This window comes from Pantoea sp. S62 (genome assembly GCF_016658625.1).
In the GTDB taxonomy this organism is placed as follows: domain Bacteria; phylum Pseudomonadota; class Gammaproteobacteria; order Enterobacterales; family Enterobacteriaceae; genus Pantoea; species Pantoea vagans.
Genome location: NZ_JACVVI010000002.1, coordinates 342,512 through 400,182 on the forward strand (window position 1 = coordinate 342,512; position 57,671 = coordinate 400,182).

Here is a 57,671-nt window from a genome sequence, read left to right on the forward strand (position 1 = left end):
TTCATGCCGGCATACCATAATCCGGCATAGGATAGCGACGCCAGGCCAAACAGGATGGCCACCAGACGGTAGGCAGGTGCAGGCCCCATGCGGATACAGAGCGGGATCATCGCCATCACAGCAATAAACTGCAGCACTGCCATGGTGCCCATCAGGCTGGAGGCAACCTGAGCACTCTGCATCAGCACAAACACCACATACCAGGTAAAGACGGCATTAAACACATCCTGGGCGATATAGCCGCCGAGATACATGCCAAGGTGCTGGCGGAAGATGCGAATACGTAAAGTTGAGGCCAGCTCGACATAGAGCCGTTTAAGGTTCTGCATCAGCGTCAGCTGCTGTTTTTCCTGCTCAGCACGCCGCGACTCGGCAGAGAAATCATCCGGGTGACGTTCCCAGGTAAAGCACCACACCAGCGTCAGCACCAGTGCGCAGATTATCGAGAACACCAGGCTGGCGTAGAAAAAGGAGTCGGGATTATCTTTGCCCAGCATACCCAGTAAAATGCCGGGTAAAAATGCGGCCAGAATGGCTGAGAGCTGCGCCAGACCAATACGCGCGCCGGAGAACCGGGTTTTCTGTTTGAAATCGTCAGTCATTTCCGGGACCAGCGTTTCATAAGGTACCAGGATCATGGTGTAGACGATATCAAACAGCAGGTAAGTGCAGAGATACCACCAGAAGCTCATGTCGCTGACCCACATCAGGCTATAACTGAATACACAGGGTATGCCTGACAGGATAAAGAATTTGCGGCGGCCAAAGCGTTTGCCCAGCCAGGTTGAGCCAAAGTTGTCGGTAATAAAGCCCATGAGCGGGCTGACCACGGCATCCAGCACGCGAGCGGTAGCAAAGATTAAGGTGGCCTGAATCGGGGTTAATCCACAGAAGGTGGTATAAAAATAGAGCAACCAGGCGGCTGTGAGCGCCGTGGTGCCTGCTCCGAGAAAATCTCCGGAACCATAGGCCAGATAGTGGCCAAGACCAATTTTACGTGAGCGCATGGCTAATGCTCCTTGATGTTATATGGCGGTATATCCCTGGTGACGCCGGACTTCTCACCCGGACTGGTTAGCAAAGTAGAGCTGACCGGGCGGCTAAACCTTCGCAATTTGGCTAACGCCTGGGCTGAAGTGGCAGCCATATAAAGAAAAGGGTGGCGAAATTCTAATTTATAAAACAGCGTTTCATTTTAATGGTATGGCAGGCAGCTTGCGAGCATCTGGAATGCTGTTCAGGTGACAGAGGAGAGGAGCTGCTGCAAAGGCAGGCGAACAATGCAAGAAAAGTGGTACTGAGGTTGAAAGAAAACAAATTTCTCCCGCATACTGATTGATTACGACTCAGGCTCAAGGAATTGCACCATGGCTGAAGAAACCATTTTTAGTAAAATTATCCGCCGCGAAATCCCCGCTGATGTGGTTTATCAGGATGAACTGGTTACGGCTTTCCGCGACATTTCGCCTAAAGCACCGACCCATATTTTAATCGTGCCAAATGTGCTGATCCCAACGGTCAACGAGGCGGAAGCGGCCCATGAGCATGCGCTGGGACGTATGTTTACCACCGCAGCGAAAATCGCCCGTCAGGAAGGGATCGATCAGAATGGTTATCGGCTGATTGTGAATTGCAATCAACATGGTGGTCAGGAGGTCTATCACATCCATATGCATCTGCTGGGCGGCGAACCGCTGGGCCCGATGCTCTCAGACTGACCTGATAACGGAAAAAAGCTATGCGATCCTGGCTGACTGGCCTGCCGATCCTGCTCTGCCTGACGGCCTGCAGCAGTGAAAAACCGATGATCAATACCTCACAGTCGCTGGTGATGGAGTCTTCTGTGCTGTCAGCAGGGATCATTACCGATGAACCGACGCTGGATGAGAACGATGGACTGAAACGAGCCACCAGCGTGCTCTATAATCAGCGCGAAACACCGGTTGTTGTGCACTATCGTTATTACTGGTATGACGACAAAGGTCTGGAAATCACCCCGCAGGAACCGGCGCAGACCGTTACCGTTCCGGCGCAGGGCAGTATTGTCGCCACCTCGCAGCTGGGTAACCTGACTGCCAGCAAGGTTCGTCTTTATCTCTATCTTTAAGGATTTTCTACGTGATACGCAGTGTTAATCGTACCGGAGCGCTCCTGATGGCGCTCATTCTGACCGGCTGTGTAGTGAAACAGCAGCAGCCCGCCACGGTTGAACCGACCCAGCCAGCCGAGCCGGTGCAGCCTGTTCCGCAACCTGAGCCGGTGCCACAACCGCAGCCTCAGCCTGTGCCACAGCCACCGAAGCTGGTCACTATCAACTGGGATGCCAGCGTACAGCCGCTGGTGGCGCAGATGTTGCAGGCCGCCAGCGCCGAGCCGGGTAGCGTGTTGCTGGTCGACCGCATCAAAAACAGCACCAATGGCGCGCTGCAAAGCGAGAAAGCAACAGCGGCTATTCAGAATGCGCTGAACAACAATGGCAAATTCACGCTGGTTTCTGCCGATCAGCTGGCGCAGGCCAAGCAGACGCTGGGATTATCGCCGGAGGACAGCCTGAACTCGCGCAGCAAAGCGATTGGTCTGGCACGCAACGTTAATGCCCAGTATGTGCTCTACAGTAACGCACGCGGCGATGTTAAAGCGCCAGCTCTGCAGATGCAGCTGATGCTGGTTCAGACCGGCGAGATCATCTGGTCCGGCAACGGCATTGCACAGAATTAATCCCGTCTTTCAGCGGATAATTCAGCAGGCGACCGGCGAGCCAGGAAAGGTATCAACTATCCCGCTGGCCGGTCTGACCGGTCACAGTCAGAAGATTGTCAGCTCGCGCGGTACCTTCATCGCGCGGGCGGCGCCACAACCGGCAATTCCATTTGTGGATCGGCAGCGCGAATTCCGGCTGTTGAGAAAAATGCGAGCCAGCGGACTGGCACCGCAGCCCGTTGCTGGTCATCGTCAGGGCATTGTGCTGACCTGGTGCGCAGGCGACGCGCTGGATGAACAACGCTTCATCCAGCAGCGTCCGCAGATTGTGGCACTGCTGCGGCAGCTGCATCAGCAGCCGTTAACCGGCTATCGTCTGCAGTTGTTGCCGCTGTTATGGCGCTACTGGCAGCTCTCGCCACAGCGGCATCACCGCTGGCTGCGGGCGCTCAGACGTCTGACGCAGCAGGGCGAACCTCAGCCATTAAGGCTGGCACCGCTGCACATGGATCTGCATGCCGGAAATGTCATACAGAGCCCGGAGGGCCTGCGTCTGATCGACTGGGAATATGCCGCTGATGGCGATGTGGCGCTGGAGCTGGCGGCCGTCTGTGCCAGCGATCCGCCGCATCAGACCGACTGGCTGGCAGAGTACGCCGCAGCGATGCAGCTGCCGCTTCCGGTGCTGGTGCAGCAGGTCAGACGCTGGCAACCGTGGCTGCGTCTGCTGATGGCCAGCTGGTATCAGCTGCGTGCCGGTCAGGGTGACGACGACACATTACACCAGCTGGCCCGACAGAGCTGGGAACAGATTTAATCGCGTTATGCAGGTGCGTAACGCTACAGGATTCAGGTTATGAGATCACATTTACCCGGCCCGCTGATGCTCGACGTTGAGGGTTATGAACTGGATGGCGAAGAGCGCGAGATCCTTAAGCATCCACTGGTAGGCGGCTTAATTTTATTTGCCCGAAACTATCACGACCCGGCCCAGCTGGCAGAGCTGGTGCGGCAGATCCGCGCGGCCTCTCACGCCCGGCTGGTGATTGCGGTGGACCAGGAGGGCGGTCGCGTGCAGCGTTTCCGTGACGGCTTTACCCAACTGCCCGCCATGCAATCTTTTGCGGCGCTTCACGATGCAGAAACCGCCGGTGAAATGGCGCAGCAGGCGGGCTGGCAGATGGCAGCCGAGATGATTGCCATGGATATCGATATCAGCTTCGCGCCGGTGCTCGACATTGGTCATATCAGTGCTGCGATTGGCGATCGTTCTTTCCATGCCGATCCGTCCATCGCGCTTGCTGTTGCCCGCCGCTTTATTGCGGGGATGCATGAGGCAGGCATGAAAACGACAGGCAAACATTTTCCGGGACATGGCGCGGTCAGCGCTGATTCGCATAAAGAGACGCCACGCGATCCACGCGATGAAAAGACGCTGCGTGAGCACGACATGGCGATTTTCAGCAAGCTGATTACCGAGCAGGCACTGGATGCGATTATGCCTGCACATGTCATCTACACTGACGTTGATCCGCTGCCCGCCAGTGGTTCGCCCTACTGGCTCAAAACCGTGCTGCGTGAGCAACTGGGCTTCGACGGTGTGATTTTCTCCGACGATCTCTCAATGGAGGGCGCCGCCGTGATGGGCAGCTATCCTGAGCGGGCGCAGCAGTCTCTTTCTGCCGGTTGTGACATGATTCTGGTCTGCAATCAGCGTCAGGGTGCCATTAGCGTGCTGGATAACCTGATCCCGGTCGGGTCAGAGCGGGTTACGCAGCTGTATCATCAGGGCAGGTTCACCCGCGATGAGCTGCAGGCAACGCATCGCTGGAAAAACAATGCCCAGCAACTGAGTGCACTTCAGGAACGCTGGCTGGCTCACAAAGCGTCGTGGTAAGCAGTGACTGCCCGGCGCTATCACTAACCTGAGGATTATCATGATCATCTATCTGCACGGTTTTGATTCCAGTAGTCCGGGCAATCACGAAAAGGTGCTACAACTGCAATTTATCGATCCTGATGTCAGGTTGCTCAGTTACAGCACCCTCCATCCTAAACATGACATGCAGTTTCTGCTGAAAGAGACCGATAAAATGCTGACGCTCTCCGACGACGATCGTCCGCTGATTTGCGGCGTCGGGCTGGGCGGCTTCTGGTCAGAGCGCATCGGTTTTCTGTGTGGTATCCGGCAGGCAATCTTCAATCCCAACCTCTTTCCGCAGGAGAACATGGAAGGGAAGATTGACCGGCCAGAAGAGTATCAGGACATCGCCACCAAATGCGTCAGCGATTTTCGCGAACGCAATCGTGACCGCTGTCTGACCTTTCTCTCCCGTCAGGATGAGGCGCTGGACAGCCAGCGCACCGCCGGGCAGCTGCATCCCTTCTATGAAATTGTCTGGGACGAGAACGAGGGGCATAAATTCAAAAACATATCCCCACATCTTCAGCGGATAAAAGCTTTCAAAACATTAGGTTAAGCCAGACAGGCACCGAAAGGTGCCTGTTTTTATTACGTAATTATCTGAGTTTTATTTCCTCGCTTTGATGTATATCAATATTCTTATGTTCTCCTCTTCCCGCCATGCTATTCTGCGAGCAGATAGCGATTTTAACTTCGCCAACCCTATGTTTCTTAAGGTTTAATTTAACCTTTGGTTAACTTTTGGTTCACAATTTGAGGGGGTCTTTGTTGACTACGTCTGTTAAGAGAATTGTTATTGTCGGAGGGGGAGCGGGCGGCCTGGAAATGGCGACGCAGCTGGGCCATAAACTGGGTCGTAAAAAGAAGGCCGAGATTATCCTGGTGGATCGTAACCACAGCCATCTGTGGAAGCCGTTGCTGCACGAAGTTGCTACCGGTTCGATGGATGAAGGCATTGATGCGCTGAGCTATCTTGCCCATGCACGCAATCACGGTTTCGAGTTTCAGTTGGGTTCGCTTACCGACATCGATCGCAGCCGCAAAGTGATCCGTCTGGCCGAAGTGCTGAACGCACAGGGCGAAGTGCTGGTGCCACAGCGTGAAGTGGCCTATGACCAGCTGGTGATGGCACTGGGCAGCACCTCAAATGATTTCGGCACGCCGGGCGTCAAAGATCACTGCATCTTCCTGGACAATCCGCATCAGGCACGCCGTTTCCACAACGAAATGCTCAACCTGTTCCTGAAATTCTCTGCCAGCGAAGGCAAGGTCGAGAAAGTTAACATCGCCATCGTGGGCGGCGGCGCAACGGGCGTTGAGCTGTCAGCGGAGCTGCACAATGCGGTCAAACAGCTGCACAGTTACGGTTTCAAAGGACTGGGACGCGAAGCGCTGAACGTAACGCTGGTGGAAGCGGGTGAACGTATTCTGCCTGCACTGCCACCGCGCATCTCAGCTGCGGCGCATCAGGAGCTGACCAAACTGGGCGTGCGCGTTCTGACGCAGACCATGGTTACCAGCGCTAAGCAGAATGGCCTGAATACCAAAGGCGGTGAGTTTATTGAAGCCGATCTGATGGTCTGGGCGGCGGGCATCAAAGCGCCGGACTTCCTGAAAGAGATTGGCGGACTGGAAACCAACCGCATCAATCAGCTGGTGGTAAAAGAGACGCTGCAGACTACGCTGGATGATGACATCTACGCCATTGGCGACTGCGCCTCCTGCGCATTGCCGGGCGGCGGCTTTGTGCCGCCTCGTGCCCAGTCAGCGCACCAGATGGCCTCACGCGCAATGGACAACATCCTGGCGCAGCGCCACGGCAAACCGCTGAAGGCTTATGTCTACAAAGATCATGGTTCGCTGGTGTCGCTCTCCCGCTTCAGTACGGTCGGCAGCCTGATGGGCAACCTGATGCGCGGTTCAATGATGGTGGAAGGGCGCATTGCGCGCTTTGTCTACATCTCTCTTTATCGTATGCACCAGATTGCACTGCACGGCTATTTCAAAACCGGCCTGATGATGCTGGTCGGCAGCATCAACCGGGTTATCCGCCCGCGGCTTAAGCTGCACTAAGCAACTGCGCTTAATCTGGTAAAGGCTGAGCCTCCTCCATTCTGAGGGGGCTTTTTTATGCCCTGAAAAGTGGCTGAAACCGATTCCGGCAGCAGAAAAAGACCTTAATCTCGCCAGCATTAATACATTGATTAACACGGCTTAATGAATTGCCTGTAGCGATCGCCAGCTGACAGGGAAGGAGGACTGGAATTACGTGCCATCTTAAATAAGAGGTAAGTCCGGGTGGTCAGATTTAATCGTGAACCCTCTTTCCAGCGTGTCCGACATCCATTTAAGTCGGAACATCCGGGCTGCAGATTTTACCCAGCTTGCTGCGTCGACGATTCAACACGAGCTGATGCACGGCTGAACAGGCTTCTGTCCCTGCTATGAGCGGATTTCTGGTCAGGGATGGTACGTTTTTAAATGGGGCGCGCAGTTTGCTATTGTAAGTTTTATGTAAGTTTTTCTGCATTTTTTCTTGAGATTTGAGATTGCGGCGGCATAATGTGCGCAGAGTAAGCAGCCATATACATTTTGTAACATCTTAACCAAATGGACAGGTTATGCGGCCCGATAAAAATGGACTTCTCGCAGCGCTGGCACTTCTGCCCGGCGCGCTGCTGATCAACGCCCTGGCAGTGCACACGGTGCAGGCGGCACCCGGTGATGAGCAATTGCAGCATCAGCAGGCGCAACAGAAAGCGCGTCAGGAGCGGCTGATGCCGCAGGTGCCTGATGTGCGTCTCTCAGAAACGGTTCCGTCACCTTCCCGTCTTAAGTTTCCGCAGGAAACCCCCTGTTTTGTTATTCAGAAGGTCAGCCTGTCCGGGCAGGAAGCGCTGCCACACTGGGTGCCTCTGCAACGTCTCGCCAGTCAGGCGAATGGCCACTGTCTCGGCGTAAAAGGGATTAGCCAGTTAATGGGCACGCTGCAAAACCGGCTGATTAATCACGGCTGGGTGACAACGCGCGTACTGGCTCCGCAGCAGGATCTGCGTCAGGGCGTGCTGCAGCTGCTGATTGTGCCCGGCCGGATCCGCAATGTGGAACTGTCACCCGCCTCATCACGCTACGTCAGCCTGTGGCCGACATTACCCGCTCATGCCGGCAATCTGCTGGATTTGCGGGATATTGAACAGGGGCTGGAGAACCTGCAGCGTCTGCCGACGGTAGAGGCGCACATGGCGCTGCGCCCTGGCCTCAATCCGGGTGAAAGTGACATTGTGATTGAACGCACGCAGCATCGTTTCTGGCGACTCGGCGCATGGCTGGATGACTCGGGCACCGAAAGTACCGGGCGTTACCAGAGCGGGATCATGCTGGCGCTGGATAATCCCACCTCCCTCAGCGATCTCTTCTACCTGACCGCCAGCCGCGACCTGGGATTTGCGGGCAGAAAAAGCAGCAAAAGCCTGTCAGGACACTACTCGGTACCTCTGGGCTACTGGCTGTTTGGCGTTACCGCCAGCGACTACGATTATCATCAGACGGTTGCCGGTTACAGCCGCGATTTTCTCTACGCCGGTAAGAGCCGATCGCTGGATGTTCAGGCCAGTCGGGTGATCTACCGCAATGCGACCGCCAGAACCACCGTCAGCGCTGATGTGCTGGTCAAAGCGTCACGCAACTTCATCAACGACACCGAAATTACCAGCCAGCAGCGCCGTACCAGCGCATGGCGACTCGGCCTGTCGCACCGGCACTATATCGGCGCCGCCACGCTGGACGGCGGTGTCAGTTATCAGCGCGGCACGCGCTGGTTCGGTGCGCTGCCCGCCTGGGAGGAGTCCTATCAGGATTCCACCTATGCCACCGCGCTATCAAAAATTCTGACCTGGCAGGCGGGACTCACCACGCCGTTCACGCTGGGTAATCAGCATTTAAGTTACAACATCCAATACCGTCGCCAGATGAGCAACACCCCGCTGACAGCGCAGGATGAGTTTGCGATTGGCAACCGCTGGACCGTGCGCGGTTTTGATGGTGAACGCACCCTGAGTGCCAGCCGGGGCTGGACCGTTCAGAACACGCTGGCCTGGCAGACGCCGCTGCCTGCGCAGGAACTCTACCTGGGCGCCGACTATGGCGAGGTAGGGGGCAACAGTGCCTCACAGGGTGGGCCACTGGGACGTCATCTGGCGGGTGGCGTCATCGGGCTGCGCGGCGGCATCACGCCCGCCGGTGTCAGTTACGACTTGTTTGCCGGAATGCCTCTGTCGAAACCGGACGGCTTCAAAACCGATCCTGTAACGTTTAGTTTTAGCGTGAACTGGAATTACTAAATCCTTTATCAATATTGCTGACAATGGACTGTGCGCATTATGAATAAACTTTGCTATCGCCTTATCTTCAACCGGGTTCGCGGCATGTTAATGGTGGTGTCCGACATCACCCGCAGCGGTTATTCACGCGTTGCCCGATGCCGTCAGCGCACCTCACAGTCTGAAGCGCAGGTGCGGATTTCACCGCTCAGCTTTGCTCTCTGGCTGGCAGCGGGCGTGGTCAGCCTGCCGGTTCAGGCTAATATTGTGGCAGACAGCAGCGCGCCGGGCAGCCAGCAGCCTACGGTCATGGCCACTGCCAACGGTCTGCCGCAAATTAACATTCAGACGCCCAACAGTCAGGGCGTTTCCCGCAATCAGTACAGCCAGCTCGACGTCGATGCGCGTGGCGCAATACTGAACAACAGTCATCAGAACACCGCGACTCAACTGGGCGGTATGGTGGCGGCAAACCCCTGGCTCTCAAAGCAGGAAGCGACGGTCATCCTCAATGAGGTGAACAGCCGTAACCCGAGCCAGCTGAACGGCTTTATCGAAGTGGCGGGTAAACGGGCGGCGGTAGTGATTGCTAACCCTTCAGGCATCACCTGTAACGGCTGCGGATTTATCAATGCCAGCCGCAATACGCTCACCACCGGGCAGGCGCTGATCGAAAATGGTCAGCTTAAAGGCTTCGATGTGAATGGCGGCCGCATCAATATCGAAGGTAAAGGCCTGAATGACAGCGATGCGGACTACACCCAGATCATTGCGCAGTCGGTAGCGGTGAACGCCAGAGTGCATGCCCGTGAACTTAATGTGGTCACGGGCAGGAACCAGGTCGCGACTGAAAGTAACGTCACGACGGTTAAAGCGGATGATGGGGCGACACGGCCTGAGTTTGCGCTTGATGTGGCGGCAATTGGCGGCATGTATGCCAATAAAATTACCCTGACCGGGACTGAAAAGGGCGTTGGCGTGCGGAATGCCGGTGAACTGGGGGCCAGCGCCGGTGAGCTGCATCTGACGGTGGATGGCCGGCTGGAGAACAGCGGCACGCTGCAAAGTCAGGCCGCACTGCAGATAGCCAGCAATGGCGACCAGGATAACCGCGGGAATATCGTCTCACAGCAGGATGTTACGCTGACGTCCGGCGGTACGCTGCGCAACAGCGGTCTGGTGAGCGCGGGCAGAAACGCCACGCTCTCTGCCGGCACCCTGCAGAGTAGTGCTGAAAGCACGCTGGCGGCAGGCGTTGACGGCAACGGTACACTGAGTCAGCCCGGCAATCTGCTGCTGAACAGTCAGGGCGAGCTGAAAGCTCAGGGTAAAAATCTGGCGCATGACCAGATTCAGGCGCGGGGCAGCCGGGTCGATCTGGCCGGCAGTCAGACCTCAGCCGATGCGATTGCGCTGACCTCCACCCAGGCGGATATCAGTACCCAAGGTGCAACGGTAGCGGGCCGCACGCTCGGGATCCAGGCCGCAACAGCGCTTAACAATGATGATGGCAAACTGTCTGCTGGCAGCCTGGCCATCACAGCCCAAAACGTCAGTAACAATCGCGGTCTGCTGCGCCAGCAGAACCGTGAAGCGCTGACTCTCTCCACCGGTTCATTACTCAACAATCAGGGTACGCTGAGCAATGAAGGCGATACCCGGCTGCAGGCACAGCACATTGAAAATCGCGGTGGACTCATCGCAGGCAACGGTGATTCGCTGCAGCTTGATACGCCATGGCTGGATAATCAGGGCGGCACGGTGCAGCTGGCGGGCAACGGCGCGCTGACCCTTAATGCAACCCGGCTTGAAGGCAATAAGGGCAATCTGCTGTCAGCGGGTGCGTTAACGCTCAGCGGTGACAGGATCGATCTCTCAGAGGGACATACCCAGGCAGAGGCGCTGACGCTGACGGCGGGCACGCTGGATCACCATCAGGGTCTGCTGTCGCAGCGTGGCACAGGCGAGATGGCGATTGCGGTTTCAGGTGATGCAGACAACCGTGGTGGACGGATAGAGAGCGGCGGTAATCTGCGCGTCACATCAGCCAGCCTAGATAACAGTGGCGGGACGCTACTGGCGGCGGGCAGCGGCGATCTGCAACTGCAGGTTCAGGAAACCCTGACGAACGTACAGGGGGCGCTGCAGGCCAGCCACAATCTGCAACTTAATAGTGCTGGCCTGAGTAACCAGCAAGGTCGCATCACTGCCATCAGCGGCGATGCCACATTAACGACCAGTCAGGCTATCGATAATGAGCAGGGCCGCATCGAAGCGGGCCAGCAACTCACCCTGCGCAGCCAGGGAGTAGATAACCACAGCGGAACCGTGCTCGGTGAGGGGGTAACCCTCGATACCCAACAGGGCCAGATCGGTAACACCGGTGGAAATCTGGTGGCCCGGCGCGATTTGAAGATCTCCAGCGGTAAAACGGACAATAGCACCGGCCTGATACAGTCCGGCGGCGATCTGGCGATCAATACTCACGACCAGGCCCTGATCAATCGTGACAGCGGTAAAGCCGGAATAGTCAGCGGCGGCGCACTTGCCATCACCAGCGGCGACTTTGATAACCAGAACGGCGTAATAGCAGCGGCCTCGGCAGCGACGATCAGTAGTGCAGGTGTGACCAACGGTGACGGCACGCTGCTGTCGGATGGCGCACTCACGCTGAACAGTGGCGCGTTCGATAATCAGCGCGGCCTGATCCAGTCCGGTGCATCGCTGTCGCTGGACACCCACGGCGCGCAGCTGACCAACACGGCCAGTGGCGACCGCGGCGGCATTGTGGCGCGCGGTGATCTGCAACTTTTAACCGGAACGATTGCGGGCGACCACGGCGTCATTCAGGGACAAAACCTGTTCATTGATAGCCGGGGCCAGGCTGTCGATATTGAAGCGGGGCTGGTCAGTGCCAGAGGGGAAGTGCAGCTGAGTAGCGGTGCGCTGAATAATCGCGCCGGACGGCTCCAGTCTGGCGGTGATATGCAGCTGGATACGCAGGGAGAGTCGCTGAATAACGCGGCATCCGGCGTTATTGCAGCGGGCGGCAATCTGCATGTGAGTAGCGGTGATATCAACAACAGCGGCGGTTCACTGATCTCGGCGGGCAACGCCCGGCTCAACAGCGGTGCATTGAATAATGCAGATGGCACCCTCACTGCCGATCGTGCGCTGAAGCTGGAGAGCGGCAGCGTGGATAACCAGCATGGCCTGCTGCAGGCGGGTGAGACGCTGTCGCTGAACACCCATGGCGCGCAACTGACCAATACCGCCAGCGGTGAACAAGGGGGGATCGTTGCGGGTGGCGATTTGCTCCTCTCCACGGGCCAGATCGATGGACAGAACGGGGTGATGCTGGGCCAGAATGTCCGCATCGACACCCATCAGCAGACCTTCGATCATCAGCAGGGGCAACTGGGCGCTAAAGGTGCGCTGCAACTGGACAGCGGGCTGCTCAACAACCGTGCAGGCAGGATTGAGTCGGGTGGCGATCTCAATCTGGATACTCATGGCAACGACTTCATTAACCGTGACAGTGGAGCGGCAGGCGGCCTGTTCAGTGCGGGCATCCTGAAGCTCTATAGCGGCACGCTGGATAACCTGCGCGGCTTTATCACCGGCAGCAAAGGGGCACAGATTGCGGCAGGCGACATTCACAACCAGTCCGGCACGCTGACGGGCGGTAAAGGACGGCTTGATCTCACCAGTGGCGAGCTGCAGAACCAGGGCGGTCTGTTACAGGCCGGCAGCGACATGACGCTGGACACCCAGGGCCACGCCCTGATCAATCGCGACAGTGGCAGTCAGCGCGGCATCGTTGCCCTGAACAGTCTGGATTTGCGCAGCGGTGCGATTGATAACCAGACGGGCTTTATTGCCGCCGGAAACCAGGCCACGATCGGTGCCTCTGAGCTGAACAACAGTCAGGGACAAATCGCAGGTAATGGCGGGCTGTTGTTCAGCGGTCAGGCACTGAACAACAGTGACGGTAAACTGCAGTCGGCGGGGGATATCACCCTTAACACATCCGGCCAGACGCTGGCTAACCAGCGCGGACTGATTGCCAGTGGCGGTAACCTTCACATCGACAGTGGCGCGCTGGATAACCAGCAGGGGCAGATACAGGGCGGCACCGATTTGACGCTCAATGCGGGACAAAATGCACTGTTTAATCAGACAGGCAAACTCCTCTCGGCAGGCACGCTATCACTGACGGCAGGTCAGCTCACCAACAGTGACGGGCTGGTGCAAAGCGTCGGTGACGGCTTACTGTCGCTGAGCCAGCAGCTGGATAACCGCAGCGGGCTGATTCAGGGCGGCCAGCAGATGACGATTACCACGCCATCGCTGATCAACCGCGATACCCGACAGAGCGGCAAAGGGATCGAAGCGGGCAGCTTAACCCTCAAAGCCGTCACGCTGGACAACAGCCAGGGTGCGTTACGTGCAAATCAGCGGCTGGCATTAATCGTGCAGCAGGCGCTGGACAACGTCAGCGGGCTGATCTCATCCGCCGATACCCTGACCATCCAGCAGAGTGCGCCAGCCCGGTCTGCTGCCTCTAAAACCCAGCAGCGTCGGATGCTGGCCATCAATAATGCGCCGGGTCAGACGCTGACTATCAACAACCAGCAGGGCACCCTGATCGCCGATCACGACGCGCAGATCAACGCGGCTGCGCTGAGCGGCGACGGGCAGGTGTTATCGCAGGGCGATCTTGGCATCACCCTGGCGGGTGATTTCCATAATACCTCGGCGGTCAAAGCCAATGGCACACTGCGCCTGACGACAGGGGGTGACGTCATCAACGACGGCACCCTCGCGGCCCAGCAATCGCTGTACCTGACTGCACAGAACGTCAATAACCAGGCTGGTGGTGAGATCAGCGGCGGACAGACTGACATCACGGCAGCGCATACCCTGAATAATCGTGGTCTGATTGACGGTGGCCTGACGCATCTGGTGGCGGGCGTTCTGAATAACAGCGGCACCGGTCGCATCTTTGGTGATCATATTGCCATTGCGGCTTCGCTGCTCAATAACCTCAGCGAAGAGGGCAAAGCGGCGGTGATTGCTGCCCGACAGCGACTGGATATCGGGGCGGGCACCCTGAATAATCGTGACCATGCGCTGATTTACAGTGATGGCGATCTGCATATTGGCGGCCAGCTGGATGCGAATTATCAGGCCACCGGACAGGGGCAGCAGCTCAACAATGACGGGGCAACCATTGAGGCCGGGCAGGATGCCACGATCAGCATGGCGGAAATCAACAATACCAACCGTCATCTGACCACGCAGGTCGTTACGACTGAAGATAGCCAGCACCATGACGCGGTGCTCAAAGGCCATACTGACCGCTTCGACTGGGCCAAAGTGGACACCAGCAAAAAAAATAAATATGGCGTGCACACGGCAAAAATGCCGGACGGCACCAGCGGCAGCGAGTTTTATGAGTATGACTACCGAAGGGTAGTGAAAGAAACCCAGATCCAGGAGAGCGATCCGGGCAAAATTCTGTCGGGCGGAAATATGACCTTTAGCGCCGGCCGTCTCAATAATCAGGACAGTCAGATTGTCGCAGGAGCCGTACTGGGCGGTCAGATAGGTGAGCTGAATAATCAGGCGACGAAAGGAACGCGCGTCACCACGGACGACGGGAAATCGGTGCGCTGGTACGCGAAAAAGAAGAAAAAGAAATTTGGCGGGACCGAAACTTCGCAGGGCAAGGATCGGAAAACCTATCGCCCGGCCCCCGTAACGGAAACCATCGATCTGCAGACGCTGAGCTGGCAGGCGAATGCCGCGCCGCAGGGCAATGGCTACCAGACCGGCAACCGACAGCAGCAGGGTGTCACTGCACAGGCCGACAGTATTGGCTCGCCTTCTCTTCAGCAGGCGGTTACCGCCGTGGCGCTGAGTGCCACGGATAGCGGCAGTACCTTACTGCCCGCCGGATTGCGCTATGACAGCGCACTGACGCTGGACAAACTCGGCAGCCTCAAAGACCGGCCGCTGCTGTTACCTGCCGGGCAGCAGTTCTCGCTGACGCTGCCCGCGACGGTGGTCGATGGACAGACGATTACGCCGGTGATCCGCGCCGTCTCACCGGACATCCGTCTGCCGGATAACAGCCTCTACCAGTTGCAACCCGGCAGTGACAGCCACTACCTGGTTGAGACCGATCCGCGCTTTGTGAATCAGAAACAGTGGCTCAGCAGCGACTATATGCAGAATGCCCTGACCACCGACAGCAGCCTGATTCTGAAGCGGCTGGGTGATGGTTATTACGAGCAGCGGCTGGTGCGTGATCAGATTATTCAGCTGACCGGCAACCGCTATATCAGCGGATATGGCAGCGATGAAGATCAGTATCGCGGGCTGATGAATAATGGGGTAGCCTTTGGCAAAGCCTACAACCTGGAACTCGGCGTGGCGCTGACCCCGGCACAGATGGCACTGCTCACCAGCGACATCGTCTGGCTGGTGAACCAGACCGTAACGCTGCCGGATGGCACACAGCAGACCGTACTGGTGCCGCAGGTTTATGCGAAGGTAAAACAGGGTGACTTAACCGGCGACGGCGCGTTGATCGGGGGCGGTAGCGTGGCGCTGAATGCCCGCGACGACATCACCAACAGCGGGACCATTCAGGGACGTGATGTGACGCAGCTGACGGCGCAGTCGCTGACTAACAGCGGTTACATCAGCGGCAACACCGTTAATCTTACCGCCCGCCAGGATATCACTAACCTCGGCGGTACCCTGCGTGGCGACAGTCAGCTTACGCTGCTGGCGGGGCGCGACATCACCAGCCAGTCCACGCTGCGCGGCGACGGCACCGACCGCTGGATCGATCGTCCGGCCGGTATCTACGTGCAGGGCAGTGACGGTGCGCTGACGCTGAGTGCACTGAACAATATCACTCTGGCCGCCAGCGATATCGGCAACGCCGGAGAGAAGAGCACCACGAAGATTCAGGCGGGCAATGACCTGACGCTCGGCACCCTCAGCACGCAGCACAGTGAAGACGATAGCTGGAACAGCAGCAACTACCGTCGCATGTCACAGCAGAGTGATGTCGGAACACGCATCAGCGCCGGTGGCGCACTGCAGCTGAGTGCCGGACAGGATATCCGCGCGACCGCCGCTGACGTCACGGCGGGCGGTGCACTGACCGCCAGTGCCGGACGCGACATCGTGCTCAGCGCGGGCAACAGCCGGACCGATCTCACCGAACACAGTAAGCAGACCAGCAAAGGACTGCTGTCGGGCAGCAGTCTGGAAACTCACGACGAGCTGCACAGCAGTCAGGCGCTCAGCACCACGCTGAGCGGCGACAGCGTCCGGCTTCAGGCGGGCCGCGATATTGCCGTGACCGGCAGCAACGTCGCTGGTACGCAGGATGTGGCGCTGACGGCGGGCCGCGATCTCAGCATCACGACCGCCACAGAAACGAATAATGAAGTGCATCAGCGCGAGGAGAAAAAATCGGGCCTGATGGGCAGCGGCGGCATCGGTTTCACCGTGGGTCAGGCAATGCAGAAGAGCAGCACCGACGCCAGCGGCGCACTTCACCGGGGCAGCACGGTGGGCAGCAGCGACGGGAGCGTGACTCTCAGCGCCGGTAATCAGCTTACCGTGCACGGCAGCGACGTGATCGCCGGTAAAGATCTCTCCCTGAGCGGCAGCGACGTGACCGTCAGCGCAGCCGAAAACAGCCACACCGCGCTGACGAAGACCGAGCAGAAACAGAGCGGCCTGACGCTTGCGCTGTCCGGCACGGTGGGCGCGGCGCTGAACACGGCGGTGCAGACCGCCCGCACCGCCGATGAGAGCGATGATGGCCGGCTGAAGGCACTGCAGGGCACCAAAGCGGCGCTGACTGCAGCGCAGGCCGCGCAGGCTTACCAGATGGACGGCGCGCAGACCGACGCGGCGAACGCCAGAAACACCGCTTCGGGCCTGAAGCCGGGCCAGGAAGGTTATGAAGAAGGCTCGACCAGCTCGGTCGGCATCAGCCTCTCGTACGGCAGCCAGTCGTCGAAAAGCGAGACCCGCTCCGAAAGCCGCGATGCGCAGGGCAGTACGCTGGGCGCGGGCGGTAACCTGAACATCACCGCCACCGGCGCGCAGCCGGGCAGCGCGGGCGATATCCTCGTGCAGGGCAGTCAGCTGCAGGCGGTGGGCGACCTCGCGCTGACGGCGAAAAACGACATCAGCCTGCTCTCTGCGCAGAACAGCGAGCGCACCGACAGCACTAACAGCAGCAAGGGCGGCAGCGTCGGCATCGGGCTGACTGCCGGCTCGGGCGGCTACGGTATCAGCGTGTCGGCCAGCGTCAACGCGGGTAAAGGCCGCGCAAACGGCAACGGGCTGACCCACACCGAGACCACGCTCACGGCGGGCAACGGGCTGAGCCTGAACGCCGGGCGCGACACCACGCTGACCGGGGCACAGGTGCGCGGCGAGAGCGTGAAGGTCGACACGGGCCGCAACCTGACGCTGACCTCAGAGCAGGACAGCGACCGCTACGACAGTAAACAGCAGAACGCCAGCGCGGGCGGCAGCTTCACCTTCGGCTCGATGACCGGGTCGGCGAGCGTGAACCTCAGCCAGGACAAAATGCACAGCAACTGGCAGAGCGTAGCCGAACAGACGGGCATCTTTGCCGGTAAGGGCGGCTTTGACGTGACGGCCGGTGAGCACACCCAGCTCAACGGTGCGGTTATCAGCTCCACCGCCAACGCGGATAAAAACCGGCTCGACACCGGCACGCTGGGCTTCAGCAACATTGAGAACCACGCGGACTACAAAACCGAACACCAGAGCGTGGGGATGAGCACCGGCGGCAGCATCGGCAGCCAGTTTGAGGGCAACATGGCGAACGGCCTGCTGGCGGGGCTGAACGGCAGCGGGAGCGCCTCGTCGGTGACGAAGGCGGCGGTAAGCGACGGCACGATTGTTATCCGCGATAAGGCGAATCAGACGCAGGACGTGTCGGCGCTGAGCCGCGACGCAGAGGGGGCGAATCCGGGGCTGGATAAAATCTTCGATAAGGATAGAGAGCAGCGCCGGATGGAGACGGCGCAGCTGCTGGCGGAAATCGGCAGCCAGGCGGGGGACATCGCGCGGACGCAGGGCGAGATAGCGGCGACAAAGGCCGCTACTGAGAAGATGAAAAACATCTCGCCGGACCAGAGAAAGGACGCCGAAGCGCAGTGGCGGAAGGCGAATCCGGGTCATGAACCCACCACGGCCGACATCACCGGTCAGGTGTATCAGACGCTGTACAACCGGGCGATGCTGGACAGCGGAATGGGAACCGGCGGGGCAGTGCAGCAGGGTATCAGCGCGGCGACGGCGGCGATACAGGGGCTGGCGGGAGGCAACATCGCCCAGGCGCTGAGCGGGGCGGCGGCACCGTACCTGGCGGAGCAGATACATACGCTGACGGAGGGCAACCCGCAAGCCAACCTGATGGCGCATGCTGTAGTTGGCGCAGTAGTGGCGCAGGCATCTGGTAACTCAGCTCTGGGCGGAGCGGCAGGTGCCGCGACCGCCTCCGCCGCAACTTCCGTGATAGCGAAAACGCTGTACGGTACGGATGACTATAGCAAACTGGATGAGGCGCAAAAGCAGACCATATCAACTCTGAGTACGCTGGCAAGTGGGCTGGCGGGCGGGCTTGCCGGAGACAGTGGAGCTTCAGCTGTTGCAGGGGCTCAGGCAGGAAAAAATACTTCTGAGAATAACGACATGTTCAATCTGCCGTCAGGGTTGAACAGTTACGGTAGTGCAGCCTCAACGCTTGGGACGTCAATGGAAGGTGCAGGAGCGACACCGGAAGAGATCAACGCGGCAATGAGTAAAAATGTTAAAGGTGATATGCCTGAAGGGGAAAATATAACCAAAGTTATCGTAAACGGTTATAAAGATGGTGTGTTGATTGCGGGTGCGTGGTATTTAGGCCCGGCGGCGTCGATAGGTAAGGTCGTGGGTGGTGCAGTAATCGCAGAAATAGCGAACGGAACATATCAGTGGTTTGATATAAACAGTGTCAAGAACCAGAGTTTGCCTGAAAATCAGCAAAAAACCTGGGATTATTGGGGCAGCGCTTCGGCAGGTATTACGGGAGTACTGGCTCCGGGGCGAAATATATGGCAAAACGCAGGAATCGCGGCAGGTGGAACCCTATTTACTGATGGGCCTGATAAAGGTGCTTTAACTGGTACGGGAGCTGGTTGGGCCATAGGTAGTGTGGTTGGTGTGGTTGCACCGCCTGTATTGAAACCAGTTTTAGGCCCAAGCTCTGGCTTCGTCAGCGATGTTATTGGTTCTGTTGGTGGTGAGTTTATTGGTAATAAAGTTAAAGACAAAATTAACAAAAAGGATTCTAATGATGTTGAACAATAAAAAAAATCAGAATATAAATTTAAGGCTTTTATTTTTAAGTGTTATTTACCTTATTGCCTGCTGTTTCATTTTTTTCTTTATAGCTATTGTTATTATTGATTTAATTTTTGATGGCAAGGTGAATTTAACGCAAGAAGTAATTATAGATATCATCGTTGTAAGCACTATCGCGGGTACTGCGGGAGGGTTAGGTTCATGGGTTTTCGCTAAAATAGATGAACGCAAAGTCCGAAAAACGCCGCCATCCGATCCACAATAAACAGTGATCCCGGCCTACCGAGCCGGGATTTTTTTATCTGCCTGTCACTCTTCAGCCAGCCGGAGAATCAACTGCCCCGGTCCAGTGATCACCTCGATCTTCTGCCCGGTCGTAAATCCCAGCGTTTCCAGCCAGCGGCCTTTAATAGTCAACTGCGGCAGCGGGTTCGGCTGGCCTTTATTAGGCCGGTAACCCACTTTGTAATAATGCACCTGCGATTCGCTGGCGGTAGTTGTGGGCATGTGCGTCTCTGGCTTATGATGCGTATCAGCCATGATCAACTCCTTATCAGTTGGTTGTGGTCAGCGGGCTGTTGGTGTTCCACCACCTTCAGTCCGCGCTAAAATCTCTCGTTACGCTCTTCCTCTCCTGTTTTCTCCTGTTCAAATATACACCTTCCGTCGGGTAAACTCGCTGAAAGCGAAGTAGTAAATTACGAGCCGTCTCTGATAAACGGATTCTTTTTTTCCGGTCTGCATTTCGCTTATCCCTTCTTCATATCGCCTTACGGAATATTCTTTCCCGGCTGAATATCACACTATGATTCCACATTAACCAGCCTTCATTCTGTCTTACTGATTACGCCTTGCCTCCACTAAAGTCGGTAATAAAGGCTGCGACGTGACGCAGCTGTAACATGACTGCGGATGAGCACATCCGGCAGAAGGGAGCATTAACAGCCTCCATAGCTACAGTAAATAAAAATCGTTCCGGCATCAGATTGCAGAACTCCGGCAACATTGCGAAATATGTGCACTGCACAACAGAGCACACTGGTAGGAGCATAAGCATTGGCAGTCAGTTTCAGGTCAGCATTTTTGAATAAGTGCAGGTGTAACTCGCCAATTGCTATTTTCCATACAGGTCAATTTAAATAGATCTGTAACTCAGAGTCTGAATAAAGGGGAATCTTGCGGTCAGATTGAGAATCCGTGTTAATAGACGGTATAAAACCGTGTGGTTTTCTGGATGTATTAGGGATAATATTTTCGGTGATTTTTCTTTTTTTTGTGGCGATGCGGTCTTGATACCTCTGATTATTTTTGGTCTAATAATGCCCTGAAAAATGGATTAATAAATAAAGTACATTAGTTATTCAGGTGGTGAAATTCCTGACTTAACTCAAATTAAATGGACGAAATGCCATTGTGAACGAGTGGGATTTAAATCCCAGATTTCCACAGGTCAGCCTGTTTTAAAACACCCGGGTATAAACAGATGCACTCCGACCCTGTCTGAGCATAAGGCGCGGAGCGCTAAAGGAAATTCCTGGCCGGTACAGGCGGATTGATAAAACGATAACCAGTCCGTCGGGTATGGGTGATTCAGGGAACGAAGTCCTGCGATAAGCGCAGGGAAATAATGTTAAATTATGAAAAGGAATTAACCAGATGACCTCTAAGTTAACGATGCTGGCATTACTGTGTGGCGGTTTGTTCGTGGGCAGCAATGCGCTGGCTGATAATCACACTGTCTCGATCGGCTATGCTCAAAGCAAAGTTGATGACTTCAAAAACATTCGCGGTGTCAATGTTCAGTATCGCTATGAGTGGGACTCTCCTCTCAGCGTTATTGGTTCGTTCAGCTATCTGAAAGGCGATCAAAGTTTTTCTGAGCGCGAAGATTTTTATGGCGATGTCAGCGGGTATGACGGCAAAACTAAAGTGAAATATTACTCACTGATGGCTGGTCCGGCATATCGTATCAATGACTATGTCAGCTTCTATGGATTGATCGGTGTTGCCCATACCAAAGTGGATGAGAACGTGACTTATCTCGGAGCGTATTCCGAAGATTATAGCGAAAATAAATCCTCTTTTGCCTATGGCGCAGGTATTGTCGTGAATCCAGTCAGCAACCTCTCTGTGAGTGTTGGCTATGAAGGTACTCGCGTGAAATATAACGAAGATGTTGCTATCAATGGTTTCAACATTGGTATCGGCTACCGTTTCTGATTTAACGCTAAAATCTGCAACCCTGATCATCTGGTCAGGGTTGTTTTTTTGCGGCCTGTGAAGGGTAAGATTTAATGAATCTCAGGTCTTAGTTAATTGTCAGATATAGATACCTTATTTTATTTTCCTCGCAGGATTAATAAAGTCTTTGCACAATGATTTGGCCAGCCATTTTGTTTAATAGTTGCATCGACCCATAAAGACTGTGCAACGCAACAGGCACCCGGATCCGACATCATTAAAATAATCCCATTTTTATTTCAGTTAAATTAAGGACAATAAACAATGGCGGCAAAAATCATCATCTCCGGATTGATAGCACTATTATTGAGTGGCTGCACCACAGGTTTCAGACCTTCTCTGGATGATTATAAAGAACAGGATGCGGCCCGGATTCGCGTCGCTTCAGAGGGCAATACGGCTCTTCAGTTCTTTGAAAAGCAGGGTTCAGGTTGCTATAAAAAAGTACTGGAACGCCGTATTACTTCTGGCTTTGCCATTCTGGGTATCCCTGTCACAGGGAATAAACGAATAGGTATGCCAGCCTCATCTGATAATAATGGTGTTTTCATCAATGAGTTCACCCTGAAGCCGGGACAAATGATTCGGATCATCCACTACTGGACTGAGACTGGGTACTACCAGAACACTCAAAAATCTGTCACTGCTGAATTTATTCCTCAGGCTAACCATGACTACGATATCGTGGTCAGAGGCTCTGAATATTCAGGCGATAGCGTGTCCATCAAAAATCTCACTCCAGACGGCGCCTTAGTGGGCTGGAGCGACGTGAAGGAATGCCCGTCAGAGAGTATTTTTGATTAGTTTTCTCTTCCTTCATTCCTGAAGCCTGGTTGCTTCAGCAATGAATGTCCACGTTTACGGCATAGTCAGTAACCTGCTTACAGGTAGCGATGGAAATGCCGTTACCAGAACAGGCAGTCAGCGTCTTTATAACGCTTTGTAAAGGTTTATCACATTGATTTAAATACTTAAATTTCTGGCTTAAATCGGTACCAGTAATAATTCGCTGTACCTCAGAACTCTCCTAAAAACTGGCCCTGATAGCAAAGTGACCAATTTCCTCCATTTATCTGATGTTGCATTTTCGGTCCATCTGTAAAACTTCATCTCAACAAACACGGCGCGTCGCGCACGCCGGTTATACCTCAGTTACTGAGGATGCTTTAACAGCAGGATTGCGCGGTAACACTTTTCAGGAGGAACTTCCTGTGAATAAATCAATGTTAGCGGGTATCGGTATTGGTGTGGCAGCAGCGCTGGGTGTTGCCGCCGTAGCGGGCATGAACGTGTTTGATCGCGGTCCTCAATACGCTCAGGTACTGGCTGCAACGCCAATCAAAGAGAGCATTAAACAGCCACGTCAGGAGTGCCGTAATGTCACTCTGACGCACCGCCGGGCCGTACAGGATGAAAACCGTCTTGCTGGCTCTGTATTAGGTGCAGTGGCAGGTGGAGTGCTGGGTCACCAGTTCGGTGGCGGTCGCGGTAAGGATGTTGCGACGGTAGCAGGTGCATTGGCAGGCGGTTATGCGGGTAATCAGGTCCAGGGCGGACTGCAGGATCGTGATACCTACACGACAACCGAACAGCGCTGTAAAACAGTGTATGACAAACAAGAGAAAAAACTGGGATATGACGTGACCTATAAAATAGGCGATCAGCAGGGTAAAATCCGTATGGAAAATGACCCCGGCACGCGTATTCCACTGGATCGCAATGGTCAGCTGATTCTCAACGGTGACCAGGCGTAATTGGGCAAAGCTTTGCCGCACTCGCGGCCACACAGCACGACGTAATGAAAAAGGCGCATCTCAAAGATGCGCCTTTTTTATCGCCATTTTCCCGCACTTTACCGATTAGCTCAGCAAAGCGCGGGCAGAGGGTTACGCCTGATGCTCAGCCAGTTGTGAAACGAAGCCCTGCACCCAATCCATACGGATTTTTCTTTCCGACAGCTCGCGGGTAAATCGCAGGCGTGTTGGCCCATCCAGTTTCCACTGCTGCGGCTCTTTCTGCAGCAGACTAATCAGCCATGCCGGATCGACCTTGTTCTGCGGCGCAAAATCGAAATAGCCACCTTTGTCGCTGGCTTCAATCTTACGCAGACCGACCGCGCGGGCTTTCAGGCGAATAATCGCCACGTCCAGCAGATTACGCGCAGGGTCAGGCAGCAGGCCGAAGCGGTCGATCATCTCAACTTTCAGCTCCTGCAACTCCTCTTCAACCTCCGCGCTGGCAATGCGCTTATAAAGTGAAAGACGGGTGCTGACATCCGGGATAAAGGTCTCGGGCAGCAGCGCTGGCATGCGAAGTTCCACCTCGGTCTGGTTGCTGGTGAGATCCTCCAGTGATGGCTCGCGACCCGCTTTCAGCGCATCCACGGCATTTTCCAGCAGCTCCATGTAGAGCGTGAAGCCCAGCGTCTCCATCTGTCCGCTCTGCTCATCACCCAGCAGTTCGCCCGCCCCGCGAATCTCCAGGTCATGGGTTGCCAGCGCAAAGCCGGCGCCCAGATCTTCGAGTGAGGCGATCGCCTCCAGGCGTTTATGCGCGTCCGTGGTCATAGACTTCGGATGCGGCGTCAGCAGCCAGGCATACGCCTGATGATGCGAACGACCGACGCGACCACGGAGCTGATGCAGTTGCGCCAGACCAAAGTGATCGGCCCGCTCAATGATGATGGTGTTAGCGGTCGGAATGTCGATTCCGGTTTCGATGATGGTGGTACAGACCAGCACGTTGAAACGCTGATGATGGAAATCGTTCATCACCCGCTCCAGTTCACGCTCACGCATCTGTCCATGACCAATCGCCACCCGCGCTTCCGGCACCAGATCGCTGAGGCGCTGCGCCGCTTTCTCAATATTTTCGACGTCGTTGTAGAGGTAGTAAACCTGGCCGCCACGCAGAACTTCACGCAGAATCGCTTCACGGATCACCAGATCGTCGTATTCACGGACAAAGGTTTTTACCGCTAAACGGCGGGCAGGCGGGGTAGCGATAATTGAGAGATCGCGCATGCCGCTCATGGCCATGTTCAGGGTGCGCGGGATCGGCGTGGCGGTCAGGGTCAGGATGTCCACATCGGCACGCATCGCTTTAATGCGCTCTTTGTGACGCACTCCGAACCGGTGCTCTTCATCGACAATCAGCAGGCCAAGGTCGTGCCATTTCAGATCGCTCATCAGCAGCTTGTGGGTGCCAATCAAAATATCGATCTTGCCCTCGCTGGCCTGTTCCAGTACCTGCGCCTGCTCTTTGGCGGTACGGAAGCGGGAGAGCATCTCAATGCGAACCGGCCAGTTGGCGAAGCGATCGCGGAAGTTATCGTAGTGTTGCTGTGCCAGCAGGGTAGTCGGCACCAGCACGGCCACCTGTTTGTGGTTTTCTACCGCCAGAAACGCCGCGCGCATCGCGACTTCGGTTTTACCGAAGCCCACGTCGCCGCACACCAGTCGATCCATCGCCAGCGGCTGACACATATCGCTCAGCACGGCATTGATCGCCTGTGCCTGATCGGGCGTAGTTTCAAACGGGAAACTTTCGCAGAACAGCTGATACTGCTCGCGGTCATGCTTAAAGGCAAAGCCGGTTTTAGCGGCGCGCTGGGCATAGATGTCCAGCAGCTCAGCCGCCACATCGCGTACTTTCTCCGCCGCTTTCTGCCGCGCGCGTGACCAGGCATCGCTGCCCAGCTTATGCAGTGGCGCGTTATCGTCAGCCCCGCCCGCATAGCGGCTGATCAGGTGCAGCGATGAAACCGGCACATAGAGTTTGGCGTCATTGGCGTAAGAGAGCATCAGGTATTCCGCCTCAATGCCGCCTGCTTCCAGCGTAGTCAGGCCGATATAGCGGCCCACGCCGTGCTCCAGATGAACCACCGGCTGGCCGGGATGCAGCTCCGCCAGGTTACGGATCAGAATGTCCGGGTTAATGGTGCGACGGGTATCCTGACGGCGACGGCTGACGCGTTCGCCCAGCAGATCGCTTTCGCAAATCAGCGCCCGGTTGCCCTGGGTATCGATAAAACCGCGCTCGCTGGCCCCGATCATCAGCGTGAAACGATCGTCGACGGTTTCATCAAAACGGTGCACCGGCTGAGGACGCAGTTTAATCCGTGCCAGCAGCTCCTGCAGGCTCTCGCGGCGGCCTTCACTCTCTACCGAGAAGACCACGGCGCCGCTGAAGGTCTCAATAAACTGCCGCAGATGATCGAGCGGCGCTTTCGCCTGCGCCTGAACGGTTAGGTCTGGCAGCGGGGTATAACCGAGATTGGTGTTGGCAGCTTTGGCAGGCAGCACCTCATTGGTCATCTGGATGCGCGGCCAGGCTTTCAGTTCACCCATTAACGCATCGGGACGCAGCCACAGGGTGACCGGCTCCAGCAGCGGCCGCATCGGGTCCACCCGGCGGTTCTCATAGCGCGCCTCAGCATCCTGCCAGAAGCGGGTGGCGCTGCCTTCGAGGTCGCCGCAGTTCACAATCAGGGTGTTGTCAGGCAGATAGCTGAACAGGCTGGGTAACGGCTGCTCAAAGAACAGCGGCTGCCAGTATTCGATGCCCGCGGGCAGCGTGCCTTTGCTGACCTGCTGATAGATGTGCTCCGACTCGCGGCGCACATCAAAAATTTCGCGCCAGCGGCTGCGGAACAGCTCAATGGCGGCTTTGTCGCTGGGAAATTCATGCGCAGGCAGCAGGTTAATTTCTGCCACCGCTTCCAGCGTGCGCTGATTATCGACGTCGAACAGACGCAGGCTGTCGATCTCATCATCAAAAAAGTCGATGCGATAGGGCTGATCGCTGCCCATCGGGAACAGGTCGAGCAGGGCGCCGCGCGTGGCGTATTCGCCGTGCTCCATGACCTGATCGACATGACGATAACCCGCCTGCTCAAGCTGATCGCGCAGCCGGTCGCGTGACAGCTTTTGTCCCTGCTTCATCACCAGCGCATGACCGTGCAGGAAACTGTGCGGACAGACGCGCTGCATCAGGGTGTTGACCGGCATGATCAGCATGCCGCTCTGCATCACCGGCAGTTGATAGAGGGTCGAGAGGCGCGCGGAGATAATATCCTGATGCGGCGAGAAGCTGTCATACGGCAGCGTCTCCCAGTCGGCGAGGTGCACCACCGGCAGATCGGTAAACTGACGGATTTCATCCAGCAGACGCAGGGCGGTTTGGGTATCGGGGGTAATCATCAATACCGGGCCAGCATGACGTTCGGCAATGCTGGCACACTCTACCGCATGTGCAGCGCCGATGAGCTGGCCGAGCTGGCGGTGATCGCCGGATTTAACGGGCAGGGTATAACGAGTCTGTTCGGGCATGGGATCTCGGGGTTGCTCCATTTTTCCAGGACGTAATCATTCCATATTATGTCAGGGGGATCACCTTTGCGGCACAATTTTCCTGCCGCGCCGCGCTGAACACGGGGATCGGTCAGCCATTACCGGGCGTCGGCGGTAATACAGCGGATAGAGAGAGGATAGACGAGTCTGGAGCGGGATCAGAAAAAACCGCCGTCGCTCTGCAGCGACGGGGTTAAACGGGCATTCTATTTTATGGATTGCTGTGTGTAATACATGCGTGGGCGGTCGATATTTGCCCAGGATAACTCCTGCTCAGGATGATAGCTGAGGTTGCCGTCGTCCCACTTTACGTAGTAGCCGGCTGGTGCGCTTCCCTGCTCAAAGACGTTGATGATTTCGCCTCTGATTTCCCCGGATTGATGTTTAACGATACTGCCTTTGGGAAATTTCAACATGGTCGCTACCTCTATCGCTGTGCGATAAATACCCTCTTATCCTGTTACAGATTGTAGTCTACGCGCCAGGGCGCTGGATAATCAGCCAATAAGCGATGGCTTTATCGTCTATTCTGCGGCTTTGGTCGTGAATGTGACGTATCCTGACGCAACTTTGCTGCCGACTCAGAGGGTTAGAGGTTTCATAAAGCGAGCCGCTCCTTTATCATCCCACTACCTATTTTCAGGCAACGGCTTACTGGATTCCATGTATCAACCTGTCGCGCTATTTATCGGTCTGCGTTACATGCGCGGACGAGCATCGGATCGCTTCGGTCGCTTTGTCTCCTGGCTCTCAACGATTGGCATTACGCTCGGCGTGCTGGCGATGGTCACCGTGTTATCGGTGATGAATGGTTTTGAGCGTGAACTCGAAGGCAATATTCTTGGCCTGATGCCTCAGGCGCTGATCACCAGCGACAAAGGCAGTCTCAATCCCCAACAGCAACCCGCTGACTCGCTGAATCTGCAGGGTGTCAGCCGCATCGCGCCGCTGACCACCGCCAGTGTGGTGCTGCAAAGCCCGCACAGCGTCTCGGTTGGCGTGATGCTGGGCATTGAGCCGGATGAAAAGGATCCGCTGACGCCGTTCCTGGTGAACACCCAGCAGAGCGTGCTGCAGGCCGGGCAGTACAATGTGATCCTCGGTGAACAGCTGGCGTCACAGCTTGGCGTAAAACGTGGCGATCAGCTGCGTCTGATGGTGCCGTCGGTCAGCCAGTTTACCCCGATGGGACGCGTGCCGAGCCAGCGTCTGTTTACGGTGGCAGGCACCTATGCCGCCAACAGCGAAGTCGATGGTTATCAGATTCTGGTTAATCTTCAGGATGCGTCGCGCGTAATGCGCTATCCGGCCGGGAATATTACCGGCTGGCGGCTGTGGCTGGATAAACCGCTATCGGTTGACAGCCTCAGCCAGCAGACGCTGCCCCAGGGGCTTGTCTGGAAAGACTGGCGTGAGCGCAAAGGCGATCTCTTCCAGGCGGTGCGCATGGAGAAGAACATGATGGGCCTGCTGCTGAGCCTGATTATCGCTGTGGCCGCTTTTAACATCATCACCTCATTAGGCCTGCTGATCATGGAGAAGCAGGGCGAAGTGGCGATCCTGCAAACCCAGGGCCTGACGCGCCGGCAAATCGTGGCGGTGTTTATGGTGCAGGGTGCCAGCGCCGGAATTATTGGCACGCTGCTCGGCACGCTGCTCGGTGTGCTGCTCGCCAGCCAGCTCAACAATTTAATGCCGGTGATTGGCCTGTTCCTCGATGGTGCCGCGTTGCCGGTTGATATCAATGTGTGGCAGGTGGTCACCATCGCCCTCAGCGCGATGATTGTGGCGCTGTTGTCTACGCTCTATCCTTCGTGGCGCGCTGCCGCCGTTCAACCTGCTGAGGCTTTACGTTATGAGTAACACTCCTTTGTTGCAGTGCCGCGACCTGTGCAAACGCTATCAGGAAGGCAGCGTGCAGACCGATGTGCTACGCAATGTGGCTTTCAGCCTTCAGCCCGGTGAACTGACGGCGATCGTCGGCAGCTCCGGTTCCGGTAAAAGTACGCTGCTGCATCTGCTGGGCGGTCTGGATGCGCCGACGTCGGGCGATGTGGTGTTTGATGGTCAGTCGCTGAACGCCATGTCCTCGTCGGCCAAAGCCGAGCTGCGCAACCGCGAGCTGGGCTTTATCTATCAGTTCCACCATCTGCTGCCAGACTTCAGCGCGCTGGAGAACGTGGCGATGCCGCTGCTGATTGGCAAAATCGCGAAAGCAGAAGCGCAGGATCGCGCCCGCGAGATGCTGGCCGCCGTCGGGCTGGACCACCGTGCCGCGCACCGGCCGTCTGAGCTGTCCGGCGGCGAGCGTCAGCGCGTGGCGATCGCCCGTGCGCTGGTCAACCGACCACGGCTGGTGATGGCGGATGAGCCCACCGGTAACCTGGATGCGCGCAACGCCGATGCTATTTTTGAACTGCTGGGCGAGCTGAACGTTCGTCAGGGCACCGCCTTTCTGGTGGTGACGCACGATCTGATGCTGGCAAAACGCATGACGCGTCAGATGGAGATGCGTGATGGTCAGTTAAGCGATCAGCTCACTCTGGCAGGAGCGCTGTAATGGGTTCGTCGTTATCCCTGTTGCTGGGCCTGCGCTTCAGCCGTGGACGCCGTCGTGGCGGCATGGTTTCGCTGATTTCGGTGATCTCCACCATCGGGATTGCGCTGGGCGTGGCGGTGCTGATTATCGGCCTCAGCGCCATGAACGGTTTTGAGCGTGAGCTGAATAACCGCATTCTGGCGGTGGTGCCGCACGGTGAAATCGAGGCGGTTAATCAGCCGTTCCAGCACTGGCAGTCGATGATTGCGCCGATTGAAAAGGTGCCCGGCATTGCGGCGGCAGCCCCCTATGTCAACTTCACTGGCCTGATTGAGAGCGGTGCCCGGCTGGAAGCGCTGCAGGTGAAGGGCGTTGATCCTGCCCAGGAGCCGCGCCTCAGCGCACTGCCACAGTTTGTCGCCGGTAACGCCTGGTCCTCTTTTGCCGCCGGTAAGCAGCAGATCATTCTGGGCGGCGGCATTGCTGAATCGCTGAAGGTGAAGCAGGGCGACTGGATCACCATCATGATCCCGAATAACGATGGTGATAACAAACTGCTTCAGCCAAAACGCATTCGGCTGCAGGTCAGCGGTATCCTGCAACTCAGCGGCATGCTTGATCACAGTCTGGCGCTGGTGCCGCTGGCCGATGCGCAGCACTATCTGGATATGGGTGACAGCGTCTCTGGTATCGCGCTGAAGATGACCGACCCGTTCCAGGCCGTCAAACTGGTGCGCGATGCCGGTGAAGCAACCCGTTCTTACGTCTACATTAAGAGCTGGATTGGCACCTACGGCTATATGTACCGCGACATTCAGATGATCCGCGCCATCATGTATCTGGCGATGGTGCTGGTAATTGGTGTCGCCTGCTTTAACATCGTCTCCACGCTGGTGATGGCGGTGAAGGACAAGAGCAGCGATATCGCGGTGCTGCGTACCCTCGGCGCGAAAGACCGGCTGATCCGCGCCATCTTTATCTGGTACGGTTTGCTGGCGGGCCTGCTGGGCAGCGTCAGCGGCGTGGTCGCGGGCGTGCTGGTGGCGCTGAATCTGACCTCACTGGTGCGCGGGCTGGAGTCAATCACCGGTCATCATCTGCTGGCAGGAGATATCTACTTTATTGATTTCCTGCCCTCGGAACTGCACTGGATTGACGTGTTCTCAGTACTGATTACCGCCATTCTGCTGAGCCTGCTGGCGAGCTGGTATCCGGCCAGACGCGCCAGCCGCATTGACCCGGCTCGGGTACTAAGCGGTCAGTGATAAAAATGCGGCGCGAGTGATTTCGCGCCGCATCTGTTTAAGACCTTTGCTGTTGGGTCATGCCCTCAGCAACCGTTACTATCGGGTGATGTTAACCCGGAATCTGTTTAGAGCGGCTCGCCGCAGCTGCTACGCCAGGAGATTTTATGCGTACACCACGTCGCCGCATACGACTTGCCCGCCTGAAGAAAACCCGGAGAAAAGTGCATCAGCGCTTTCGCCAGCGCATTTTTGAGCGCGATCGTCAGGCCGAACTGGCCGCTCATCCCCAGCCGCATGTTGTGGTGCTGACCGGCGCAGGCATTTCCGCGGAGTCCGGCATCCGGACCTTCCGCGCGGCTGATGGCCTGTGGGAAGAGCACCACGTTGAAGACGTTGCCACGCCCGAAGGCTTTCAGCGCGATCCCGCGCTGGTGCAGCGTTTCTACAATGCGCGTCGTCAGCAGCTGCAGGAAGCCGACATCCAGCCCAATGCCGCCCATCTGGCGCTGGCGGAGCTGGAGCAGGTGTTAGGCGATAATTTCCTGCTGGTCACGCAGAACATCGACAACCTGCATGAGCGTGCCGGAAACAGCCGGGTGCTGCATATGCACGGTGAGCTGTTAAAGGTGCGCTGTGTCACCAGCGGTCAGGTAATTGAGTGGACCGGCGATATCACGCCGGACGATCGCTGCACCTGCTGTCAGTTCCCCTCTGCGCTGCGACCGCACGTGGTCTGGTTTGGCGAGATGCCGCTGGGTATGGAGCAGATTTACCAGGCGCTGGAACAGGCCGATTACTTTATCGCTATCGGCACGTCAGGCCATGTTTATCCGGCCGCGGGCTTTGTGCATGAGGCCAAACTGCAGGGCGCGCACACCGTTGAGCTGAACCTGGAGCCGAGCCAGGTGGGTAACGAGTTTGCCGAACGGCATTACGGCCTGGCGAGCGAAGTGGTGCCGGAGTTTGTTCATACCCTGCTGCGCGGGCTGTATAAGTAGGCGGGGCGGCGATGGCCGCCCGAGGTTGCTGACAAAGTCTGCCACGGCCAGCTGTAAGACCGTGTATGCACAGGGAACACGGTCAGATCGGAAAGTCGCTCAAACCATCCATGGCCGCTCGTCCCGCGCGATTACGCACCTCATCCCTGAGGTGCGCCCGTTACCGGGCCAACGCGTTGCGTTGTTCAAAAACGCTCCCGGCGTTTTTGTCCCTGGCGCGGGACGCTTTCCTCCTCTGCCTGTTTTCCCTGCGCTTTTAGCTAATGCATTGCTGCCAAAGCAACCCTCATTGGGTTTGTCAGCAGTCTGCCCCTTTAATCAATTTTAACGGCCCGCTTTAAGCTGCTGGAACAGGGTTTCGTACTGAAGGCTGGCGTCGCCCACATCATCCTGCCATTCACCGTGCTTAATTACGTCAGCAGGTGGATAGAGTGACGGATCGTTCGCCACGGCGGGTGGTAGCAACGCCTTTGCCGCGAGGTTCGGTGTAGGATAGCCGATAGTTTCCGCCACTTTCGCCGCGACGTCAGGACGCAGCAGGAAGTTAATCAGCTTCAGCGCGCCTGCCTTGTTCTTCGCGTTAGCCGGGATCGCGAGGTTATCCATCCAGAAAATGCCGCCCTCTTCAGGCCAGACGATCGCTAATGGGGTGCCCGCCTGACGTGCGACATACGCTGAGCCATTCCAGAGCATGCCCAGATTCACTTCGCCTTCCATATAGGGATTACCCGGATTATCAGAGTTGAAGGCCAGCACATTGGGCATCAGCTTTTTCAGTTCAAGATATGCCGCTTTGATCTGCTCAGGATCGCGGGTATTGCCGGAGTATCCCAGCTTGCGCAGCGCCATCTGGAACACTTCGCGCGCGTCGTCGGTCAGCAGCAGGCTTTGCTTATATTCCGGCTTCCACAGATCGGCCCAGCGGGTCACGCTTTTCACGTCGATCTCATCGGTATTGACACCGATTGCCGTCGCGCCCCAGATATAGGGAATCGAATAGTTATTGTCAGGATCGAAGGGTTTATTCAGCAGGTCGGGATCGAGGTTGCTGAAGTTGCTGAGCTGGCTTTTGTCGATCTTCTGCAGCATCCCTTCGTTACGCATTTTTGCCACGAAGTAGGTTGACGGTACGACCAGATCGTAAGCGCCATCTTTCCAGGTTTTCAGCTTGGCGTACATGCTCTCATTGGATTCATAGGTCGAATAGATCACTTTAATGCCGGTCTCTTTCGTGAACTGCTCCAGCAGCCCTGGCGGCACATATTCGGTCCAGTTGTAAAAATAGAGGGTATTACTGTTGTCTGCCTGCGCCACGTTCATACCCAGCAACAATGCACCTGCCGCCAGCCAGTGAGATCTCTTTTTCATCCTCAATCCTCTTATTTATTTCTGTCACGCAGCAGCCACTGACTGGCCGCGACCAGCAGCAGTGACAGCAGCATTAAAATAGTGGCCAGCGCATTCACTTCCGGTGAGACGCCAACTTTTACCATTGAGTAGATCTTCAGCGGTAAAATCTCAAACGTCGGACCGGTGACAAAGGAAGAGACCACCACATCATCCATCGACAGGGTAAAGCTCAGTAACCATCCGGCGGCGACGGCTGGCATCGCCAGCGGCAGAATGATTTTGCGCAGAATGGTAGTTTCGCTGGCCCCCAGATCTTTGGCTGCTTCCAGCATGCGCACATCAAAGCCTTTCAGGCGTGAGTAGACGGTAATCACCACAAACGGCAGGCAAAATGTAATGTGGGAAAAGAGCAGTGACCAGAAGCCCAGCGAAATGCCCAGCAGCATAAACAGCACCAGCAGGGAGATAGCCATCACAATGTCCGGCGACATCATCACCACGAACAGCATGCCACTGACAAAGGGCTTGCCGCGAAAACGATAGCGAAAGAGAGCGACAGCGGTGAGTGCGCCGATCAGTGTGGCACAGCTGGCTGAGAGCACGCCCATGATTAGCGAGTGCTGCGCCGCCTGAATCAGACTGTCATTGTTCAGCAGCAGGCTGTACCAGCGGGTCGTGAAACCCTGCCAGTTAATGCCAAAGCGGGAGGCGTTAAACGAATTCACGATCAGAATAACAATTGGTATATAGAACCAGGCGTAAATAATCGCCATAAAACTGCCGCGTAACAGGCGTGCCATCATCCTAAATCCACCCGGTTATTCAGCAGTCGCGCCGCGCGCCAGTAAATCAGCAACAGCAATCCCATCAACAGCGTCATCACAATGCTGGTAGCCGCGCCAAATGGCCAGTCGCGGATGTTGAGGAACTGACTTTTGATGACGTTGCCAATCAGCAGATTCTTTGCGCCGCCCATCAGGTCGGCGACGTAGAACAGCCCCATCGCCGGGATCAACACCAGCAGACAGCCCGCAATAATGCCCGGCATGGTCAGCGGCAGAATAATACGGAAAAAGGTCTGCAGCTTACCGGCACCGAGGTCGCGCGCCGCTTCCAGCAGCGGTTTATCCAGCTTCTCCAGGCTGGAGTAGAGCGGCAGCACCATAAACGGCAGCAGAATGTAGATCAGCCCGAGGATCACCGCTTCCGGGGTATACATGATGCGAAACGGCTTATCGATCAGCCCCAGCGACAGCAGGAAATCATTCAGCCAGCCACGGGTGCTGAGGAAAATTTTCAGGCCGTAAATACGGATCAGCGAGTTGGTCCAGAAAGGCACAATTAACAGAAACACCATCAGCGGACGCAGGCGCGGTGTGAGTTTTGTCAGACACCATGCAAAGGGATAGCCGAGCAGCAGACAGCCGATCGTGGCAATCAGCGCCATGCTCAGCGAGTGCAGCAGCACCTGCGCATAAAGCGGGTCGAGCAGCCGGGTGTAATTACTGAAGGTCAACACCGCGCTGACGAAATGTGCATCATCGCGCGTCAGAAAACTGGTGACAAAAATCATCAGGTTGGGCACAAAGACGAACAGTGCCAGCCAGCCGACAATCAGGGCGATGATCCCCTTCTGAAAACCATTACGCATCCGCTTCATAGGGCAGTACCACCTCCCATCCCGGCACCCAGCTCACGGCCATCTTCTGATTAAGCGAGTGATCAACGTCCGGGTCATCTTCATTAAAGAACTCGCTGACCGTAACCAGCTTACCGTTCTCCAGCTCTACCGAAGACTCCAGCGTCATGCCTTTGTAATTACGTTCGCGCACATAGCCAATCAGGCCATCTGATGCGCTGTCACCGTGGATCTCCTGCACACGCAGATCTTCCGGACGCAGCAGCACATGAAGCCGGTCACCCACGCTGACCGGGAAAGCACAGTGGATCTCGTACTCGCGTCCTTCGACCCGGGCACGCACGTCTGGCGCGCCGTTGCTGGCGAGCACTTCAGCATCAAAGACATTAATTTCGCCGATAAAGCGGGCAACAAACAGGTTTTCGGGCTCTTCGTAGATTTCGCGTGGCGTACCGTCCTGCACGACCTTGCCGTCGCGCATGACCACGATGCGATCGGACATGGTCAGCGCCTCTTCCTGATCGTGGGTGACAAAGACAAAGGTGATGCCGAGCTTACGCTGCAGGGCTTTCAGCTCGTTCTGCATCTGACGGCGCAGCTTATAGTCCAGCGCAGAGAGGGATTCGTCCAGCAGCAGCACTTCAGGACGATTGACTACTGCGCGGGCAATCGCCACACGCTGTTGCTGGCCGCCAGAGAGCTGATGCGGGCGGCGATCGGCAAAGCTTTCCAGCTGCACCATTGCCAGCGCGTCATTGACTCTGGTCGTTATCTCCGCCGCCGGGGTTTTCTGCATCCGCAGGCCAAAGGCGACGTTTTCATATACCGTCATATGCGGAAACAGCGCATAGCTCTGAAACACGGTATTGACGTGACGGTGTTCGGCCGGCGTATCAGTAATGTCCTGATCATCGAGCGAAATACGGCCGCGATCTGCCGCTTCCAGTCCGGCAATCAGGCGCAGAATGGTGGTTTTGCCACAGCCCGACGGGCCCAGCAGGGTGATGAACTCACCGTGATGGATGGTCAGGTTAAAATCATCAATGATGGTCTTACCATCAAAAGCTTTACTGATGCCAGAAAGCGTAACCAGCGCCTGCTGTGCGCGTGTTTGCGTCATTTTAGTCTCAGTCTGTCTAGGGTCGAACAGGTAACAGCATAGCCGCTCAGCGCAGCCAGCCAGCAAAGAGGGGCGGATGATACCTGAAAAATAAGGCATTGCCATGTTTTGCCCGCCTGGCCGCGGCAATTTGACCGGCTGTTAACAACATTGCGAGGTTTGCCGCAACAATCACGTAATCAGGCGTTTTTTTCGGGCTTATTACTTTCACAAAGGTCACTGACAGCGCTAACCTGTCTGCGAATGATTTTACGCAACGTTGTGACCGGCGGGTCTGTGAATAATACCGGACGGCACTTTTAAAGGATGGGATATGGAACAGTTACTTGAGCGCTTTTTAAGTTATGTGGCAGTTGAGACACAGGCTAAGCCGCAGGCGCGCCAGGTGCCCAGCAGTGAAGGGCAGTGGACGCTGGCGCGTCAGCTGCAGGAGGAGCTGCTGGCCCTGGGTTTTGTTGATGTCACCCTGAGCGATCACTGTTGCGTCATGGGCACACTGCCCGCCAATGTTGACTGGCCGACGCCAGTTATCGGTTTCATCTCCCACATGGATACGTCGCCTGATTTCACAGCGAAACATGTGAATCCGCAGATCATCGAAGATTATCGCGGTGGCGACATTGCGCTGGGTAATGGCAATGAGGTTCTGTCACCGGTGATGTTCCCGGTGCTGCACAAGCTGATTGGGCATACGCTGATTACCACCGATGGCAAAACCCTGCTGGGCGCGGATGATAAAGCGGGTATTGCCGAGATTATGACGGCGATGGCGCAGCTGGCTAGCAGCGATACGCCGCACGGCGCGATCCGTGTCGCCTTCACGCCCGATGAAGAGATCGGTCGCGGCACCTCTCACTTTGATGTGGAGGCGTTTGCCGCCGACTGGGCCTACACCATTGATGGCAGCGACCTGGGCGAGTTTGAGTATGAGAACTTCAATGCCGCCTCGGCTACGGTCAAAATCGTCGGTAACAACGTGCATCCAGGCTCCGCCAAAGGCGTGATGGTCAATGCGCTGGAGCTGGCTAACCAGTTTCATGCGGCTGTACCGGCCGGCGAAAAACCGCAGTACACCGACGGCTATCAGGGCTTCTACCATCTGCACCAGATCAAAGGCAGCGTTGAACACGCCGAGATGCTCTATATCATTCGTGACTTTGAAACCGGGAGTTTCGAACAGCGTAAACAGACGCTGCTGCAGATCGCCGCGGAGATCAACAAAACCCTGCACCCGGACTGCTCGGTCACGGTTGAAATCACTAACAGCTATCGCAACATGCGTGAAAAAGTCGAGCCGTTCCCGCATATCATTGATCTGGCTTTGCAGGCGATGCGTGACTGTGGCATTGAACCAGTAGTGAAACCGATTCGTGGCGGCACCGATGGGTCGTCACTGTCGTGGAAAGGGTTGCCTTGCCCGAACATCTTTACCGGGGGCTATAACTATCACGGCAAGCATGAGTTCGCGTCGCTGAATATCATGGCGAAGTCAGTGGAAGTCATTGTGCGTCTGTCAGAACTGGCAGCACAGAAGAAGGATTAAATGAAAAAAGGCTCTCTGCCAGTAAAAGCCAGAGAGCCTGTTTCAGCCGCAGCGCACGGTTCCGCGCTGCGGGTTATTCCTCGCCGAAGTACCAGTAACCAGCGTTCACCAGACCGGCGATCTGCGCCAGCACGGCCGGATCATCCAGCGCATCTCCCAGGTCGTCGAGCGTGATGCGATAGTGATTCGCCAGAACCGCCATGACATCGGGGCGTGAACACTCAACCCGCTCACCATTGATATAAACAGCATCACCAATCGTCAGGACACGCAGGCCACCCAACCGGCTCAGGGCATCGCCCTGTTGCAGCGCATCATAAATCTCATCAGGCTGATAAGGCGGTTCCGGCGGCGCGACGTCGAGTTCGTGGCGTGACTGCGAAATGAATTCGCCGAACCACTGCTCAAACTGCTCCGGCTGATTGACCACATCCAGCATCAGCTGGCGCACGCCTTCAATCTCCTGCGGCAGGATCTGCGACGGGCAATCGCGTGCAGGCACATCCGGATCGCTGAAGCGCAGGCTGCCCAGCTCGTTGGCCAGGGCGTAGTCGGCAAAGCCGCTGATTAACTCACGACCGCTGGGGGCGCGGAAACCAACCGAGTAGTTCAGGGCGTTTTCCAGCGAGTAGCCTTCATGCGGGAATCCTGGCGGAATGTAGAGAATATCGCCCGGCTCCAGCTCTTCATCGATGATGGCATCGAAGGGTTCAACCTGCAGCAGGTCCGGATGCGGACAGTGCTGCTTCAGCGCCACTTTTTCACCGACGCGCCAGCGACGGCGGCCCGTACCCTGAATAATGAAGACATCATACTGATCAAAATGGGGACCGACGCCGCCGCCAGGCACGGCAAACGACACCATCAGGTCATCGACACGCCAGTCAGGCAGGAAGCGGAAAGGGCGCATCAGCGCGGCAGAGGGTTCATGCCAGTGATTGACCGCCTGGACCAGCAGCGACCAGTTGTTCTCTCCCAGGTGATCATAGCTCTCAAACGGGCCGTGGCTGACCTGCCATTTGCCGTCCTGATGGCTGACCAGGCGGCTGTCCACCTCGTTTTCCATTGCCAGTCCGGCCAGTTCATCCGGTGAAAGAGGATCAACGAAGTTTTTAAAACCACGCTTCAGCACGACCGGGCGTTTCTGCCAGTAGCGCTGAATAAAATCGGGCCAGTTAATATCGAGCTGATAGTCCATACAAGGGTTCCGCTTAGGGCTGTAAATGCCAGCTAGTATAACAGCCCGGACGGTTTTCTACTCGCGACGATGTTCGACTTCCTGGCGCTGAAAAACCACTTCCATACGTGTTCCGCCAAGCGCACTGCTGGTGGCGATGACGTTACCCTCATACTGTTCCAGAATATCGCGCACCACCGCCAGACCTAATCCCTGGCCCGGACGCAGCGTATCGGCGCGCTGCCCCCGCACAAACACTAAATCGCGCTTGCTCTCAGGAATACCCGGGCCATCGTCGTCGATATAGAGATGCAGCGCCTTTTCGCTCTGATAAGCACTGACTTCGATAAATTCCAGGCAGTACTTGCAGGCGTTATCGAGTACGTTACCCAGCACTTCCATAAAGTCATTCTGGTCGCCCACAAAGGTCAGCTCCGGTGAGATATCCAGCGTTATCGCCACGCCTTTGCGCTGATAAACTTTATTCAGTGCCGAGCAGAGACTGTCGAGCAGACCGGAAACGGAATGAAGGTCGCGCTGCAGCGGATTGTGATCGGCCTGCATACTGGCGCGATGCAGGTAGTATCCCACCTGCTGTGAGATGCGGCTTATCTGCTCCAGCATCACTGGCTCCGCCTGTTCCACCGTCAGCTCTTTACCATTGCGCAGCGATCGCAGGGTGCTCTGCAACACGGCCAGCGGCGTTTTCAGGCTATGGGTCAGATCCGAAAGGGTGGTGCGATAGCGGGTGTAGCGCTGCCGTTCATTGGTCAGCAGCAGATTGAGGTTGCGCACCAGACTGCGCAACTCCTGCGGCGGATTATCCGCCAGATTTTCACGCTGACTGGTCTCCAGTTCGCGCACCTGTTGTGTCAGCGCACCAATTGGCCGCAGACTCCAGTGCGCCGCCAGCCACAGCAGCGGAATAATCAGTATCAGGTTAGCCGCCAGTACATAGCTGAACCACGACCAGACCACATCAGAGTGCTGCAACTCCTGCGGAATAGAGTCGACCACAACGATGGTGAGCGCGGGCAGATTCGTCGTGGCATCGTAACGGTTAACGGCCACCGAGTGGGTAAAGGTGTCGTTACTGTCGGTGTCCCAGTCATTAAGCCGTTGCTTAGCATTGAGATTATTGCCCATCGCGACCATGCTGGTGCGGTTGCTGGTATCGATCTCGTAAAAGTCGGGCTTCAGCAGCCATTCGCGGCGGATCTTTTTGCGAATATCCGGCACGTCGCGTTGCTGCCACAGCAGCTTGCCGTGCTCATCGTAGATGAAGACCAGCGTCGGAAAGTTCAGCGTCATGCGTTCCGGCTGCGCGATGGTGAGCTTGTTGTCATGCCATTGCGCCAGCGTAAAGAACAGATTGCTCTCGCCGCGCATCACCCGGTAGGTATTTTTATCGAAACTCACCACATAGCCAATGACTGCGACCATGCCGTAAGAAAGAGAGAGGAACAGAACTATCGCTGCGGAGGCCAGCAGAAAGCGGGCGCGCAGCGAAATAGGGCGGTAACGATTAAACCAGGACATGGTCAGAGATCAAAGCGGTAACCCTGGCCACGCACGGTGGCAATGACATCAGTAGGGTGCAATGCCAGAATCTTTTTGCGCAGACGACCCATCAGAACGTCGATGGTGTGGCTTTCACGCAGTTCAGCGTCAGGATAGAGCTGCAGCATCAGCGAGTCTTTGCTCACCACTTTGCCCGCATTTCGGATTAGCGTCTCGACAATGGTGTACTCAAAGGCGGTGAGTTTTACTGGCTCTTCATTCACCGTCAGTTCACGGCGTGAGAGATCGACCTGAAACGGGGCCATATCGATGATTTGCGACGCATGACCGCTGTTGCGGCGCATCAGCGCCTGCAGGCGTGCCGCGACCTCTTCAATGTGAAACGGTTTGGTGACGTAGTCATCCGCACCGGCTTCCAGCGCTTCGACTTTCGCCTGCCAGCCCTCACGGGCGGTCAGCACCAGAATCGGCTGACGCACGGCATCACTGCGCCAGCGGCGAATCAGCGACATGCCATCTTCATCCGGCAGGCCGAGATCCACCAGCGCAATATCGGGCAGATGTTCGCGGAGAAAATAGTCAGCTTCTTTGGCGTCTTCGGCGGCATCGACCTGATGGCCCATGTCACGTAACTGGACGGCGAGATGATGGCGCAGCAGGGCATTGTCTTCAACAACCAGAACACGCATAGAAATTCCTTACACTCTGTTTGAGTCAACCTGCAGAAAGTATACGCGAAATGTATTAAACAAGATGTTAACGCAGACCGGACTGGGCCGGTCTGCGGCGGGCATTATTTCAGATCGTCAACCATCTGGATAGCGCGACCAATATAGTTTGCAGGCGTCATCTGCTTCAGACGCACTTTTTCCTCTTCCGGCAGCGCCAGGCTGTCGATAAAGGCCTGCATGCCGGCAGCATCCACGCGTTTGCCGCGCGTCAGCTCTTTCAGCTTCTCATACGGCTTCTCAATGCCGTAACGACGCATCACCGTCTGGATCGGCTCTGCCAGCACTTCCCAGTTATGATCCAGCTCGTCCTGCAGACGATCGCGGTTCACTTCCAGCTTGGAGATACCTTTCAGCGTCGCCTGATAGGCGATCAGCGCATAACCCACGCCCACGCCGAGGTTGCGCAGCACGGTGGAGTCGGTCAGGTCACGCTGCCAGCGAGACACCGGTAGTTTGCTGGCCAGATGCTGCATCACGGCATTCGCCAGGCCCAGATTGCCTTCGGAGTTTTCGAAGTCGATCGGGTTCACCTTGTGCGGCATGGTTGAGGAGCCGATTTCACCCGCAATGGTTTTCTGTTTGAAATGGTTCAGCGCCACATAACCCCAGATATCACGATCGAAATCGATCAGGATGGTGTTAAAGCGGGCGATGCAGTCGAACATCTCGGCGATATAGTCGTGCGGTTCAATCTGCGTGGTGTACGGGTTCCAGGTAATCCCCAGCGAAGTAACGAATTTCTCGCTCAGTTCATGCCAGTCCACTTCGGGATAGGCGGCAATGTGGGCATTGTAGTTACCGACTGCGCCATTGATTTTACCCAGCACTTCAATCTGCTTAAGCTGACGTAACTGACGCTCCAGACGGTAGGCGACGTTGGCCATCTCTTTACCCATGGTCGATGGCGTCGCCGGCTGGCCGTGGGTGCGTGAGAGCAGCGGAATGTCACGGTATTCGCTGGCAAGACCTTTCACGGCGCTGATCAGCTGGTCCCAGTAAGGCAGGATCACGTCACGGCGGGCCGTTTCCAGCATCAGGGCGTGCGACAGGTTGTTGATATCTTCAGAGGTGCAGGCGAAGTGGATAAATTCAGAGACGGCGTGCAGGGCAGGGAGATCGGCCACTTTCTCTTTCAGGAAATACTCAACCGCTTTCACATCGTGGTTGGTGGTGCGCTCAATCGTCTTGATGCGGGCGGCATCGTCTTCTGAAAAACCGGCGACAATTGCATCAAGGAAAGCGTTTGCGTCGGCATCAAATGCAGGAACTTCCTTGATCTCTGCGGTCGCGGCCAGTTTTTGTAACCAGCGAACTTCAACCTCAACGCGGAATTTCAGCAGACCGAACTCGCTGAAAATCGCACGCAGCGGGCTGACTTTATCGCCGTAACGACCATCGACAGGTGAGACGGCGGTCAGAGAGGATAATTCCATCAGTGCAACTCCTGAATCATTTAGCAGTGTTTTGCCGCACCGACTTAGTAAGTCAGTGGCAGCCGGGATAAGAGGGTTTTCGCTTCACGCAGCAAACGCTGGCGCGAGAACATCAGTTGCAGTCGGCCACCGCCGACCTGCTGCCACAATACGGCAGCGCGGATACCGGCTAACAGAGTGGCACGCACTTTACTCTGAACCTGCGTATTCTGCAGCACAGCAGGCGAACCGGTAACCTGGATACGCGGGCCAAGCGGGCTGATCACATCCACATAGATGCCAGCCATCGCGCTGAGGATGGTGTCTGACTCCAGTTCATAATGTGCCAGCTGGCGATCCAGCTGCGTAATGCGCTGTGCCAGCGTCGCCATGGCGGATTTACTGGCGCTGAGCTTGCGCTCCAGCACCATCATGCTCAGGGTGTAACGCGTCAGTTCAGCGCCTGCGCCCTGGCGACTGCTGCTGTTCAGCACCGCCATCAGGGTTTCAAGTCCGAGGCGCAGGTTGGCTTCATTGTTGCCGAATACCGCCAGCGTGGAGCCAGGATTCAGGTCCAGTACGCTGCGCAGCGACACGGTCAGCGCTTCGGGCTGGCAGTGACCCTGCTGAGCCAGCTGCTGCACCAGATGGGCGGACTGACAGATGCCCGCCAGCGCCAGCGTGATTTCCTGATAATTTTTCGCCACGGTTACTCCTGTTTACGCGTCATCAACGCGGGCTAAGCCCGTTTACTCCGCCACTAACGGCAGGCGCTGTTCGATAATACCGCCACCGAGGCAGACATCGCCAAGGTAAAAGACCGCAGACTGACCTGGCGTGACCGCAGCAACCGGCTCGTCAAAGCGCACCTCAATCCGATCGTCGCCCTGCGGAATAATCTCACAGGGAATGTCGGTCTGACGATAGCGGGTTTTCACAGAGCAGTGCAGTGGGACGGTAATCGGCTGACGATTAACCCAGTGCAGCTGCTGCGCAATCAGGCCAACGGACATCAGACGCGGATGATCGCCGCCCTGGGCGACAATCAGACGGTTACGCGCCACATCTTTGTCAACCACATACCAGGGATCATCTTTGCTCTCTTTCAGGCCGCCGATACCCAGACCTTTACGCTGTCCCAGAGTATGGTACATCAGCCCCTGATGTTCACCGACGATCTGGCCTTCCGTGGTTTCTATTTCGCCTGGCTGAGCCGGGAGATAGCGCGCAAGGAAGTCGCGGAATTTGCGCTCGCCGATAAAGCAGATGCCGGTCGAGTCTTTTTTCTTCGCGGTGATCAGGTCCAGCTGTTCCGCAATGCGGCGCACTTCCGGTTTTTCCAGCTCGCCGACCGGGAACAGACTTTGGGCAATCTGTTCGTGGCTCAGGGTATAGAGGAAATAGCTCTGGTCTTTGTTACCATCCAGTCCGCGTAACAGCTGGCTCTGACCATCGACGTCCTTGCGGCGCACGTAGTGACCCGTGGCGATGAAATCTGCGCCCAGGTCTTCCGCTGCGAACTCCAGGAACGCTTTGAATTTGATCTCTTTATTGCAGAGGATATCGGGGTTAGGCGTGCGGCCTGCTTTGTACTCTTCGAGGAAATGCTCAAAGACGTTATCCCAGTACTCTGCGGCAAAGTTAACTTTATGCAGCTTCATACCGAGCTTGTCGCACACAGCCTGCGCATCCGCCAGATCGTCCGCGGCGGTACAATACTCCTCGCCATCGTCCTCCTCCCAGTTCTTCATGAACAGGCCTTCAACCTGGTAACCCTGCTGCTGCAGTAACCAGGCGGAAACGGAAGAATCGACGCCGCCGGACATACCGACGATCACTTTTTTCTGGCTGTTGTCAGACATGACACGCTCGCATTACGATAAAAAAACAGGCGGCGCATTCTATCATGCAGAAGGCAGACGCGCACCCTCGTGAAACGGCCACTGGAACGGGCTGACCAGATGTAGCGGGTAGCGCGTGCCCTGTTGCCAGAGGCGTACGCTTTCCGCGACCAGTGGCGAACGCAGGTTAGATGCAGTGAGAATCTGCGCTGGCGGTAGCCACCAGCAGCAATCGATGTCGCTGTCCTGCGGCTGGGTTGGCGCTTTTTTGGCCAGATCCACGCCAAACAGAAAACGCACAAAAGGCGTACTGTCGGGCGCGATCCACTGGTTTATCCCGATGAAATAGTGCATCGATGCCGCGATGCCGGTCTCTTCATAGAGTTCGCGTTCGGCGGCTTCCAGCAGCGTTTCATCCGCTTCGAGATGTCCGGCAGGCTGGTTCCAGGTGGCACGACCGTTGATCGTCTCTTCCACCACCAGCAGTTCACCTTCGGCCTGAACCAGACAGGCGACAGTAACATGAGGTTTAAACATCACTTCTCCGCAATTGTTAACCTGAGGTTATAAAAAATCGGTTTTCAGGTGGGGCTCTCGCTGATTTCACGCCACGTACCTGAAGCCAGATCGTCGAGTGAATAGCTCCCCATGGCGTAGCGGATTAACCGCAAGGTGGGAAAGCCAATATGGGCTGTCATGCGGCGCACCTGACGATTACGGCCTTCATACAGTGTGACTTTCAGCCACTGCGTCGGGATATTTTTGCGCTCGCGGATTGGCGGCTGACGCGGCCAGAGCCACGCCGGCTCAGCCACTTTTTCCACGCCAGCGGGCAGCGTCATGCCATCTTTCAGATTAACCCCATCCCGCAGAGGCTGCAGATCCGCTTCCTGCGGATCGCCTTCCACCTGCACATAATAGACCTTGCCGGTGCGTTTGCCGGGCTGCGTCAGCGCGGCCTGCAGGGCACCATCGTTGGTCAGTACCATCAGGCCTTCGCTGTCGCGGTCAAGGCGGCCCGCGGCATAAACGTCTGCGACGCTGACAAAATCTTTCAGGGTGCGGCGGCCCGCTTCATCAGTGAATTGCGGCAAAACGTCGAACGGTTTGTTAAACAGAATGACACGTCGTGGAGCAGCAGGGCGGGCAGGCGCACGTCGCGCATCACGCGTCGGGCGGCTGAATCGTTTATCCTGGTGAATTCGTTGAGTTGTTTTTCGCATGGGCTTTGCAGTCAGAAACATTCGGCGCATTATAACGTGAAATTGCGGTGATTGGCGTGACGGAAATATTCAAGTAGTATTGACGCGCATCTTACAAATCATTAACAAACGCCCAGGAGAGGTTAATGGAAAGCAAAGTAGTAGTTCCGGCGGAAGGTCAGAAAATCACCCTGAATCAGGGCAAGCTTACAGTGCCAAACAATCCGGTCATTCCTTACATTGAGGGTGACGGTATCGGTGTTGATGTTTCCCCGGTGATGCTGAAAGTCGTCGACGCGGCGGTGAAGAAAGCCTACAACGGCGAGCGTAAGATCTCCTGGATGGAGATTTACACGGGTGAGAAGTCAGTTGAACTCTACGGTCAGGACGTCTGGCTGCCACAGGAAACGCTCGACTTAATCAAGGAATATCGCGTGGCTATCAAAGGCCCACTGACCACCCCGGTCGGCGGCGGTATTCGTTCACTGAACGTAGCACTGCGTCAGGAGCTTGACCTCTACGTCTGCCTGCGTCCGGTACGTTACTACAAAGGCACGCCAAGCCCGGTTAAACGCCCTGAAGAGACCGACATGGTGATCTTCCGTGAAAACTCCGAAGATATCTATGCGGGTATCGAGTGGAAAGCGGGCTCTGCCGAAGCGGACAAAGTGATCAAATTCCTGCGCGAAGAGATGGGCGTGAAGAAAATTCGCTTCCCTGAGCAGTGCGGTATCGGCGTTAAGCCGTGTTCAGAAGCGGGTACCAAACGTCTGGTGCGCGCCGCAGTGGAATACACCATCACCAACGATCGTGATTCACTGACCCTGGTTCACAAAGGCAACATCATGAAGTTCACCGAAGGCTCTTTCAAAGACTGGGGATACCAGTTAGTGAAAGACGAGTTCGGCGGCGAACTGATCGACGGCGGCCCGTGGATGAAGTTCAAAAACCCGAACACCGGTAAAGAGATCATCGTTAAAGATGTGATTGCCGATGCGTTCCTGCAACAGATCCTGCTGCGTCCGGCAGAATATGACGTTATCGCCTGTATGAACCTGAACGGTGACTACATCTCTGACGCCCTGGCGGCGCAGGTTGGCGGTATCGGTATCGCACCAGGCGCTAACATCGGTGATGAGTGTGCACTGTTCGAAGCAACCCACGGTACTGCGCCTAAGTATGCCGGTCAGGATAAAGTGAACCCAGGTTCAGTGATCCTGTCAGCAGAAATGATGCTGCGTCATCTGGAGTGGTTCGAAGCGGCTGACCTGATTGTTAAAGGTGTTGAAGGCGCTATCGCTAACAAGACCGTGACTTACGATTTCGAACGCCTGATGGATGGCGCTAAACTGCTGAAATGTTCAGAGTTTGGTGACGCGATCATCGAAAATATGTAATTAGTTTTACAAAACATATAGCCAACACGAATGTAAAAATCGTGTTGGCTTTTTATTTCACGCCTTCTTTCCCCAAAACTTCCCCAAAACTCTTCCCCAAAACTGTCTATAAAACCACCATCACACAGCCACCACAATCCAGTCTTTGCCGCGATCATCGTTATAGCGATCAGTCATTTTCTGAGTCTTATGGCCGAGTAATTTTTGAGTGTCTACACCCTGTTCACGATACAGGCGTTCCGATAGCGAACGCTGCTCATGAAAGGTGGGCGCAGCGCCTTCAGCCCATGTTATGCCGCAGTGATTCCTGGCCTTTTTGAACGTCGTTGTAATAGAGCTGGCAGAAACCTTATCACCTCGGACGGCCTGCGAGGTTGAGTGACGGAAATGGACCAGATATTTACTCACTACAGCGTCCCGGCATTGAGTGATAACCTCTCTGAGTGAGATACCAATGGCCATGCACCTTAAGCTCAGAGGGATGGCAACACGGCACCCGGTTTTCTCCTGGGTAACATGCAGCATGTCGTCCCAGATATCCGAAAATTGCATATTAGAGATATCCCCAATGCGCTGGCCGGTGACCAGAGCTAATAGCATTGCGCACTGAAGATAGGGCGGGTGATCCTCTGCAGCGCTGAATATGGCCTGCCACTCGTCCAGTGACAGACGCTGACGTACAACCCGGTTACGCGGCTGTTTAGTGGCCTGCGCCGGGTTGTAGCCGGGGGGAACGTGCCCAGCATGCTGGGCCTCTTTGAACACATCAATGATCGCCATTCTTACTACCTGAGCCATTCGGTTATGGCCTTCGGCTTTTACAGCATCGACTATCTCAGCGATCTCTAACGCCCCAACGTCCTTTAAATACATCATCCCGCAATTCTGACGTAACAATTCGACCGGCTTCTTTTTCTGTTTCACGGAATTTAGTTTTATCTCCCCTGACTCAAGACGCTCCTGCTGTATTTCAAGGTAACGATCAAGCCAGGTTGTGACGGTAATAAATTCCCGCGATTCCCGCATTTTTGCGATCTTCTCATTAACGCTGAGTATCTGCCGGGTCCGCTGTTCTGCAATTATGGCGTTGGCTTCATTTGCGACCTGCTTCGCTTCATCAGCATTAGTTCCCAGGCTGTGAAATTTGCCAGTGATAGGGTGCTTATATTGCCAATACACACAACCAGTGCGTTTATCCAGCTTTGAATAAAGGTTGGGGATTGTAATGTTATGGGTGCGCGGTCTTGCAGCCATCCTCGATAATCCTTCTCAATTTTGGGTTTGCTGTCGGGGCTAATTTCGGTGCGGCGAGAATTCCGGTAAATCGCGCCTCGCGATCAATCATCCATTTCCGGCCAACCTTTACCGCTGGTGGGGCCATCATTCTGCCTTTTGCATACGCCTTTAAAGTGCGCACGCTTGGAGCCTCTTCTCCAAATTCATCTTTAGCCCAATCCTCAAGGCTAACCATTCTGGACATAATCAAACCTCATTACCGGACATCATTATTCCGCCATACCGATTAGCGCAGGGCCATTACTGCTTCCATCAACTCCATGAAACACCGTTGCGTGCTTACCTTCCTGGTAACCGAGATATTTAGCATGAGAGGGATGGTCATTGTCTTTACTGTTACGGGTCTTGGCTTCACCCGCGCCTTCATCTCTCAGTTTCTCAGCGTAGGCGCTCATTTTGGCCTCCTGCTCTTCATCGATGACCAGCTCTTGCACTGCGTGATAGGCACCAGAGGCCCAACCCTCACAAAATTGGTCAGCCAGTGCTGCCTTTCGCTTCGGGGCAAGCCAACTTTCGCAGTGCTCGTTGATGAATTTTTTTCGCGCCTGCTTAATCTGGCGAGTCAGAACGTCGAAAATGTACGCAGCTGCAACATCACGGTTATCCAACCCGTAAAAACTAACGACGCGTTTGTAGCGGTAGCCAGAGGTTGCTCTCCAACCTACAAGGCACTTAACAGCGAACGCCTTTTCTATGGTTGTAGTCAGGTAGATCATGTAAAGAGGTAGTTTCTCTGCATCACTTGGAGAGCTTTTGCTCTCACTGGTGCTGATTTCAGAGAACACGACCTCTGATTCACTCAGGCCATGCTCACGCATGAATGCCTGCGCCTTTGACATGGCGCTGGCAGCTTCTGCAGGACTGCTGGTGTTCTCTGCCAGACGCATCAGTTTCTGGATTTTGGAGAGGTATTTCTTTTTGGCTTCAGCGTCCATTACTCACCATCCTTGACGATTTCATTCACTGAGATAGGCGCGATGCTATCCAACAGCAGGCGGGCGCGTGTTCCTCCTGCACCCCCACGGCGGCCAGTTTCTTTGTAGTAATATTCTTTGCCGCTAACTACCCAGGTTGTGGCGCTCTGGTGCAATCTGACCTGTTTTTTCCCGGTGTTCGTGATAATCGTTCCAGTATGAGTTTTCACTGTCATTTTTCACCACCCTTACCGGCGCGGAGTTGGGCTGCAATTTCTTCGCAGACATGCGTGAGTGCGCAGAGGCTTATCGCGGGATGTGCCTTAACCCTCTCAACACCCTCAGCCCGCACAGAGTTAAGGTAGGCGTCGGTGGCTGACTGTTTCAGCACCTGCATGGCGTCGTATAGCAGTGACTGTGCAGGATTCGGTGAATTCTGTATGGCGTGATAACCCGCCGCACTATATTGGCCTATGAGGCGATCAATGATTTCGCATCGCGCCGCATTCTCAGCTGCTAGCGCGTCACGCTCTGATTCAAGAGCAGAGTAGCGTTCATAACTTACATAACGACCCGCTTTGTGCTCTAACATCCCCCGCAAACCATTATGGGAATAACGTTTAACTTCACTCATCCCTGACTCCTTAACCCATACATTCCATGTAAATCCCACTGGCAATCAGTCGGGCGCGCCTCCTGCTGAAAAGGGCAGGAACATACATGCGAGCGGGGTGGGGTCAGTTTGGTGCGTGTGGTGCGCTTCAGGTTGAGCTGCGAAACCAGCCTCGGTGTGTAATCGCCTGGGGTATTACAGATGAGGCGCGGTCGGGGGTATTCGTCGAAAATTTCAGTAATCAGGTCGTCGATGTCCTGGATCATAATCGTTTCCTCGATTATGGCTGGTGGGCTACTGCAATAGCCCACTGCCGTTTCTCCACACTAAAAAAAATTTGTAAGAGGGCGCAAACTCATATGGTTGAGAGCGTCCTTTCTCAAAGGAGTTTTATGACAAAACTGATGTTCGCATTTACGGACGAAATGGTCAATAGCATTTGTTCGTTTTTACGGACGCAGGGCGGGTGGGCCATTTCTATGGCCATTTTTGAGTTGTCAATTTAAGGGGAGTGTTATGGCAGTTTTGTTTGAACTGATATGCCAGTAGCAACGATCTGAGAAAGCGATTCCAGCTCAATTGTTTTATAGCCAGAATTCATCGGAGCCAGGTAGGCGCTGGGACCGTCAATCACTAGTTTTTTTATTACCGTTGAATTGCCTACGTTAGCCAAAACAATTTGACCTGATTTAGGTGGTTTATTGGGATCAAAAATAACGATGGCACCCTCTGGGATGAGTCCAGCCATTGAGTCATTATCCATTTCTACAGAGAACGCATGGGGGGATACGTCATCAGTAACGGCTGTCCATTCTGAAAATTTGGGATTTTGATTCATGAGATTTCTCCAGTCCCCCGCCTGCGCCAGCGAGACTAGAGGGATTTTCTGAAGCGGCCGTTGATCTACCTCACCCCTGTTATTCCTTTGTGAGTAGTTTCCGCCATTTATTAACCATGTTTCCGTTACGTTCAGAATCTTGGCTAATTTGGGAATCTGTGTTGCAGAGGGGTTATTACCGCCATTGACCCATTGGCTAACGGTGCTTTTTGATGCTCCCGTTCCCGTCACTATATCTCTGCTGCGCAAATTGAGTTCCTGCATTTTGCTGACAATGCGATCACTAATGGTTTGTGGAAATTGCTGCTTCATGGTTGTCCGTTTTTATGAACTATTAATGTTTGAATTATTGACCAGATAACATCCGTTCGCTTAAACTCAATTTGTTCGCTTTTACGGATGAGAGGGTTATGAATAAATCTGAGGTTTTGAATTATTACGGTGGAGTTACAGCAACAGCGCGATTCCTGAACATTGCAAAATCCAGCGTCAGCGGTTGGTCAGATCCTATCCCATGGAAATTTGCGCTGCTGATTTCCGAGATTACAAAGAACGAACTCAAATTCGTGTCCAGCGATTATCCCGAACTGGTGCCGCTATTTGAACCACAGCAGGAGGTTGTCAGCCGTGGGTAATGAACCGAAATGGAAAGCCGAGCGCCAGCCAGCATGGCTGATTACAGCGATCCGCAAAACTATTGCCGGTCTGGCTGGTGGATATTCAGAGGCCGCTGAGATTCTGGATGTTACCGAGGACGGCGTTCATAACAGGCTGCGCAATGGTGGCGATCAGCTGTTTCCAATTGGCTGGTCGATGGTATTGCAGCAGGCAGCTGGCAGTCATCACATCGCAACAGCCATAGCGAAAACCTCTGGCGGCGTGTTCGTGCCATTGTCAGAGGTAGAGCAGGTGGATTACGGCGATATCAATCAGCGACTGCTGGAGGCTATCGAGCAGATTACCCGGTATTCACAGCAAGTCAGGGCAGCCATTGAGGATGGAGTGGTGGAACCGCATGAACGCGAGATTATCGACGAGGAATTACATCGTGCCATTACCAAACTGCAGGAGCACACGACGCTGGTTTACAGGGTTTTCTGTGCTCCAGAAAAGTGAAAGCGCCAGGTTGCAGCCCGGCGCTTTCGGCGACTACATCAATTAGTGTGGAGAAATAATCGCGTGAATGATTTAAACAGATCCCCGGATTTTCCGCAATTCCGTTGCCTGCCCATGAGGGGCGGATGCAGTCGGAAGCCATTCCGTTATGTGTCGAATTTACAGGGCGCAAGCAATCTAGTCACCCGCGACTACATAGAGCGCGCTGTGGGTGACTATCTCAGAAAATCAAATCGTTCAGGGGGCTAAATGCCCCAGTTATCAGACGAAGTTATTCAGCCGTGGGTCGCGCGCTATGCCGATCCACGCGGTGTGATTGTTGAAACCATCGGCGTTGATGTAACGAATAACCGGGTGCTGTTCAGGCGTCCAAGTTACCCGTACGTTTGCGCTCAGCCCCGCAACCTATGGGGTCAGAAGTTCAGGAGAGTTAGTGATGAGCGTTAAATTGTCTGCATACGTCTGGGACGGTTGCGCGGCGTCAGGTATGAAAATCACCAGCGTGGCCATCATGGCGCGCCTGGCTGATTTCTCAAGCGATGAGGGCACCTGCTGGCCGTCAATCGCCACCATAGCCCGTCAGATTGGCGCAGGCTCCAGCACTGTGCGCACCTCGATACGCAAATTAGAGGCCGATGGCTGGCTGACCAGCACTACCCGGCGAAAGGGCAACAGAAACACCTCGAACATGTATCAGCTGAACGTCAGGAAACTGCGAGAGGCTGCCTATGCTCACCAGCCAGATTCTGACACATCAGAATCTGACACATCAAAATCTGACGCATCAAAATCTGACGCGTCAAATTCTGATGCACCAAATTCTGACCCCTCAAATTTAGACCCGTCGGAATCTGGCAAGAATCCGGGTTTTCACCCGCCAGAATCTGGCGACGATCCGTCAGTAAATTCAAAACATGATCCATCAGATAAAAACCCTATATGTCCTGGAGCTACGCCCCCGGACGTTCTGCCTGTGGATAAACCCCTATCTGGTGTTTCAGAGGCGGTGGTGTATAGCCCCAAAAGAATCATGTGGGGCAGCGAGGAGGATTTGAAATGCGCGCAATGGATATGGGAACAGATCATCCATCTCTACGAAAAGGCCGCCGAGACTGATGGCGAACTGGCAAGACCGAGAGAACCCAATTGGACAGCATGGGCAAATGACGTGCGCCTGATGTGCTCACAGGACCAGCGTACCCACTACCAGATTTGCAAGATGTTCAAACGTGTTCAGAGCGATCCGTTCTGGTGCCGGAACATCCTCAGCCCGTCAAAGCTCCGAGATAAATGGGATGAGCTAGTACTCAGGCTCGGCCCGGTTCAGCGGTCAATCACCGATATTTCACCAGTTGATTACGCCACCCCAGAAGGGTTTCGCGGTTATTAAGGGATTTCAAAAAATGACTACGCTATCGAAAATTTACGACAACAAATCTAAAACAGAAACGAACATCACGACCCGCAAAACCTACTTGCTGGGGGTTGATGAACTCTATGTCGAGCATGGTTACAACATCCGGGAAATCGACCAGACCCACGTCGAGGAATTTCGAGACGCCTACATCGCTGGTGAGCATGTGCCTCCGCTCGCTGTACAGGTAACAGAGCAGGGAATAAAAATCATCGATGGCCACCACCGTTACTACGGGGCTAAACTGGCACAGGAGGCTGGTTATGAAATTCGCCTAGAGTGTAAAGATTTTGTAGGCAGTGAGGCTGACCGCATCGCGTTCATGGTCACATCCAGTCAGGGGCGCGCACTGGAACCACTGGAGCGAGCAGCTGCATATCAGCGCCTGATTAATCAGGGCTGGGAACCGGCGCAGATTGCCAAAAAAGTAAAACGGTCAATCACTGACGTTGAAAATCACCTGGCGCTGCTGACATCTGGCGATGAGTTAATCGCACTGGTCAAAAACAAAGAGGTTGCCGCCACTACTGCTGTCGCGCTGGTTCGTGAGCATGGCGCGTCAGCTGGCAAAGTAGCGAAGACTGAGCTGGAAAAGGCAAAAGCGACGGGCAAGAAAAAATTAACCAAAGCCGCCGCCATGACGCAATTCAGTGCGAAACAGTCTCGACTGCTGGTGGAACTGTTAGCTAGAAACTGTCAGGCAGTTCAGGGCGATGAGGGTGCATATATCACCCTGATGTTTGAAACTGACCTGCAGGTGGCGGAGCTGATGGATATCATTAAGGCCGCCAGAGAGCATTACGGCGTTACTGCCTCTACACCCAGCACCAACTGAGCCAGGGAACGCCGAGAGTGATGGCTTGCCACTACTGAAAAACGACATTCTGGAACAGAGTGGTGTGGAGGTGTGGGCCTGCGTTCAGGCAGCGTACAAAATGAAAAATGAATACACTTACGCAGAGTCGAAATATGCACACACTTGGGCAGCGGACTCCGTAAAACACCCTGAGCATGTCGTTGTCCCGCAGGGCACCATCCAAACAGCCCTGCGCCTCATTCAGTAGCACCAGGACGAACAGGCGCTCAAGCAGTGGCTCTCAGAGCAGCATGATGATCCAGAATTGGTGGCGGAGCAATTGCAGCGGTTCACTGCGGTGTTATCGGAATTGCGTCACGATAAACCCTGTACGGTTAAGGAGTTCATCGAGCTGGCGGGGCAGACTAACCGTAATTACTGGTCAAATATCCGCATGTTGCGTCAGGCCGTCCAACAGCTAACGATTGCTATCTGAAGAGTTAATATAAAAAAATAGTTTAATGTCAATTGTCAGCAAGGTCTTTACCGACATGAAGGATTGCCCCATGTAACCGAAAAAATTACTGGGGCTATGATTATATATAAGAGTAGTAATAATAATAAAATCATCAGACCAAGAGATTAAGTAAATTATTTTTTAAAGCTATGGACTTACACTTTTTGTTTCAAGATAAATTTGTTTCCTACAATCATTTGGCCAGTTTGTTGGTGTGTACACACTATTCATTACCATGTAGGATAAGGATTCCTTCAGGTAAGTAACTGTTTTTTTATCTGCTGATATCCAATATCTATAGGTGTCATTATGACAGGTTTTACCTACACCTAAATTATTTTGTAATACATCTAACAAATCAGATGCGTAAGCTCCAACTTTACCATTATTAAGTTCTTCTTTTCCATCTCTGACGTAAAAAGCTATGTGAGTTATTCTTTCATTATTATCGTCAAAATAATAAGTTATCTCCCGAATGTAAGTGTTATCTGTCTTAACTGATAAGTAACTTCTGTCTGGAGTAGCTTCAATCTGAGGTGACTTATAAACTTTTAAAAATTGCTCTATAGTATCATAAGGTCTTATTTTGGCATATCCAGTAGGGTAAGGAGAGTTGAAAGAAAAGGAATTTTTCACTGTATAATCAAAAAACCACATTTTAAGGTCGTTGTTATCATCTATACGTTGGTTAATGTTTCTTTTGAGATCGCTTATTTCCCTGTTTTTTTGCGCAATTAAATCTTCTTTAGCTGTTGCTTTTATAATGCTCCTTTTAATCTCTTCGTTGTTCTCTTCTATTTTTAGATTCAATGATTTGATTTGATTTTGGTCGGCTTCTCTCATGACCGGAATAAAGTAGTTAAAAATTAGAGCAAAAGAAAATGTTAGAACTGTACATCCAGAGCCTATTGCTATTATGACTGGGTGATCTTTCCAAACTGACATGTTTTTCCCTTAATAAGCTAGTCTGAAATGTATTAAGGGGCCAAGCCGATATTGATTTGGCCACTTTGGGTTATAATAACATCTAAGAATAATTATGCTAATTCAGCAGTTTTCGTTAGAATTTCAGCTTTTATAATTGCAATATAATCATCCCAAGCCGGGCTATACTTGCTAATATAGCTTATAATAGTGTGTTCGATGTTGGATTTTCGCGCAAGATTATTGATTTTATCATAATAATCATGCCAATCCTGCAATCCTTGTATAGATCTTGAAAAGCCTCTTAATTTAATAAATTCAGATTTCTCATCAGTGGAAACATCATTTTCATCTATTGCCTCAAACCATAACTTGTGATTGTATTCTGGAGAACCTTTTTGTGTGGTTGAATCTAATTTGAAATCAAATATTCGCTTTAATACGGCTGCTCTCTGAGGCCTCTTGTCAGTACCTGTTAGACATTTTTGAATGATTTTGAGTTTTTCTTGAACAGATAAATGAATATCTCCATCAAGTATACACATTACTTTATTTATATCTTTACCAGCCAACATCAATCCAGCAAGTACAACTGCTGAATTTTCGGATGCTCCGAATAATTCAACATCAACCTTGTCTGTAAGCGCTTCACGTTCCAAAAGGACATTAACAACAGTACGCGCAAGTTCATCCTCAACGAAAACATTGACCATTTCAGGTTGGATATCATTTAATTGCCTTAGAGCATCGGCTGATACACCCGGATATGCTTGTACGCCAGTGCCCATATTGAATATGCTAACTATATTAACTTGTCTTTTAAACTGAATTACTGACTCCCTATGTGTTGAAAAAACTATCTCAAGTAAAGAGTTGTCAGCAATCAGAATTAATTCTTCAACTAGTTTCTTAAAAGCTTTTTCATGTAGAAGCACATCTAATTCATCAATTAGCAATAATCCGTTAGGGTGAAGCGAAGGATCGTGAGCTGCACGCAATACTTCATATACCCTTTTTTCACCCGCCCCCATAGTATGTTCGGTGTAAGTAATGCCATTTTTGGTTAATTTAATAAACGAATATGCGGAGCGTAAAGCCCCAGATGAGCACATCATTAAATCAGAGTAATTTGCTTCTAAAACGCGACTCATTGAGTCAAGTATTTTGTTCTTAAGTGATGCAGGTGTAAATGGCGCACTTCGATATTTCGAGTGACGAGAGGCAGTTGTATTATCTGATAAAGTCCCAAGAGTTTGCAGACCTAAATATAAAGATTCTTTTATTGGTCTGCGTTCATAAATCGGTATCCAGCGCTTGTTTTTACTATAACTCTGCTCAAAAAAATCGTTGGGTGCAGGCAGTTGTGAAAAAGTAATTTGGGCACCATTATTACCTAAATTACCTGCATAAAACAGTGCTGTAAAACCGCTGTCTTGCCATTTGTTCTCATCATGAGGCGTAAAAAAATCTGAAAATCGATTATTTTCTTTTGAAGTAGTGGCCACTGGCCTGTAACAACATGCAAGGGCATGTATGATTGTGGACTTTCCAGAGCCATTCATTCCCATTATAGCGGTAACTTTTTTATTTTCAGGGAAATCAATGGTACACCCGTTGATGCCCTTCAGATTCTGAATCTCGATTTTTTTAAGTCTTAATTGAGCTGGAGTATTTTGGTTAGTTGCCACGATTACTTTCCTTGATAAGAATGTCTAATGTGTTCAGTGCTACTTTACAATAAATGCTAAGAATTGTCTTATTTTTGTTATATTATTTTTTACTATAAAAATCATAATGTTATGATTATATTTTTGGATTAATACTTCAACGTGCATAGCTCGTATTTACAGTTGTTTGGGTTAGTAATGCTTAAAACAGTACTTTTATAGTAGCCCAATAAAAAATTAATTTTCCTTTTTTTATCTTAACCCATTGAATTTAATGATAAAATATTAACTACTTCAGTTTGGGATTTTTCATTCGGCATATTTTCCGTCCGCAGGTATGTATGTTTCGACTGCATGCGTCGAGGAAGACTTGTTTGATATATGCAGAAAATAATTTTATGTTAAGTGTAAGGGTAGAATGCCTAACGAGCTTTAGCGCTAAATAACGACAATAACTAAGTATTTCAATAGAATACAGGTGTTTTATATTTTTCCATTAATTATAATTTTGATCGCTTTGGCTAGAGACCTTTACAACAAAAAAATCTATTTCAAGGACATTTTTGTCAGTCGCAGGCTTAAAGATGTAGCACTTGTCAATCAGCATATATGTAAAAATGAAGCATGTACCTGCGCAATCAGCATGCAGGTGATCCGAATCGCATCATTGAACATGGACAGGGTGGAATGGGCATCAAATCCCATGACCTATTTGTGGTTTCGCTTTGCAGAGCGCATCACGATGAGTTGCACAAGGATGTCATGGCGTTTGAGGAGGAATGCGGTTGTCAGATAGTGCTGCTGTTTAGGTTCTCGACTATGCCATTGCAGTAGACGTTATTTTTTCAGTTAAAACTAATAGTGTGGAGTTAATAATGCGTGACATTTCACGACCAAATACCGGCGGAAAA

Annotated in this window: 50 protein-coding genes and 1 pseudogene (2 of these 51 running past the window's edge); 26 read left to right on the plus strand and 25 right to left on the minus strand. The window is 54.2% G+C overall.

What is annotated here, in order from left to right:
• Positions 1 to 1,007: the 5' portion of an MFS transporter gene (locus IBT54_RS04155; protein WP_201251608.1), read on the minus strand. It extends 592 nt beyond the left edge of the window; only the first 1,007 of its 1,599 coding nucleotides appear in the window; its start codon is at positions 1,005 to 1,007; its stop codon lies off the left edge, out of view.
• A 360-nt stretch (positions 1,008 to 1,367) separates the two neighbouring features.
• Here IBT54_RS04155 and hinT point away from each other — a divergent pair, with 360 nt between their 5' ends.
• From hinT to IBT54_RS04205, 10 genes are all read left to right on the plus strand, one after another.
• The gene (gene hinT / locus IBT54_RS04160; protein ID WP_013357465.1) at positions 1,368 to 1,718 is read left to right on the plus strand and encodes a purine nucleoside phosphoramidase; all 351 of its coding nucleotides are present in this window, start codon (positions 1,368 to 1,370) and stop codon (positions 1,716 to 1,718) included.
• Between the two features lie 20 nt (positions 1,719 to 1,738).
• Positions 1,739 to 2,107, plus strand: a complete 369-nt coding sequence (locus tag IBT54_RS04165) for a YcfL family protein (RefSeq protein ID WP_033732268.1) — start codon at positions 1,739 to 1,741, stop codon at positions 2,105 to 2,107.
• 11 nt (positions 2,108 to 2,118) lie between these two features.
• Positions 2,119 to 2,718, plus strand: coding sequence for a penicillin-binding protein activator LpoB (gene lpoB, locus IBT54_RS04170; protein ID WP_033782651.1), 600 nt, complete (start codon positions 2,119 to 2,121; stop codon positions 2,716 to 2,718).
• Positions 2,719 to 2,734: 16 nt separating this feature from the next.
• Entirely contained in the window at positions 2,735 to 3,517 is a 783-nt protein-coding gene (thiK, locus tag IBT54_RS04175) for a thiamine kinase (RefSeq protein ID WP_201251724.1), read from the plus strand.
• A gap of 39 nt (positions 3,518 to 3,556) precedes the next feature.
• Positions 3,557 to 4,597: a beta-N-acetylhexosaminidase gene (gene nagZ / locus IBT54_RS04180; RefSeq protein WP_095707375.1), complete on the plus strand. Its 1,041-nt coding sequence runs from the start codon at positions 3,557 to 3,559 to the stop codon at positions 4,595 to 4,597.
• Positions 4,598 to 4,637: 40 nt separating this feature from the next.
• A complete protein-coding gene (gene ycfP / locus IBT54_RS04185) occupies positions 4,638 to 5,180 on the plus strand; it encodes an alpha/beta hydrolase YcfP (protein ID WP_095707374.1) in 543 nt (180 codons plus the stop codon).
• 212 nt (positions 5,181 to 5,392) lie between these two features.
• Positions 5,393 to 6,697 carry an NAD(P)/FAD-dependent oxidoreductase gene (locus IBT54_RS04190; RefSeq protein WP_201251609.1) on the plus strand — a complete coding sequence of 435 codons (1,305 nt, stop codon included), beginning with the start codon at positions 5,393 to 5,395 and terminating at the stop codon, positions 6,695 to 6,697.
• Positions 6,698 to 7,245: 548 nt separating this feature from the next.
• Entirely contained in the window at positions 7,246 to 8,964 is a 1,719-nt protein-coding gene (locus tag IBT54_RS04195) for a ShlB/FhaC/HecB family hemolysin secretion/activation protein (RefSeq protein ID WP_201251610.1), read from the plus strand.
• A gap of 39 nt (positions 8,965 to 9,003) precedes the next feature.
• Positions 9,004 to 19,362 carry a hemagglutinin repeat-containing protein gene (locus tag IBT54_RS04200; RefSeq protein ID WP_201251611.1) on the plus strand — a complete coding sequence of 3,453 codons (10,359 nt, stop codon included), beginning with the start codon at positions 9,004 to 9,006 and terminating at the stop codon, positions 19,360 to 19,362.
• Positions 19,349 to 19,621, plus strand: a complete 273-nt coding sequence (locus IBT54_RS04205) for a hypothetical protein (protein ID WP_110331715.1) — start codon at positions 19,349 to 19,351, stop codon at positions 19,619 to 19,621. The genes IBT54_RS04200 and IBT54_RS04205 overlap by 14 nt, the downstream gene beginning before the upstream one ends.
• Positions 19,622 to 19,665: 44 nt before the next feature.
• Here the strand turns inward: IBT54_RS04205 and IBT54_RS04210 are convergent, their stop codons facing one another.
• The gene (locus tag IBT54_RS04210) at positions 19,666 to 19,896 is read right to left on the minus strand and encodes a SymE family type I addiction module toxin (protein WP_033782658.1); all 231 of its coding nucleotides are present in this window, start codon (positions 19,894 to 19,896) and stop codon (positions 19,666 to 19,668) included.
• Positions 19,897 to 21,012: 1,116 nt separating this feature from the next.
• Between IBT54_RS04210 and IBT54_RS04215 the strand changes: the two genes are divergently transcribed.
• The 3 genes from IBT54_RS04215 (at position 21,013) to IBT54_RS04225 (ending at position 23,351) form a co-directional block, all read left to right on the plus strand.
• A complete protein-coding gene (locus tag IBT54_RS04215) occupies positions 21,013 to 21,576 on the plus strand; it encodes an Ail/Lom family outer membrane beta-barrel protein (RefSeq protein WP_013357475.1) in 564 nt (187 codons plus the stop codon).
• A gap of 285 nt (positions 21,577 to 21,861) precedes the next feature.
• Complete coding sequence (locus IBT54_RS04220; RefSeq protein WP_201251612.1) at positions 21,862 to 22,401, plus strand: hypothetical protein; 540 nt, start codon at positions 21,862 to 21,864, stop codon at positions 22,399 to 22,401.
• 407 nt (positions 22,402 to 22,808) lie between these two features.
• The gene (locus IBT54_RS04225; RefSeq protein WP_201251613.1) at positions 22,809 to 23,351 is read left to right on the plus strand and encodes a glycine zipper 2TM domain-containing protein; all 543 of its coding nucleotides are present in this window, start codon (positions 22,809 to 22,811) and stop codon (positions 23,349 to 23,351) included.
• Positions 23,352 to 23,483: 132 nt separating this feature from the next.
• Here the strand turns inward: IBT54_RS04225 and mfd are convergent, their stop codons facing one another.
• Together mfd and IBT54_RS04235 are read right to left on the minus strand one after the other, a co-directional pair.
• Positions 23,484 to 26,927 (minus strand): transcription-repair coupling factor, encoded by a 3,444-nt coding sequence (mfd, locus tag IBT54_RS04230; RefSeq protein WP_201251614.1) that lies wholly within the window; start codon positions 26,925 to 26,927, stop codon positions 23,484 to 23,486.
• Positions 26,928 to 27,154: 227 nt separating this feature from the next.
• Positions 27,155 to 27,364, minus strand: a complete 210-nt coding sequence (locus IBT54_RS04235; protein ID WP_013357479.1) for a hypothetical protein — start codon at positions 27,362 to 27,364, stop codon at positions 27,155 to 27,157.
• A gap of 247 nt (positions 27,365 to 27,611) precedes the next feature.
• On the opposite strand from IBT54_RS04235, the gene lolC reads away from it, so the two are divergent.
• The 4 genes from lolC to cobB all read left to right on the plus strand — a co-directional run bounded on the left by lolC (position 27,612) and on the right by cobB (position 31,732).
• On the plus strand, positions 27,612 to 28,811 hold the full coding sequence (lolC, locus tag IBT54_RS04240; protein WP_013357480.1) for a lipoprotein-releasing ABC transporter permease subunit LolC: 1,200 nt from the start codon (positions 27,612 to 27,614) through the stop codon (positions 28,809 to 28,811).
• A complete protein-coding gene (lolD, locus tag IBT54_RS04245; protein WP_161736345.1) occupies positions 28,804 to 29,508 on the plus strand; it encodes a lipoprotein-releasing ABC transporter ATP-binding protein LolD in 705 nt (234 codons plus the stop codon). The genes lolC and lolD overlap by 8 nt, the downstream gene beginning before the upstream one ends.
• A complete protein-coding gene (gene lolE, locus IBT54_RS04250; protein WP_033782665.1) occupies positions 29,508 to 30,752 on the plus strand; it encodes a lipoprotein-releasing ABC transporter permease subunit LolE in 1,245 nt (414 codons plus the stop codon). The genes lolD and lolE overlap by 1 nt, the downstream gene beginning before the upstream one ends.
• A gap of 146 nt (positions 30,753 to 30,898) precedes the next feature.
• Entirely contained in the window at positions 30,899 to 31,732 is an 834-nt protein-coding gene (cobB, locus tag IBT54_RS04255) for a Sir2 family NAD+-dependent deacetylase (protein ID WP_201251615.1), read from the plus strand.
• A 324-nt stretch (positions 31,733 to 32,056) separates the two neighbouring features.
• On the opposite strand, the gene potD is transcribed toward cobB, so the two are convergent.
• The 4 genes from potD to potA are packed head-to-tail and all read right to left on the minus strand — an operon-like array spanning position 32,057 to position 35,841.
• Positions 32,057 to 33,100, minus strand: a complete 1,044-nt coding sequence (potD, locus tag IBT54_RS04260; RefSeq protein ID WP_095707368.1) for a spermidine/putrescine ABC transporter substrate-binding protein PotD — start codon at positions 33,098 to 33,100, stop codon at positions 32,057 to 32,059.
• Between the two features lie 11 nt (positions 33,101 to 33,111).
• Entirely contained in the window at positions 33,112 to 33,885 is a 774-nt protein-coding gene (gene potC / locus IBT54_RS04265) for a spermidine/putrescine ABC transporter permease PotC (RefSeq protein WP_013357485.1), read from the minus strand.
• Positions 33,882 to 34,733 (minus strand): spermidine/putrescine ABC transporter permease PotB, encoded by an 852-nt coding sequence (potB, locus tag IBT54_RS04270; protein WP_201251725.1) that lies wholly within the window; start codon positions 34,731 to 34,733, stop codon positions 33,882 to 33,884. The genes potC and potB overlap by 4 nt, the downstream gene beginning before the upstream one ends.
• A complete protein-coding gene (gene potA / locus IBT54_RS04275; RefSeq protein ID WP_201251616.1) occupies positions 34,726 to 35,841 on the minus strand; it encodes a spermidine/putrescine ABC transporter ATP-binding protein PotA in 1,116 nt (371 codons plus the stop codon). The genes potB and potA overlap by 8 nt, the downstream gene beginning before the upstream one ends.
• Positions 35,842 to 36,154: 313 nt before the next feature.
• Between potA and pepT the strand changes: the two genes are divergently transcribed.
• On the plus strand, positions 36,155 to 37,384 hold the full coding sequence (gene pepT, locus IBT54_RS04280; RefSeq protein WP_095707365.1) for a peptidase T: 1,230 nt from the start codon (positions 36,155 to 36,157) through the stop codon (positions 37,382 to 37,384).
• A gap of 73 nt (positions 37,385 to 37,457) precedes the next feature.
• Here the strand turns inward: pepT and IBT54_RS04285 are convergent, their stop codons facing one another.
• The 8 genes from IBT54_RS04285 to rluE all read right to left on the minus strand — a co-directional run bounded on the left by IBT54_RS04285 (position 37,458) and on the right by rluE (position 45,310).
• The gene (locus tag IBT54_RS04285; protein WP_013357489.1) at positions 37,458 to 38,582 is read right to left on the minus strand and encodes a cupin domain-containing protein; all 1,125 of its coding nucleotides are present in this window, start codon (positions 38,580 to 38,582) and stop codon (positions 37,458 to 37,460) included.
• A 57-nt stretch (positions 38,583 to 38,639) separates the two neighbouring features.
• A complete protein-coding gene (gene phoQ, locus IBT54_RS04290; protein ID WP_013357490.1) occupies positions 38,640 to 40,100 on the minus strand; it encodes a two-component system sensor histidine kinase PhoQ in 1,461 nt (486 codons plus the stop codon).
• Positions 40,101 to 40,102: 2 nt separating this feature from the next.
• The gene (phoP, locus tag IBT54_RS04295) at positions 40,103 to 40,771 is read right to left on the minus strand and encodes a two-component system response regulator PhoP (RefSeq protein WP_003849836.1); all 669 of its coding nucleotides are present in this window, start codon (positions 40,769 to 40,771) and stop codon (positions 40,103 to 40,105) included.
• Positions 40,772 to 40,875: 104 nt separating this feature from the next.
• Positions 40,876 to 42,246 (minus strand): adenylosuccinate lyase, encoded by a 1,371-nt coding sequence (gene purB, locus IBT54_RS04300; RefSeq protein WP_201251617.1) that lies wholly within the window; start codon positions 42,244 to 42,246, stop codon positions 40,876 to 40,878.
• Positions 42,247 to 42,290: 44 nt separating this feature from the next.
• Positions 42,291 to 42,932: a high frequency lysogenization protein HflD gene (gene hflD / locus IBT54_RS04305; protein ID WP_033732295.1), complete on the minus strand. Its 642-nt coding sequence runs from the start codon at positions 42,930 to 42,932 to the stop codon at positions 42,291 to 42,293.
• A 42-nt stretch (positions 42,933 to 42,974) separates the two neighbouring features.
• Positions 42,975 to 44,087 carry a tRNA 2-thiouridine(34) synthase MnmA gene (mnmA, locus tag IBT54_RS04310; protein WP_201251618.1) on the minus strand — a complete coding sequence of 371 codons (1,113 nt, stop codon included), beginning with the start codon at positions 44,085 to 44,087 and terminating at the stop codon, positions 42,975 to 42,977.
• Between the two features lie 42 nt (positions 44,088 to 44,129).
• Positions 44,130 to 44,603 carry an NUDIX domain-containing protein gene (locus IBT54_RS04315; protein WP_033782677.1) on the minus strand — a complete coding sequence of 158 codons (474 nt, stop codon included), beginning with the start codon at positions 44,601 to 44,603 and terminating at the stop codon, positions 44,130 to 44,132.
• Between the two features lie 44 nt (positions 44,604 to 44,647).
• The gene (gene rluE, locus IBT54_RS04320) at positions 44,648 to 45,310 is read right to left on the minus strand and encodes a 23S rRNA pseudouridine(2457) synthase RluE (RefSeq protein ID WP_201251619.1); all 663 of its coding nucleotides are present in this window, start codon (positions 45,308 to 45,310) and stop codon (positions 44,648 to 44,650) included.
• A 104-nt stretch (positions 45,311 to 45,414) separates the two neighbouring features.
• Here rluE and icd point away from each other — a divergent pair, with 104 nt between their 5' ends.
• Entirely contained in the window at positions 45,415 to 46,665 is a 1,251-nt protein-coding gene (gene icd, locus IBT54_RS04325) for an NADP-dependent isocitrate dehydrogenase (RefSeq protein ID WP_013357495.1), read from the plus strand.
• A gap of 120 nt (positions 46,666 to 46,785) precedes the next feature.
• Here the strand turns inward: icd and IBT54_RS04330 are convergent, their stop codons facing one another.
• The 7 genes from IBT54_RS04330 to IBT54_RS04360 all read right to left on the minus strand — a co-directional run bounded on the left by IBT54_RS04330 (position 46,786) and on the right by IBT54_RS04360 (position 50,638).
• Positions 46,786 to 47,919 (minus strand): site-specific integrase, encoded by a 1,134-nt coding sequence (locus tag IBT54_RS04330; protein ID WP_201251620.1) that lies wholly within the window; start codon positions 47,917 to 47,919, stop codon positions 46,786 to 46,788.
• Positions 47,894 to 48,145: an excisionase gene (locus tag IBT54_RS04335; protein WP_201251621.1), complete on the minus strand. Its 252-nt coding sequence runs from the start codon at positions 48,143 to 48,145 to the stop codon at positions 47,894 to 47,896. The genes IBT54_RS04330 and IBT54_RS04335 overlap by 26 nt, the downstream gene beginning before the upstream one ends.
• A 25-nt stretch (positions 48,146 to 48,170) precedes the next feature.
• The gene (locus IBT54_RS04340; protein WP_201251622.1) at positions 48,171 to 48,896 is read right to left on the minus strand and encodes a DUF2786 domain-containing protein; all 726 of its coding nucleotides are present in this window, start codon (positions 48,894 to 48,896) and stop codon (positions 48,171 to 48,173) included.
• Positions 48,896 to 49,111, minus strand: a complete 216-nt coding sequence (locus IBT54_RS04345; RefSeq protein ID WP_201251623.1) for a hypothetical protein — start codon at positions 49,109 to 49,111, stop codon at positions 48,896 to 48,898. Before IBT54_RS04345 ends, IBT54_RS04340 begins: the two co-directional genes overlap by 1 nt.
• Positions 49,108 to 49,509: a hypothetical protein gene (locus IBT54_RS04350; protein ID WP_201251624.1), complete on the minus strand. Its 402-nt coding sequence runs from the start codon at positions 49,507 to 49,509 to the stop codon at positions 49,108 to 49,110. Before IBT54_RS04350 ends, IBT54_RS04345 begins: the two co-directional genes overlap by 4 nt.
• Positions 49,506 to 49,754: a hypothetical protein gene (locus tag IBT54_RS04355; protein ID WP_201251625.1), complete on the minus strand. Its 249-nt coding sequence runs from the start codon at positions 49,752 to 49,754 to the stop codon at positions 49,506 to 49,508. The genes IBT54_RS04350 and IBT54_RS04355 overlap by 4 nt, the downstream gene beginning before the upstream one ends.
• Before the next feature lie 248 nt (positions 49,755 to 50,002).
• Positions 50,003 to 50,638, minus strand: a complete 636-nt coding sequence (locus IBT54_RS04360) for a S24 family peptidase (protein WP_201251626.1) — start codon at positions 50,636 to 50,638, stop codon at positions 50,003 to 50,005.
• 98 nt (positions 50,639 to 50,736) lie between these two features.
• Here IBT54_RS04360 and IBT54_RS04365 point away from each other — a divergent pair, with 98 nt between their 5' ends.
• The 5 genes from IBT54_RS04365 (at position 50,737) to IBT54_RS04385 (ending at position 53,691) form a co-directional block, all read left to right on the plus strand.
• Positions 50,737 to 50,961 carry a Cro/CI family transcriptional regulator gene (locus IBT54_RS04365; RefSeq protein ID WP_050556823.1) on the plus strand — a complete coding sequence of 75 codons (225 nt, stop codon included), beginning with the start codon at positions 50,737 to 50,739 and terminating at the stop codon, positions 50,959 to 50,961.
• Complete coding sequence (locus tag IBT54_RS04370) at positions 50,954 to 51,442, plus strand: YmfL family putative regulatory protein (RefSeq protein WP_370585061.1); 489 nt, start codon at positions 50,954 to 50,956, stop codon at positions 51,440 to 51,442. Before IBT54_RS04365 ends, IBT54_RS04370 begins: the two co-directional genes overlap by 8 nt.
• 249 nt (positions 51,443 to 51,691) lie before the next feature.
• Positions 51,692 to 51,889, plus strand: a complete 198-nt coding sequence (locus IBT54_RS04375; RefSeq protein ID WP_201251627.1) for a DUF4222 domain-containing protein — start codon at positions 51,692 to 51,694, stop codon at positions 51,887 to 51,889.
• Positions 51,879 to 52,832 carry a helix-turn-helix domain-containing protein gene (locus tag IBT54_RS04380; protein WP_201251628.1) on the plus strand — a complete coding sequence of 318 codons (954 nt, stop codon included), beginning with the start codon at positions 51,879 to 51,881 and terminating at the stop codon, positions 52,830 to 52,832. The genes IBT54_RS04375 and IBT54_RS04380 overlap by 11 nt, the downstream gene beginning before the upstream one ends.
• On the plus strand, positions 52,795 to 53,691 hold the full coding sequence (locus IBT54_RS04385; protein ID WP_236262890.1) for a DNA-binding protein: 897 nt from the start codon (positions 52,795 to 52,797) through the stop codon (positions 53,689 to 53,691). Before IBT54_RS04380 ends, IBT54_RS04385 begins: the two co-directional genes overlap by 38 nt.
• Positions 53,692 to 54,316: 625 nt before the next feature.
• On the opposite strand, the gene IBT54_RS04390 is transcribed toward IBT54_RS04385, so the two are convergent.
• Positions 54,317 to 55,114, minus strand: coding sequence for a hypothetical protein (locus tag IBT54_RS04390; RefSeq protein WP_201251629.1), 798 nt, complete (start codon positions 55,112 to 55,114; stop codon positions 54,317 to 54,319).
• A 92-nt stretch (positions 55,115 to 55,206) separates the two neighbouring features.
• Positions 55,207 to 56,781 (minus strand): AAA family ATPase, encoded by a 1,575-nt coding sequence (locus IBT54_RS04395; RefSeq protein WP_201251630.1) that lies wholly within the window; start codon positions 56,779 to 56,781, stop codon positions 55,207 to 55,209.
• 592 nt (positions 56,782 to 57,373) lie between these two features.
• Between IBT54_RS04395 and IBT54_RS04400 the strand changes: the two are divergent.
• Together IBT54_RS04400 and IBT54_RS04405 are read left to right on the plus strand one after the other, a co-directional pair.
• Positions 57,374 to 57,573: pseudogene (locus IBT54_RS04400) on the plus strand (hypothetical protein); the annotation flags it as partial.
• A 62-nt stretch (positions 57,574 to 57,635) separates the two neighbouring features.
• Positions 57,636 to 57,671 carry the 5' end (the start) of a DUF1133 family protein gene (locus tag IBT54_RS04405; protein ID WP_201251632.1) on the plus strand. It continues 534 nt past the right edge of the window, so 36 of the gene's 570 nt are visible here — the first part of the coding sequence; its start codon is at positions 57,636 to 57,638; the stop codon falls past the right edge of the window.

What these genes read in the sequence shown, in the direction of transcription:
- hinT (WP_013357465.1), top strand. Translation starts at nt 1,368, where the DNA reads ATGGCTGAAGAAACCATTTTTAGTAAAATTATCCGCCGCGAAATCCCC.
- IBT54_RS04165 (WP_033732268.1), top strand. Translation starts at nt 1,739, where the DNA reads ATGCGATCCTGGCTGACTGGCCTGCCGATCCTGCTCTGCCTGACGGCC.
- nagZ (WP_095707375.1), top strand. Translation starts at nt 3,557, where the DNA reads ATGAGATCACATTTACCCGGCCCGCTGATGCTCGACGTTGAGGGTTAT.
- ycfP (WP_095707374.1), top strand. Translation starts at nt 4,638, where the DNA reads ATGATCATCTATCTGCACGGTTTTGATTCCAGTAGTCCGGGCAATCAC.
- IBT54_RS04195 (WP_201251610.1), top strand. Translation starts at nt 7,246, where the DNA reads ATGCGGCCCGATAAAAATGGACTTCTCGCAGCGCTGGCACTTCTGCCC.
- IBT54_RS04200 (WP_201251611.1), top strand. Translation starts at nt 9,004, where the DNA reads ATGAATAAACTTTGCTATCGCCTTATCTTCAACCGGGTTCGCGGCATG.
- IBT54_RS04205 (WP_110331715.1), top strand. Translation starts at nt 19,349, where the DNA reads ATGTTGAACAATAAAAAAAATCAGAATATAAATTTAAGGCTTTTATTT.
- IBT54_RS04210 (WP_033782658.1), bottom strand. Translation starts at nt 19,896, where the DNA reads ATGGCTGATACGCATCATAAGCCAGAGACGCACATGCCCACAACTACC.
- IBT54_RS04215 (WP_013357475.1), top strand. Translation starts at nt 21,013, where the DNA reads ATGACCTCTAAGTTAACGATGCTGGCATTACTGTGTGGCGGTTTGTTC.
- IBT54_RS04220 (WP_201251612.1), top strand. Translation starts at nt 21,862, where the DNA reads ATGGCGGCAAAAATCATCATCTCCGGATTGATAGCACTATTATTGAGT.
- mfd (WP_201251614.1), bottom strand. Translation starts at nt 26,927, where the DNA reads ATGCCCGAACAGACTCGTTATACCCTGCCCGTTAAATCCGGCGATCAC.
- IBT54_RS04235 (WP_013357479.1), bottom strand. Translation starts at nt 27,364, where the DNA reads ATGTTGAAATTTCCCAAAGGCAGTATCGTTAAACATCAATCCGGGGAA.
- lolC (WP_013357480.1), top strand. Translation starts at nt 27,612, where the DNA reads ATGTATCAACCTGTCGCGCTATTTATCGGTCTGCGTTACATGCGCGGA.
- lolD (WP_161736345.1), top strand. Translation starts at nt 28,804, where the DNA reads ATGAGTAACACTCCTTTGTTGCAGTGCCGCGACCTGTGCAAACGCTAT.
- lolE (WP_033782665.1), top strand. Translation starts at nt 29,508, where the DNA reads ATGGGTTCGTCGTTATCCCTGTTGCTGGGCCTGCGCTTCAGCCGTGGA.
- cobB (WP_201251615.1), top strand. Translation starts at nt 30,899, where the DNA reads ATGCGTACACCACGTCGCCGCATACGACTTGCCCGCCTGAAGAAAACC.
- potD (WP_095707368.1), bottom strand. Translation starts at nt 33,100, where the DNA reads ATGAAAAAGAGATCTCACTGGCTGGCGGCAGGTGCATTGTTGCTGGGT.
- potC (WP_013357485.1), bottom strand. Translation starts at nt 33,885, where the DNA reads ATGATGGCACGCCTGTTACGCGGCAGTTTTATGGCGATTATTTACGCC.
- potB (WP_201251725.1), bottom strand. Translation starts at nt 34,733, where the DNA reads ATGCGTAATGGTTTTCAGAAGGGGATCATCGCCCTGATTGTCGGCTGG.
- potA (WP_201251616.1), bottom strand. Translation starts at nt 35,841, where the DNA reads ATGACGCAAACACGCGCACAGCAGGCGCTGGTTACGCTTTCTGGCATC.
- pepT (WP_095707365.1), top strand. Translation starts at nt 36,155, where the DNA reads ATGGAACAGTTACTTGAGCGCTTTTTAAGTTATGTGGCAGTTGAGACA.
- IBT54_RS04285 (WP_013357489.1), bottom strand. Translation starts at nt 38,582, where the DNA reads ATGGACTATCAGCTCGATATTAACTGGCCCGATTTTATTCAGCGCTAC.
- phoQ (WP_013357490.1), bottom strand. Translation starts at nt 40,100, where the DNA reads ATGTCCTGGTTTAATCGTTACCGCCCTATTTCGCTGCGCGCCCGCTTT.
- phoP (WP_003849836.1), bottom strand. Translation starts at nt 40,771, where the DNA reads ATGCGTGTTCTGGTTGTTGAAGACAATGCCCTGCTGCGCCATCATCTC.
- purB (WP_201251617.1), bottom strand. Translation starts at nt 42,246, where the DNA reads ATGGAATTATCCTCTCTGACCGCCGTCTCACCTGTCGATGGTCGTTAC.
- mnmA (WP_201251618.1), bottom strand. Translation starts at nt 44,087, where the DNA reads ATGTCTGACAACAGCCAGAAAAAAGTGATCGTCGGTATGTCCGGCGGC.
- IBT54_RS04315 (WP_033782677.1), bottom strand. Translation starts at nt 44,603, where the DNA reads ATGTTTAAACCTCATGTTACTGTCGCCTGTCTGGTTCAGGCCGAAGGT.
- rluE (WP_201251619.1), bottom strand. Translation starts at nt 45,310, where the DNA reads ATGTTTCTGACTGCAAAGCCCATGCGAAAAACAACTCAACGAATTCAC.
- icd (WP_013357495.1), top strand. Translation starts at nt 45,415, where the DNA reads ATGGAAAGCAAAGTAGTAGTTCCGGCGGAAGGTCAGAAAATCACCCTG.
- IBT54_RS04330 (WP_201251620.1), bottom strand. Translation starts at nt 47,919, where the DNA reads ATGGCTGCAAGACCGCGCACCCATAACATTACAATCCCCAACCTTTAT.
- IBT54_RS04335 (WP_201251621.1), bottom strand. Translation starts at nt 48,145, where the DNA reads ATGTCCAGAATGGTTAGCCTTGAGGATTGGGCTAAAGATGAATTTGGA.
- IBT54_RS04340 (WP_201251622.1), bottom strand. Translation starts at nt 48,896, where the DNA reads ATGGACGCTGAAGCCAAAAAGAAATACCTCTCCAAAATCCAGAAACTG.
- IBT54_RS04345 (WP_201251623.1), bottom strand. Translation starts at nt 49,111, where the DNA reads ATGACAGTGAAAACTCATACTGGAACGATTATCACGAACACCGGGAAA.
- IBT54_RS04350 (WP_201251624.1), bottom strand. Translation starts at nt 49,509, where the DNA reads ATGAGTGAAGTTAAACGTTATTCCCATAATGGTTTGCGGGGGATGTTA.
- IBT54_RS04355 (WP_201251625.1), bottom strand. Translation starts at nt 49,754, where the DNA reads ATGATCCAGGACATCGACGACCTGATTACTGAAATTTTCGACGAATAC.
- IBT54_RS04360 (WP_201251626.1), bottom strand. Translation starts at nt 50,638, where the DNA reads ATGAAGCAGCAATTTCCACAAACCATTAGTGATCGCATTGTCAGCAAA.
- IBT54_RS04365 (WP_050556823.1), top strand. Translation starts at nt 50,737, where the DNA reads ATGAATAAATCTGAGGTTTTGAATTATTACGGTGGAGTTACAGCAACA.
- IBT54_RS04375 (WP_201251627.1), top strand. Translation starts at nt 51,692, where the DNA reads ATGCCCCAGTTATCAGACGAAGTTATTCAGCCGTGGGTCGCGCGCTAT.
- IBT54_RS04380 (WP_201251628.1), top strand. Translation starts at nt 51,879, where the DNA reads ATGAGCGTTAAATTGTCTGCATACGTCTGGGACGGTTGCGCGGCGTCA.
- IBT54_RS04390 (WP_201251629.1), bottom strand. Translation starts at nt 55,114, where the DNA reads ATGTCAGTTTGGAAAGATCACCCAGTCATAATAGCAATAGGCTCTGGA.